At 41.6% G+C, this 57671-nt stretch carries 47 protein-coding genes, 1 tRNA gene and 2 pseudogenes (2 of these 50 cut by a window edge); 35 read left to right on the top strand and 15 right to left on the bottom strand.

The window, feature by feature from the left end:
- The 3 genes from Bovatus_RS10335 to Bovatus_RS10325 all read left to right on the top strand — a co-directional run.
- On the top strand, positions 1-503 hold the 3' portion of the coding sequence (locus Bovatus_RS10335) for an acyl-[acyl-carrier-protein] thioesterase (protein WP_004299477.1). The gene continues 241 nt to the left of window position 1, outside the view; the window shows 503 of its 744 coding nt (coding positions 242-744); its start codon lies off the left edge, out of view; its stop codon occupies positions 501-503.
- 67 nt (positions 504-570) lie between these two features.
- On the top strand, positions 571-1614 hold the full coding sequence (gene ilvC, locus Bovatus_RS10330; RefSeq protein ID WP_004321861.1) for a ketol-acid reductoisomerase: 1044 nt from the start codon (positions 571-573) through the stop codon (positions 1612-1614).
- A 190-nt stretch (positions 1615-1804) separates the two neighbouring features.
- Entirely contained in the window at positions 1805-3766 is a 1962-nt protein-coding gene (locus tag Bovatus_RS10325; RefSeq protein WP_052587952.1) for an LruC domain-containing protein, read from the top strand.
- 143 nt (positions 3767-3909) lie between these two features.
- Here the strand turns inward: Bovatus_RS10325 and Bovatus_RS10320 are convergent, their stop codons facing one another.
- On the bottom strand, positions 3910-5847 hold the full coding sequence (locus Bovatus_RS10320; RefSeq protein WP_052587959.1) for an AAA domain-containing protein: 1938 nt from the start codon (positions 5845-5847) through the stop codon (positions 3910-3912).
- Positions 5848-5913: 66 nt separating this feature from the next.
- On the opposite strand from Bovatus_RS10320, the gene Bovatus_RS10315 reads away from it, so the two are divergent.
- The 13 genes and pseudogenes from Bovatus_RS10315 to Bovatus_RS10255 all read left to right on the top strand — a co-directional run bounded on the left by Bovatus_RS10315 (position 5914) and on the right by Bovatus_RS10255 (position 21888).
- Complete coding sequence (locus Bovatus_RS10315; protein WP_004299483.1) at positions 5914-8157, top strand: aconitate hydratase; 2244 nt, start codon at positions 5914-5916, stop codon at positions 8155-8157.
- 3 nt (positions 8158-8160) lie between these two features.
- Positions 8161-9357, top strand: coding sequence for an NADP-dependent isocitrate dehydrogenase (icd, locus tag Bovatus_RS10310; RefSeq protein ID WP_004299484.1), 1197 nt, complete (start codon positions 8161-8163; stop codon positions 9355-9357).
- A gap of 20 nt (positions 9358-9377) precedes the next feature.
- Positions 9378-10721 (top strand): citrate/2-methylcitrate synthase, encoded by a 1344-nt coding sequence (locus Bovatus_RS10305; RefSeq protein ID WP_004299485.1) that lies wholly within the window; start codon positions 9378-9380, stop codon positions 10719-10721.
- A gap of 193 nt (positions 10722-10914) precedes the next feature.
- Complete coding sequence (locus Bovatus_RS10300; protein ID WP_004299486.1) at positions 10915-11676, top strand: DUF1295 domain-containing protein; 762 nt, start codon at positions 10915-10917, stop codon at positions 11674-11676.
- A 51-nt stretch (positions 11677-11727) separates the two neighbouring features.
- A complete protein-coding gene (locus Bovatus_RS10295) occupies positions 11728-12951 on the top strand; it encodes an NADH:flavin oxidoreductase (RefSeq protein WP_004299487.1) in 1224 nt (407 codons plus the stop codon).
- A complete protein-coding gene (locus Bovatus_RS10290; protein WP_004299488.1) occupies positions 12948-13799 on the top strand; it encodes an SDR family oxidoreductase in 852 nt (283 codons plus the stop codon). The genes Bovatus_RS10295 and Bovatus_RS10290 overlap by 4 nt, the downstream gene beginning before the upstream one ends.
- A 191-nt stretch (positions 13800-13990) precedes the next feature.
- A pseudogene (locus tag Bovatus_RS10285) lies at positions 13991-14680 on the top strand (carboxypeptidase-like regulatory domain-containing protein); the annotation flags it as partial.
- Positions 14681-14757: 77 nt separating this feature from the next.
- Complete coding sequence (locus Bovatus_RS10280) at positions 14758-15126, top strand: hypothetical protein (protein WP_170834904.1); 369 nt, start codon at positions 14758-14760, stop codon at positions 15124-15126.
- Between the two features lies 1 nt (position 15127).
- Positions 15128-15472 (top strand): IS66 family insertion sequence element accessory protein TnpB, encoded by a 345-nt coding sequence (tnpB, locus tag Bovatus_RS10275; protein WP_004297053.1) that lies wholly within the window; start codon positions 15128-15130, stop codon positions 15470-15472.
- A gap of 88 nt (positions 15473-15560) precedes the next feature.
- A complete protein-coding gene (gene tnpC, locus Bovatus_RS10270) occupies positions 15561-17339 on the top strand; it encodes an IS66 family transposase (RefSeq protein WP_004300191.1) in 1779 nt (592 codons plus the stop codon).
- Between the two features lie 88 nt (positions 17340-17427).
- Positions 17428-19161 (top strand): annotated as a pseudogene (locus Bovatus_RS10265) (TonB-dependent receptor domain-containing protein); the annotation flags it as partial.
- A gap of 40 nt (positions 19162-19201) precedes the next feature.
- Positions 19202-20590, top strand: coding sequence for a DUF4374 domain-containing protein (locus Bovatus_RS10260; protein ID WP_052587887.1), 1389 nt, complete (start codon positions 19202-19204; stop codon positions 20588-20590).
- Between the two features lie 89 nt (positions 20591-20679).
- On the top strand, positions 20680-21888 hold the full coding sequence (locus Bovatus_RS10255; protein ID WP_004297602.1) for a PepSY-associated TM helix domain-containing protein: 1209 nt from the start codon (positions 20680-20682) through the stop codon (positions 21886-21888).
- Positions 21889-22667: 779 nt separating this feature from the next.
- Here Bovatus_RS10255 and tnpC (Bovatus_RS10250) read toward each other — a convergent pair.
- From tnpC (Bovatus_RS10250) to cmk, 6 genes are all read right to left on the bottom strand, one after another.
- Complete coding sequence (gene tnpC / locus Bovatus_RS10250; protein WP_004300191.1) at positions 22668-24446, bottom strand: IS66 family transposase; 1779 nt, start codon at positions 24444-24446, stop codon at positions 22668-22670.
- Between the two features lie 88 nt (positions 24447-24534).
- Positions 24535-24879 carry an IS66 family insertion sequence element accessory protein TnpB gene (gene tnpB, locus Bovatus_RS10245; RefSeq protein WP_004297053.1) on the bottom strand — a complete coding sequence of 115 codons (345 nt, stop codon included), beginning with the start codon at positions 24877-24879 and terminating at the stop codon, positions 24535-24537.
- A 1-nt stretch (position 24880) separates the two neighbouring features.
- Positions 24881-25249 (bottom strand): hypothetical protein, encoded by a 369-nt coding sequence (locus tag Bovatus_RS10240; protein ID WP_170834904.1) that lies wholly within the window; start codon positions 25247-25249, stop codon positions 24881-24883.
- Positions 25250-25394: 145 nt separating this feature from the next.
- Positions 25395-26375: a 6-phosphofructokinase gene (gene pfkA / locus Bovatus_RS10235; RefSeq protein ID WP_004297914.1), complete on the bottom strand. Its 981-nt coding sequence runs from the start codon at positions 26373-26375 to the stop codon at positions 25395-25397.
- Between the two features lie 200 nt (positions 26376-26575).
- Positions 26576-27445, bottom strand: a complete 870-nt coding sequence (locus Bovatus_RS10230) for a 4-hydroxy-3-methylbut-2-enyl diphosphate reductase (RefSeq protein ID WP_004297918.1) — start codon at positions 27443-27445, stop codon at positions 26576-26578.
- A gap of 8 nt (positions 27446-27453) precedes the next feature.
- The gene (cmk, locus tag Bovatus_RS10225; protein WP_085931522.1) at positions 27454-28140 is read right to left on the bottom strand and encodes a (d)CMP kinase; all 687 of its coding nucleotides are present in this window, start codon (positions 28138-28140) and stop codon (positions 27454-27456) included.
- A 217-nt stretch (positions 28141-28357) separates the two neighbouring features.
- Between cmk and Bovatus_RS10220 the strand changes: the two genes are divergently transcribed.
- The 17 genes from Bovatus_RS10220 to Bovatus_RS10140 all read left to right on the top strand — a co-directional run bounded on the left by Bovatus_RS10220 (position 28358) and on the right by Bovatus_RS10140 (position 49401).
- Positions 28358-29041 (top strand): energy transducer TonB, encoded by a 684-nt coding sequence (locus Bovatus_RS10220; RefSeq protein ID WP_004306792.1) that lies wholly within the window; start codon positions 28358-28360, stop codon positions 29039-29041.
- A 69-nt stretch (positions 29042-29110) separates the two neighbouring features.
- A complete protein-coding gene (locus tag Bovatus_RS10215) occupies positions 29111-30085 on the top strand; it encodes a polyprenyl synthetase family protein (RefSeq protein ID WP_004306794.1) in 975 nt (324 codons plus the stop codon).
- A gap of 15 nt (positions 30086-30100) precedes the next feature.
- The gene (locus tag Bovatus_RS10210; RefSeq protein WP_004297925.1) at positions 30101-30817 is read left to right on the top strand and encodes a hypothetical protein; all 717 of its coding nucleotides are present in this window, start codon (positions 30101-30103) and stop codon (positions 30815-30817) included.
- Positions 30811-31587, top strand: coding sequence for a TatD family hydrolase (locus Bovatus_RS10205; protein ID WP_004297927.1), 777 nt, complete (start codon positions 30811-30813; stop codon positions 31585-31587). The genes Bovatus_RS10210 and Bovatus_RS10205 overlap by 7 nt, the downstream gene beginning before the upstream one ends.
- A 120-nt stretch (positions 31588-31707) precedes the next feature.
- A tRNA-Ser gene (locus Bovatus_RS10200) sits at positions 31708-31795 on the top strand.
- Positions 31796-31869: 74 nt separating this feature from the next.
- The gene (locus Bovatus_RS10195) at positions 31870-32670 is read left to right on the top strand and encodes a MotA/TolQ/ExbB proton channel family protein (RefSeq protein ID WP_004297928.1); all 801 of its coding nucleotides are present in this window, start codon (positions 31870-31872) and stop codon (positions 32668-32670) included.
- 6 nt (positions 32671-32676) lie between these two features.
- Positions 32677-33162 carry a hypothetical protein gene (locus Bovatus_RS10190; protein WP_004297929.1) on the top strand — a complete coding sequence of 162 codons (486 nt, stop codon included), beginning with the start codon at positions 32677-32679 and terminating at the stop codon, positions 33160-33162.
- Positions 33163-33197: 35 nt separating this feature from the next.
- A complete protein-coding gene (locus Bovatus_RS10185) occupies positions 33198-33791 on the top strand; it encodes an ExbD/TolR family protein (RefSeq protein WP_004297930.1) in 594 nt (197 codons plus the stop codon).
- A gap of 3 nt (positions 33792-33794) precedes the next feature.
- Entirely contained in the window at positions 33795-34265 is a 471-nt protein-coding gene (locus Bovatus_RS10180; protein ID WP_004297931.1) for an ExbD/TolR family protein, read from the top strand.
- 244 nt (positions 34266-34509) lie between these two features.
- A complete protein-coding gene (locus Bovatus_RS25640) occupies positions 34510-35148 on the top strand; it encodes a DUF5118 domain-containing protein (RefSeq protein WP_004321835.1) in 639 nt (212 codons plus the stop codon).
- Positions 35085-37199, top strand: coding sequence for a zinc-dependent metalloprotease (locus Bovatus_RS10170; RefSeq protein ID WP_229119721.1), 2115 nt, complete (start codon positions 35085-35087; stop codon positions 37197-37199). The genes Bovatus_RS25640 and Bovatus_RS10170 overlap by 64 nt, the downstream gene beginning before the upstream one ends.
- A 13-nt stretch (positions 37200-37212) precedes the next feature.
- Positions 37213-39786 carry a zinc-dependent metalloprotease gene (locus tag Bovatus_RS10165; protein ID WP_004297937.1) on the top strand — a complete coding sequence of 858 codons (2574 nt, stop codon included), beginning with the start codon at positions 37213-37215 and terminating at the stop codon, positions 39784-39786.
- Between the two features lie 19 nt (positions 39787-39805).
- Positions 39806-42418 carry a zinc-dependent metalloprotease gene (locus Bovatus_RS10160; RefSeq protein WP_004297939.1) on the top strand — a complete coding sequence of 871 codons (2613 nt, stop codon included), beginning with the start codon at positions 39806-39808 and terminating at the stop codon, positions 42416-42418.
- A gap of 48 nt (positions 42419-42466) precedes the next feature.
- Positions 42467-45619 (top strand): SusC/RagA family TonB-linked outer membrane protein, encoded by a 3153-nt coding sequence (locus Bovatus_RS10155; protein WP_004297941.1) that lies wholly within the window; start codon positions 42467-42469, stop codon positions 45617-45619.
- Positions 45620-45654: 35 nt separating this feature from the next.
- Positions 45655-47115, top strand: coding sequence for a RagB/SusD family nutrient uptake outer membrane protein (locus Bovatus_RS10150; RefSeq protein ID WP_004297942.1), 1461 nt, complete (start codon positions 45655-45657; stop codon positions 47113-47115).
- Between the two features lie 19 nt (positions 47116-47134).
- Positions 47135-47791: a DUF4843 domain-containing protein gene (locus tag Bovatus_RS10145; RefSeq protein ID WP_004297944.1), complete on the top strand. Its 657-nt coding sequence runs from the start codon at positions 47135-47137 to the stop codon at positions 47789-47791.
- A 20-nt stretch (positions 47792-47811) separates the two neighbouring features.
- A complete protein-coding gene (locus tag Bovatus_RS10140; RefSeq protein WP_004321828.1) occupies positions 47812-49401 on the top strand; it encodes a PKD-like family lipoprotein in 1590 nt (529 codons plus the stop codon).
- Positions 49402-49466: 65 nt separating this feature from the next.
- Here Bovatus_RS10140 and Bovatus_RS10135 read toward each other — a convergent pair whose 3' ends face one another.
- Both Bovatus_RS10135 and Bovatus_RS10130 read right to left on the bottom strand, forming a co-directional pair.
- Positions 49467-50006 (bottom strand): GNAT family N-acetyltransferase, encoded by a 540-nt coding sequence (locus tag Bovatus_RS10135; protein WP_004297949.1) that lies wholly within the window; start codon positions 50004-50006, stop codon positions 49467-49469.
- 96 nt (positions 50007-50102) lie between these two features.
- Positions 50103-51380, bottom strand: a complete 1278-nt coding sequence (locus Bovatus_RS10130; RefSeq protein ID WP_004297951.1) for an IgA Peptidase M64 — start codon at positions 51378-51380, stop codon at positions 50103-50105.
- 152 nt (positions 51381-51532) lie between these two features.
- Here Bovatus_RS10130 and Bovatus_RS10125 point away from each other — a divergent pair, with 152 nt between their 5' ends.
- Positions 51533-52012: an Lrp/AsnC family transcriptional regulator gene (locus tag Bovatus_RS10125; protein ID WP_004297952.1), complete on the top strand. Its 480-nt coding sequence runs from the start codon at positions 51533-51535 to the stop codon at positions 52010-52012.
- Between the two features lie 3 nt (positions 52013-52015).
- Here the strand turns inward: Bovatus_RS10125 and Bovatus_RS10120 are convergent, their stop codons facing one another.
- The 6 genes from Bovatus_RS10120 to Bovatus_RS10095 all read right to left on the bottom strand — a co-directional run bounded on the left by Bovatus_RS10120 (position 52016) and on the right by Bovatus_RS10095 (position 56452).
- A complete protein-coding gene (locus Bovatus_RS10120; protein WP_004297954.1) occupies positions 52016-52510 on the bottom strand; it encodes a dihydrofolate reductase in 495 nt (164 codons plus the stop codon).
- Positions 52511-52515: 5 nt separating this feature from the next.
- Complete coding sequence (locus Bovatus_RS10115) at positions 52516-53310, bottom strand: thymidylate synthase (protein WP_004297955.1); 795 nt, start codon at positions 53308-53310, stop codon at positions 52516-52518.
- A gap of 48 nt (positions 53311-53358) precedes the next feature.
- Positions 53359-54630, bottom strand: a complete 1272-nt coding sequence (cls, locus tag Bovatus_RS10110) for a cardiolipin synthase (RefSeq protein WP_004321820.1) — start codon at positions 54628-54630, stop codon at positions 53359-53361.
- A 184-nt stretch (positions 54631-54814) separates the two neighbouring features.
- Positions 54815-55144 (bottom strand): DUF5056 domain-containing protein, encoded by a 330-nt coding sequence (locus Bovatus_RS10105; RefSeq protein ID WP_004297958.1) that lies wholly within the window; start codon positions 55142-55144, stop codon positions 54815-54817.
- Positions 55125-55676, bottom strand: a complete 552-nt coding sequence (locus tag Bovatus_RS10100; RefSeq protein WP_004297960.1) for an RNA polymerase sigma factor — start codon at positions 55674-55676, stop codon at positions 55125-55127. Before Bovatus_RS10100 ends, Bovatus_RS10105 begins: the two co-directional genes overlap by 20 nt.
- Positions 55673-56452, bottom strand: a complete 780-nt coding sequence (locus Bovatus_RS10095) for a DUF6249 domain-containing protein (RefSeq protein WP_004297962.1) — start codon at positions 56450-56452, stop codon at positions 55673-55675. Before Bovatus_RS10095 ends, Bovatus_RS10100 begins: the two co-directional genes overlap by 4 nt.
- 109 nt (positions 56453-56561) lie before the next feature.
- On the opposite strand from Bovatus_RS10095, the gene Bovatus_RS10090 reads away from it, so the two are divergent.
- Positions 56562-57671: the 5' portion of a methyltransferase RsmF C-terminal domain-like protein gene (locus tag Bovatus_RS10090; RefSeq protein WP_004321816.1), read on the top strand. The gene runs 354 nt beyond the window's last position; 1110 of the gene's 1464 nt are visible here — the first part of the coding sequence; its start codon is at positions 56562-56564; its stop codon lies beyond the right edge, outside the window.

Here is a 57671-nt window from a genome sequence, read left to right as displayed (position 1 = left end):
AGACGTGGGTGGAAAATGTCTACCGTTTGTTTACGGACCGTAATTTTGCTATTATTGATAAGGATGGGAAGAAGATTGGCTACGCACGTTCCGTATGGGCAATGATTAATCTTAATACCCGCAAGCCTGCCGACTTGTTGACTTTGCATGGGGGAAGTATCGTAAACTATGTCTGTGATGAGCCTTGTCCGATTGAAAAGCCTTCACGTATCAAAGTGACAAGCGATCAGTCGATAGCTACCCTGACGGCAAAGTACAGTGATATAGATATCAATGGTCATGTAAACAGCATCCGTTACATCGAACATATCCTTGATTTGTTCCCGATTGAATTGTATAAGACCAAACGTATCCGTCGTTTTGAAATGGCGTATGTGGCGGAAAGCTATTTTGGTGATGAACTCTCTTTCTTCTGCGATGAAGTGAATGCAAACGAGTTTCACGTAGAAGTGAAGAAGAATGGCAACGAAGTTGTTTGCCGCTCGAAAGTGATATTTGAATAAATGTGAGAATATAAAATCAATTAATAACAGATGGCGTAAGTCATCAAAAACTAAAAACAAAAAGAAAATGGCACAGTTGAATTTTGGAGGTACTACTGAAACTGTAGTAATCCGTGACGAATTTCCATTGGAAAAAGCTCGTGAAGTATTGAAAAATGAAACAATCGCTGTAATCGGTTATGGCGTACAGGGTCCTGGACAGGCACTGAACTTGCGTGATAACGGTTTCAATGTAATCGTTGGTCAACGTGAAGGAAAAACATACGATAAGGCAGTAGCAGACGGATGGGTTCCGGGTGAAACTTTGTTCGGTATCGAAGAAGCTTGTGAGAGAGGTACTATTGTAATGTGTCTGTTGTCTGACGCAGCAGTAATGTCAGTATGGCCTACTATCAAGCCTTACCTGACTGCTGGAAAAGCTCTTTATTTCTCACACGGTTTTGCTATCACTTGGAACGACCGTACAGGTGTAGTTCCTCCTGCTGATATCGACGTTATCATGGTTGCTCCTAAAGGTTCGGGTACATCTTTGCGTACTATGTTCCTCGAAGGACGCGGCTTGAACTCTTCTTATGCTATCTATCAGGATGCTACAGGCAAGGCTTACGAAAGAACCATCGCACTGGGTATTGGTATCGGTTCCGGTTATCTGTTCGAAACAACTTTCCAACGTGAGGCTACTTCTGACCTGACAGGTGAACGTGGTTCATTGATGGGGGCTATCCAAGGTTTGTTGCTGGCACAGTACGAAGTATTGCGTGAAAACGGTCATAGTCCTTCTGAAGCATTCAATGAAACAGTGGAAGAACTGACACAGTCATTGATGCCGTTGTTCGCAAAGAACGGTATGGACTGGATGTACGCTAACTGCTCTACTACTGCTCAACGTGGTGCTCTCGATTGGATGGGCCCATTCCACGATGCTATCAAACCGGTAGTTGAAAAGTTGTATAACAGTGTGAAGACTGGTAACGAAGCACAGATTTCTATCGACAGTAATTCACAACCTGATTATCGTGAAAAGTTAAACGAGGAGCTCCGTCAATTACGCGAAAGCGAAATGTGGCAGACTGCTGTAACTGTTCGTAAACTTCGTCCGGAGAATAATTAATTAGACCAGATTATACAAGTTTTAAAAGAAGGAGAGGGCTTTTTGCTTTCTCCTTTTTTATTAATAAGATATTTAAAAATGGGTAGGTGAAGCTTGCAGAAACTTTTTTTTGAAAAATATATCAATAATGTGATTAAAATATGCAAGTTTATGTTTATATTTGCACTATCAAATAAAATGAACGAGAAGTATGATGTGTTTTAACTTACCCCAGAGAATGATTAACATTGCTAAATTAGCATGTGTTATCAGTGTTGTTTCTGTTGCTTTCTCAAGCTGTTTACAGAAAGATGTATATGATCCTGCTAATTCAGGAGATAAAGAAGAAGTTACTTTAGATAACTATTTCGACTTTGCCACTACTAAAAATATTCAATTGAATATTGATTATGGAAAGGAATGTCCTAGGGCTTATTTTGAAGTTTATGCTGAAAATCCGCTTTCTTATGTGGCAGAAGGCGGTCAGATTATAAAGAAAGCAGGGGTGTCACACATTGCAACCGGATTTACAGATATACAAGGACGTTATATCAAACCGGCTTCTTTCCCGACAGCAGTTTCAGAAGTTTATATTTATTCTCCGGATTTTGGTGTGCCGACTTTGTATAAAACTAAAGTTGTCGGTTCGGATGTCAGCGCAAAAATAACCTTTGAGAATGCTCTTGATGTTACTCCTGTGGATTCATCAACGAGAAGTGCACAAACAAGGGCTGCGGTGAAATTTATTACAGATGTAATCCCGAACGTATTAGGAACTTGGAATGCAAATTCAGGTAAGCCTGACTATTTGGATGCTTCTAAGAAGATCAACGTGGATGCAACTCTCAAGAGTTATATAACGACATATTTTCCGGAAGGAAAGAATAACGTAGGACCTTTAGTTACTGATAATGCTGATATTCTGATAAAAGAAGATGCAAATGTCGTTATTAACTATTTTGGGGGAGACACAGGGGCGAAAAGTGTATTTGCTTATTATTGCTATCCGAAAGATGCTTCTATTGATAAAATAAGGAAGGCAACAAAGCATGCATGTGTCATATTTCCTAACGCACATGGAAATAGTTTAGGTTATTATAGTGGGGTTGCGGTTAATTTAAAATATATAAATGAGACTGGTAATTTCCCTCAAAAGGACCCGGAACGTATTCCGGCAAATACAAAGATTGGTTTCTTGATATGGAATAATGGCTGGGTAAATGCCAAGGCTAATGGGAATATGTTCTACTCAACCAAATCTTTGAATAGTGACAAAATTTCTCACACTGCAATTTTTGCAGCAAAAAATAAAGCAGGTGATAGAGTGAATGTTATCACTATGGAAGACTGGAAAAACGGTGAAAATGACTATAATGATGTTGCTTTCGTTATCTCTTCTAATCCTATTGCTGCTATTGAAGTTCCGGATGTTCCTAATCCGGGTGATCGACAAGGAACAGAAATGTATTCTGGAGTGCTTGGCTTTGAAGATAACTGGCCGGAACAAGGAGATTATGACTTGAATGATGTAGTCATGAAATATCAGTCAAGCGTTGATTATAATATAGATAATAAGGTTCTTAATATTATTGATAAGTTCACCTTGGCTTGGACGGGAGCTAATTATAAGAACTCGTTTGCTTATGAAGTTCCTTTCGATTTGAGTAAAGCTTCTAAAGTAACGGTTAATGGTAGTGAAGCTTCTTCCTATTCAGGTAATGTGATAACATTATTCAAGGATGCTAAAGCTGAATTGGGAGTATCCAATGTGAATGCGGAGGATATGATTAATCAGAATATTCAAGAGAAGACATATACGGTATCCATACAATTTAATAATCCTACTCTTGATAAATCAGTGGTGGTAGCTCCTTATAATCCTTTTATAAAAGTATTCAACTCTGCCACAGAAGTCCATCTGACAGATCATAAGCCGACGACTGGTGCGAATAATCGTTTCCCTTCCGGAGCTGATATTTCTCGTGGTGATGTAGATGGTACCTATTTCATTTGCAAAGATGGTTTTCCGTTTGCAATTCATGTAGATGCTCGTTTGGACGCTTCTATTTTGAATTTAGATCTTAAAAAGGAGAATCAGCGCATTGATAAAACATATCCTAAATTTGCAGAATGGGCAAAAACGCGCGATCCGCAAATAAAATGGTGGAAATAGTTGGAGTGCATTGGAATAATCGACTATCTTTGAGGGTGAAAAATTAAGAATAGTACTGATGTAAAATATTGTTTGTTTTGTTTGTGTTAAAAAAAGTGTGGTTTCGGGAGAAAGTGTGCTTTGTTAAAAGGAGGATTAAATATTTAATCCTCCTTTTTAATGAATAACATCAATCTTTTATAGAAAGGATGTTTGGTAAGGGTGGAGGCATCTCCTAATATAACAAGCTTCATTCGTGCCCTTGTAATCGCTACATTCATTCTTCGCAAATCATTCAGGAATCCAATCTGTCCATCCTCGTTGGCACGTACAAGACTGATGAAAATGACATCTCGCTCCTGTCCCTGAAAACCGTCTACCGTGTTTACGGTGATGAGGCTGCGGAAAGGACGTAAAAAGCTGCTCCCTTTGATCTTTCCCCTCAAATATTGCACTTGCGCCTTGTAGGGTGAAATCAGACCGAAATCAATTCTTTCATCCAGTATCCGTTCTTTGCCGATACGTTCGATGTAAGTTTTCAGTTCTTGCAGTAGTAGGTTGGCTTCCTGCTTATTGATGCGTCCGAAACTTTCGCCTACAAAGTCTTCGTGAAAGTCCATCTCTGAAGTGTCGATCCAGTTCATGGGAGTGTCGAAATCAAGAATCCCCCGATAGCGTACTTCCGGAGCAGCTTCCAGTTCTCCATGATAAAACCAGTCAGAGGGAAACTGCATGATGGCTTCATGCATTCTGTACTGTACTTTTAATAGAGAGACCGCGGAAGGTTTTTGCTGAACTACTTTTTCCATTAATGTATGATCCAATCCTCCACAGGAGGCTTCTATACATTTGATAGTCGGCGGAAGTTGACAATGATCTCCTGCAAGGATGACCCGGTCTGCTTTGCGGATAGCGATCCAGCAGGCAGCTTCGAGGGCTTGTGCAGCTTCGTCAATGAATAAAGTCGAAAAACGACGTCCGTTGAGCAGGCGGTGGTTGCTGCTGACTAGGGTAGAAGCAATCACGCGGGCACTGTCGAAAAGATCGGCATTGATTTGTATTTCCAACTCCGTGGCGCGGTCGCGGAGACGACTCATGCGATTACGCATTCCTTCCCGTTCAGAATAACTACCCCGGCGCATCCGGCTACCCATTTCGCGGATAGATTTACGGATTCCCCAAAGCTCCGGATAGGCAGGATGACTTTCGAACCGGCGTTCGTAGGTGGATGAAAGCATTTTGTCGTTGACTCGGGTTGGATTTCCAATGCGGAGCACGGGTACTCCCCGGTCTACCAGTTTCTCACAAATCCAGTCGACAGCCGTGTTGCTTTGCGCACAAACAAGCACTTGTGGTTCCCGGTGCAATGTTTCGTAAATCGCTTCGACAAGAGTCGTTGTCTTTCCGGTTCCCGGAGGACCGTGAACAATAGATACATCACGCGTACATAGCACCTTGTTGACTGCTGTTTCCTGTGTACTGTTCAGCCATGGGAAGCGGACAGGATATAATTCGCGGAATCCCGGCTTTTGGGTACCCAACAAAATGTCGCGCAGTTCCGCCAGGCGGTTGTCTTTGGCGCGTATCGTGTCTTCCAGTGCCTCGAACATGGCCCGGTACGATGTTTCGTCAAAATAAAGTTGTACTCCCAGTATACCGTCAGTTTGCAGTTCCGCTAAAGCTCCCGCTCCGGGGAGTACAACGACCATTCGTTCTTCGTCGGCAAAGCTGACAGTAGCGATGAAATTCATGTACTTCACTTTTCCTTCGAATGACTGGTGGAAAAAGCAAACAGGACGGCCGAACTCAAAGGAATGCTCTATTTCTTTATTTTCGGTCCGTGTAATATCTATTACAAGCTGATTCAGCGAATTGTAGTAACTTCGACCAAGAGAGACAGGATACCAGCAGAGACCGCGCTTCACTTTACGGGCAACGCCCATTGTTTCGGTCTGCCGCTTAAATTCTTCCTTCTCATATTCATACTCCATCCGCAGGAGGAGTTGCTGTTGCTGAAGGTCTATAATGGGACTTTTCGGATTATTACTCATAATAGGCGCAAAGGTAACAAATCTTCGTTCCGGGTAGAAAAAATATTTCATTTTGTTAAACATTACTCGAACGTCGTTCGTTATTTTAATAGATAGACTAAAAAAACAAAAAGCAATATGGTATATGATGTGACTATGTTAGAAGCTTTCTACGCTGCTTATAAAGGAAAGGTAGAACACGTACGGGCTATACTGAAACGCCCTTTGACGTTGGCCGAGAAAATTTTGTATGCTCATCTGTATGATGTAGCCGATTTGAAAGATTACAAACGGGGGGAGGATTATGTGAATTTCCGTCCCGACCGTGTGGCTATGCAGGATGCAACTGCGCAGATGGCTTTGCTTCAATTTATGAATGCAGGTAAGGATCAGGTGGCTGTGCCTTCGACAGTACATTGCGATCATTTGATACAGGCGTATAAAGGTGCAAAGGCGGATATTGCTACGGCAAGACTGACTAATGAAGAAGTATACGACTTCCTCCGTGATGTATCTTCCCGTTATGGCATCGGCTTCTGGAAACCGGGAGCAGGAATTATCCATCAGGTGGTGCTCGAAAACTATGCTTTCCCCGGCGGTATGATGGTGGGAACAGACTCTCATACGCCTAATGCAGGCGGACTGGGCATGGTGGCTATCGGTGTTGGTGGTGCGGATGCCGTGGATGTGATGACAGGAATGGAATGGGAGCTGAAAATGCCGAAGATTATCGGTGTCCGTCTGACCGGAAAACTAAGCGGTTGGACCTCTCCGAAAGATGTAATCCTGAAATTGGCCGGCATCCTTACCGTAAAAGGAGGAACGAATGCTATTATCGAATATTTTGGTCCCGGAACTGAATCCCTTTCTGCTACCGGGAAAGCTACCATTTGCAATATGGGTGCCGAAGTTGGAGCTACTACCTCTTTGTTCCCCTTTGACGGACGCATGGCTACTTATTTGAGAGCTACCGGAAGAGATTGTGTAGTCGATTGGGCTGAATCTGTTGGTGCAGACCTTCGTGCAGACGACATTGTGACCAACGAACCATCCAACTATTACGACCGTGTAATTGAAATAGACTTGTCAGAACTCGAACCTTATATAAACGGGCCATTTACACCGGATGCCGCTACTCCTATCTCTGAATTTGCAGAAAAAGTGTTATTGAACGGCTATCCCCGTAAAATGGAGGTGGGCTTGATAGGTTCATGTACCAATTCTTCTTATCAGGATTTGAGCCGTGCAGCTTCTTTGGCAAAGCAGGTGACAGAAAAGAATTTGAGCGTTGCTTCTCCGCTGATCGTCAATCCGGGTTCGGAGCAAATCCGGGCTACTGCCGAAAGAGACGGTATGATTGAGGCTTTTGAACGGCTGGGAGCCACGATTATGGCAAATGCTTGTGGACCTTGTATCGGTCAGTGGAAACGTGAGACGGACGATCCGACACGGAAAAACTCAATCGTCACCTCTTTTAACCGTAATTTTGCCAAACGTGCTGACGGTAATCCCAACACCTATGCGTTTGTAGCTTCTCCGGAACTAACGATGGCGTTAACGATAGCCGGTGATCTCTGTTTCAACCCGTTGAAAGACAGATTGGTGAATCATAACGGAGAAAAAGTGAAACTCTCCGAGCCTGTAGGAGATGAACTTCCTTTGAAAGGTTTTGAACAGGGAAATGAGGGATATATTGCCCCCCACGGAGCAAAAACGGAAATCAGGGTAAAACCGGATTCCCAACGTCTCCAGCTTCTGACTCCTTTCCCGGCATGGGACGGACAGGACTTGCTGAACATGCCTTTATTGATTAAAGCACAGGGAAAATGTACTACCGACCATATCTCTATGGCAGGTCCGTGGCTCCGCTTCCGTGGACATTTGGAGAATATTTCCGACAATATGCTGATGGGAGCTGTCAATGTTTTCAATGGTGAAACGAACCGTGTTTGGAATCGTTCGACAAATACTTATGGAACAGTTTCCGGTACGGCAAAGATGTATAAGTCCGAAGGTATTCCGTCTATTGTTGTTGCCGAAGAGAATTATGGAGAAGGTTCCAGCCGTGAACATGCAGCCATGGAACCACGCTTCCTCAATGTACGTGTCATTTTGGCTAAGAGTTTTGCCCGTATCCACGAAACAAACCTGAAAAAACAAGGAATGCTTGCTCTTACTTTTGTAGATAAAGCAGACTATGATAAAATTCGGGAACACGATCTTCTGTCCGTATCAGGCTTAGTCCATTTCGCACCGGGGCGCAATCTGACGATTATTCTTCATCACGAAGACGGAACGAAAGAAAGTTTTGAAGTGCAACATACCTATAATGAACAGCAGATAGCCTGGTTTCGTGCCGGTTCTGCCTTAAATGCAAGATAAAAAATGAGCAAAATAACCATGCAAACAGATGGTACGTTGTTGGTACCCGATGTGCCTACCGTACCTTATATTACCGGCGATGGAGTAGGAGCCGAAGTGACTCCTGCCATGCAAGCCGTAGTGGATGCAGCTATCCGGAAAGCATATAGTGGCAAACGTCGGATCGAATGGAAAGAAGTGTTGGCGGGAGAACGTGCCTTCAACGCGACTGGTTCCTGGTTGCCGGATGAAACAATGGAAACTTTTCAGGAATACCTGGTAGGAATCAAAGGTCCGTTGACAACTCCTGTCGGAGGTGGAATCCGTTCGTTGAACGTAGCACTGCGTCAGACACTTGATTTATACGTCTGTCTTCGTCCGGTTCGTTGGTATCAGGGAGTACAGTCGCCTGTCAAATCACCGGAGAAAGTGAACATGTGTGTGTTCCGTGAAAATACGGAAGATATTTATGCAGGTATCGAATGGGAAGCCGGAACTCCGGAAGCTGAAAAGTTCTATCAATTCCTGAAAGACGAAATGGGCGTGACAAAAGTCCGTTTCCCGGAAACCTCTTCTTTCGGTGTGAAACCTGTATCACGTGAGGGCACGGAGCGTCTTGTGCGTGCTGCCTGCCAGTATGCGCTCGACCATCATTTGCCTTCCGTAACGCTGGTGCATAAAGGGAATATCATGAAGTTTACCGAAGGTGGTTTCAAAAAATGGGGCTACGAACTGGCGCAACGTGAATTTGGCGATGCTTTGGCAGATGGCAGACTGGTGATAAAAGATTGCATTGCGGATGCTTTCTTACAAAATACACTCCTGATTCCCGAAGAATATTCCGTGATAGCCACCTTAAACCTCAACGGAGACTACGTTTCCGACCAACTGGCGGCCATGGTAGGCGGTATCGGCATTGCTCCGGGAGCAAATATCAACTACCAGACAGGTCATGCCATCTTTGAAGCGACTCACGGAACAGCTCCCAATATTGCGGGAAAAGATGTAGTGAACCCTTGTTCTATAATCCTTTCGGCAGTAATGATGCTCGAATATTTTGACTGGAAAGAAGCGGCTGCTCTGATAGAGAAAGCCTTGGAACAAAGCTTCCTGGACGCTCGTGCTACACACGATTTAGCCCGTTTTATGCCGAATGGAACCTCCCTCTCTACTTCCGCTTTCACTCGTGAGATCGTGGAAAGAATTGAAAAACAAAAGTAACGAATAAAAAACGAAGAAAGATGAAAAAAGAGTACTTGATTTACAAGCTTTCCGAGGAAATGAAGGAAGCTACCCGGATTGATACAGAATTGTTCTCCAAGTTTGATGTGAAGCGCGGATTGCGTAATGAAGACGGCACAGGTGTATTGGTAGGTTTAACCAGAATCGGTAATGTAGTAGGATATGAACGTGTTCCGGGTGGTGGGTTGAAACCCATACCGGGAAAACTGTTCTATCGCGGTTATGATGTAGAAGATATTTCTCACGCTATAATCAAAGAGAAACGCTTTGGCTTCGAAGAAGTGGCTTACCTATTGCTTTCCGGACGTCTGCCGGATAAAGAAGAATTGCTTTCTTTTCGTGAGTTGATTAACGACAATATGCCGTTGGAACAGAAAACGAAAATGAACATCATCGAGTTGGAAGGAAACAACATCATGAATATTCTTTCTCGCAGTGTATTGGAAATGTATCGTTTTGACGCAAATGCGGATGATACCTCCCGGGATAACCTGATGCGTCAGAGTATTGAACTGATTTCAAAGTTCCCCACTATCATCGCTTATGCTTATAATATGCTTCGTCATGCTACTTTCGGACGTTCTCTGCATATCCGCCATCCGCAGGAAAAGCTCTCTATTGCCGAGAATTTCCTGTATATGCTGAAAAAAGACTATACCGAACTGGATGCACGCACCCTCGACCTATTGCTGATTCTTCAGGCAGAGCACGGTGGTGGTAATAACTCCACTTTCACCGTTCGCGTAACTTCTTCTACCGGAACAGATACTTATTCGGCCATCGCCGCAGGTATCGGTTCGCTGAAAGGCCCGCTTCATGGAGGTGCCAATATTCAGGTAGCCGACATGTTCCAGCACCTGAAGGAAAATATCAAAGACTGGACAAGTGTAGATGAGATAGACACTTACTACACCCGAATGTTGAACAAAGAAGTGTATAACAAAACCGGATTGATCTATGGTATCGGACATGCCGTTTATACCATCTCCGACCCTCGTGCTCTTCTATTGAAAGAACTGGCTCGCGACCTTGCCCGTGAAAAAGGCAGAGAAAGCGAATTTGCTTTTCTTGAACTGTTGGAAGAACGTGCCATCGCTACTTTCGGACGGGTTAAAAACAACGGAAAGACAGTGTCCAGCAATATCGACTTCTATTCGGGCTTCGTGTATGAAATGATCGGTTTGCCGCAGGAAATCTTCACCCCATTGTTTGCCATGGCACGTATCGTAGGCTGGTGTGCACACCGCAATGAAGAATTGACCTTCGATGGTAAACGGATTATCCGTCCGGCTTATAAAAATGTACTTGATGATTTGGCTTATATCCCAATTAAGAAACGCTGATAAGAACAAATCCTTTTATTGAATAGATAAGTAATCCCGGATGTGTGCCCGATCATTTCAGAAGCGCATCCGGGAAATTTTACATTTTCTCCTTTTTTATGTTCGTAAAAGAATGTACTTCAGATTCTTTCTATTTTTTGTATCGTCGTTTATCTCATTTTTGTTATTTTTGCGTGTTACAAAATAGATCGGTATGAGTATAGATACTTTTAATCTGTTTCTGGGGGTGATGAGCCTGATTGCTTTGTTTGTTTTTATCGCCCTTTACTTTGTGAAAGCCGGATATGGTATTTTCCGCACAGCATCGTGGGGCGTAGCTATCTCCAATAAACTAGCCTGGATATTGATGGAAGCTCCGGTTTTCGTGGTGATGTGCGTGATGTGGATCTATTCCGAACGTCGGTTCGAGCCGGTGATTTTCACTTTCTTCCTCTTCTTTCAAATTCACTATTTTCAGCGTGCTTTCATCTTCCCTTTACTATTGAAAGGGAAAAGTAAGATGCCGCTGGCAATCATGTCGATGGGAGTTCTTTTTAATTTGCTGAATGGCTATATGCAAGGAAAATGGATTTTCTATCTTGCTCCCGAAACGATGTATCAAGCCGGTTGGTTCACTTCACCGTGGTTTATTATAGGCACACTGCTCTTTTTCGCAGGTATGCTGTTGAACTGGCAGTCGGATTATATCATCCGTCATTTGCGCAAACCGGGAGACACCCGGCATTATCTGCCTCAAAAAGGAATGTACCGTTATGTCACTTCCGCCAACTATTTCGGCGAGATAGTAGAATGGGCAGGTTGGGCGATACTCACTTGTTCACTTTCCGGCCTGGTCTTCCTTTGGTGGACGATTGCTAACCTTGTTCCCCGTGCCAACGCCATTTGGTGCCGTTACCGCGAAGAATTCGGAGACGCAGTGGGAGAACGGAAACGAGTGTTCCCTTTTCTTTATTAGGGGCGCTTTTCATCACGACTTACGTATGACTTAAATAAAATATCAACTACTATGGAATCTAAACTTTTTAGCCCGGTCACCTTTGGCCCTTTGACGCTGCGGAATCGAACGATTCGTTCGGCAGCTTTTGAGAGCATGTGTCCGGAGAATACTCCCACGCAGATGTTGCTGGATTACCATCGGTCGGTAGCTGCGGGGGGAGTGGGTATGACAACAGTGGCTTATGCTGCCGTGACACAAAGCGGACTTTCTTTCGACCGTCAGTTGTGGTTGCGTCCGTCCATTATTCCCCGTTTACACGAATTGACAAAAGCTGTGCACGATGAAGGTGCCGCAGTAGGTATACAAATCGGGCATTGTGGAAATATGTCCCATAAAAATATATGTGGTGTCACTCCTATATCCGCATCTTCAGGCTTCAATCTCTATTCTCCTACGTTTGTGCGTGGAATGGAAAAAGAGGAGTTGCCGGAAATGGCGAAAGCGTATGGAAATGCAGTCAATCTGGCGAGGAAAGCCGGGTTCGACGCCGTTGAAGTACATGCGGGGCACGGCTATTTGATTAGTCAATTCCTGTCTCCCTACACCAATCACCGGAAAGATGAATATGGCGGTTCGCTCGAAAACCGGATGCGTTTTATGGATATGGTGATGGAAGAAGTGATGAAAGCGGCGGGCAATGATATGGCAGTTTTCGTAAAAATGAATATGCGCGACGGCTTCAAAGGAGGAATGGAGATAGACGAATCCATACAAGTGGCCAAACGTCTGTTGGAACTTGGCGCTCATGGATTGGTGTTGAGTGGTGGTTTTGTCAGTAAAGCGCCGATGTATGTAATGAGAGGTGCCATGCCGATTCGTTCGATGTCTTACTATATGAATTGTTGGTGGCTGAAATACGGAGTCCGTATGTTTGGCAAATGGATGATACCCTCTGTACCCTTCAAAGAGGCCTATTTCCTTGAAGATGCACTGAAGTTCCGTGCGGCTCTTCCGGATGCGCCGTTGATTTATGTCGGTGGTCTTGTTTCCCGTCAGAAAATAGATGAAGTGCTCGATTCCGGTTTTGATGCCGTGCAGATGGCGAGAGCGTTACTCAACGAACCGGGATTCGTGAACCGGATGAAACAGGAGGAACAAGCACGCTGCAACTGTGGACACAGTAATTATTGCATAGGACGTATGTATACGATAGAAATGGCTTGTCATCAACATTTGAAAGAACAAATCCCTTCCTCTTTACAAAAGGAGATTGATAAACTGGAGAAAAAATGAGTGAAATGAAATGGGCAATCATCACCGGTGCGGACGGAGGAATGGGAACAGAAATAACACGTGCCGTAGCCAAAGCCGGTTATCGAATCATAATGGCTTGTTATCATCCGAAGAAAGCGGAGGTTGTTCGTGAACGTTTGAGCAAGGAAACCGGAAACCCGGATTTAGAGGTTATGGCTATTGACTTATCTTCCATGCAATCCGTAGTTGCTTTTGCCAGTCAGATCTTAGAAAGGAATCTTCCCATCTCTTTGTTGATGAATAATGCCGGAACGATGGAGACAGGTTTTCATACTACTTCCGAAGGATTCGAACGAACGGTAAGTGTGAATTATATGGGACCTTATCTGCTTACCCGGATATTAATTCCGTTGATGGTGCGTGGAGCGCGTATCGTAAATATGGTTTCCTGTACATACGCAATCGGCAAGCTCGACTTCCCAGATTTCTTTCATAGAGGGAAAACGGGAACGTTTTGGCGGATTCCTGTTTACAGTAACACGAAGTTGGCTTTATTATTGTTTACTTTCGAACTTTCCGAGCAACTTCGAGAGAAGGGAATTACCGTCAATGCTGCCGATCCGGGAATTGTTTCTACTGATATCATCACTATGCACAAGTGGTTCGATCCGTTGACGGATATTTTTTTCCGTCCTTTTATCCGTAAACCCAAGAAAGGGGCTTCTACGGCAATCGGTTTACTGTTGGACGAGAAGGAAGCCGGTGTGACAGGACAACTGTATGTCAATAACCACCGGAAAAACTTGTCTGATAAATACACGAATCATGTGCAAAAAGAGCAGTTGTGGGAGGTAACGGAACGTGCGTTGGCGAGTTGGCTGAAGTAGGGTTTCTTTTCTTTTTTTATTTAAATTATCCAGTATTTACTTATATATAGGTATTGTACATATCTATATACCTCATTTTTGTTGTCTTATTTTTACCAATAGATAGGGATTGTTTGGCATCCCTCTTTCTGCTTACCTTTGCATCGCTTTTAGAGCAATGAAAAGGTATAAAGTAAAAAGGTAAAAAGGAGATGAGTAATAAATATTTTTGGGTTTTTCTGGCATTCTTGTTTTCCGTATCCGTATATTCACAACATGGGCGTCACCGTAATAGTTTAATTTCGGGTAGAGTAATGTCCACGGAGAAAGAAGTGGTGGATTTTGCGACAGTTTATCTGAAAGGAACCAACCAAGGATGCTATACAGATGAAAAAGGTATATATCATTTGAAAACGACAGCAGGTGAATATACACTCGTCGTTTCGGCTATCGGTTATCAAACGGTAGAAAAGAAAGTTAAATTAGCCAAGGGAGAAAGAATAAAAGTAAACGTCACTATCGCACCGGCGGTAAAAGAACTGGGAGAGGTGCTGGTCACGACATCCGGAGTCGGTCGTGTGAATCAGTCTGCTTTTAATGCGGTAGCCATTGATGCGAAGAAATTGCATAATAGTACGCAGACTTTGGCAGGTGCACTGACTAAAGTGCCCGGTGTAAAACTCCGCGAATCAGGTGGAGTGGGGGCGGATATGCAATTGTATATCGATGGCTTTAGCGGGAAACATGTGAAAATCTTCATTGACGGCATACCACAGGAGGGAGCCGGTGCCGCATTCGATTTGAACAATGTTCCTATTAATTTTGCCGACCGTATAGAAGTCTATAAAGGAGTGGTTCCTGTAGGATTCGGAACCGATGCTATTGGGGGAGTGGTTAATATGTAACCATTCTATTTTCCGCCTTGACATAAGTTGTTAGCCGCCATATCTTTGCGCCGTAACCTTTAACAAGAATGATTATGGCAAAAGAAAAAGTAAACTATCAGGAGGTATATGACCTCTACCAGTTATGCAGCGAGACCAAAGATCTTCGAGAGTTCTGTGCTGATTATGGTGTAAATTACGACAAGTTCATGAACTGGCAGCGTCACCAGTTGTGGAGTGAGAAGTTAGGCAAGACAGTCCAGGTTGAGCAGCCCAAGGTTGCCAAAGTCCAGATAACCGGGAAACCATGCAATAGTCCAACTGTGAAGTTGGACGTGAAACATCCTGAAGGTGAACCACCAATAAAATGGATCAAGTTACAGCTGGCGTCTGGCGCAACACTGTTCCTGAGAAACACCACCGTTCTTGATTTGAGCCTGTTGCTTAATAAAATGATAGGATGATATGCTTGGACTGAGTGCTAACCTTAACTATTACCTGTTTAACGGTAATGTTGATTTGCGGAAAGGCATTTTCCGTCTGTGTGAGAGTATAAGGGAAGAAATGTCCCTTGACCCGAGCGATGCGTCCAATGTATATATGTTCATGTCCCGGAACCGAAAGGTTGTGAAGATACTTCATTACGAACGCGGTTTTTATGTGCTTTACGAAAAACGTCCTGTTATGGGCAAATTCAAGAAACCTGTATTTGATGAAGTCTCCAGGTGCTACCGGATACAGTGGTCGGACATGGCTTATCTTACGGAAAGCATTGTAGTTGACAAGATGTACGTTAGTCCGAAAGGCTAATATTAACATACTGATTATCAACAGGATAGTATAAAAAATAAACGGTAAAAAGTTTGCGTAAGTGCCTGATTTTTCGTACCTTTATATCATGATTGATGAAAGAGCATACGAGTTACTTTGCTGCCAGCTGGGTCTGGCGAATGAGGAAAAGGCAGGTCTTCGCAAACAGAATAAAGAATTGATTGCGAGGCTTGAGTCTATTGAAGAATCCAACAGGGAGAACTCTAAAAATCTGATAGATACCATCAATGATCTCAAAGATACCATCGAAAAGCAGTCAACCACGGTTGAACATTACAGGAAAGAAATGGAACTTATGAGAAAGCAGCTTGAAGCAAAGGATGAGGTGAACAGGATGCTGGCAAACGAGATCTCCAATCTCAGACTTCAGCTTGAGGACAGCAGGAAACACCGTTTCGGCCGTACTTCCGAGCAAAGAAGGCTGTTGAACAACCGTAATCTCGACAAGTCCGCTCTGGAACAATCCGAGTATGACGGTTCTGACAGGAAGGATGATAATAATAAGACCGATGATAACGAAACCGGCAGCAATACCTCTTCCGGCAACATACCTGCCCAGAACAGCAAACCTTCAAGGAGAAAGGAAACCGCACCACGTGCCGGGAAAACAAAATTGAAAGTTGACAAGGTGGTAGTACATGAAGTGGACGAGTATTACACGCTTCCAGAAGGGGGACGGTTTATGAACCGCAACGGTATGCCTGATGTGTGGGAATACAGGGTCATAGAACATGTAAGGGCTTATAACGTGGAGCATGTTTACAAGGTGGCAAGGGTAAAGCTTGCGGACGGCACTTTCACAAGCACCATGGAACATCCGCTGAAAAACCTTGGAGGTATCTTCTCTCCTGAACTGCTTGCCCGTCTGCTTTGTCTGAAATATGACTTCAGCATGCCTGAGAACAGACAGATAAGACTGCTTGCAAGAGAGGGTATCCACATAAGCAATACCACGCTGAACAGCTATATCCATAACGGAATCGCCAAACTAAGGGAGTTCATGGAAGATGTCTTCAAGGAGTTTGTACAGAGAGCTAATTACCTTATGGTTGATGAGACTACTGAGCTTGTTGGAGTGGAAACAAAGGAAGGTAAGGCTTACAGGAGAAAGTACTTATGGGCTTTCTTTGCCAAGCATATTAAGATGGTCTATTATCACTATAATAACGGCAGCAGGTCGTCCGATGCGGCAAAATCATTCCTGGAATATTTTATGGGAACCATATCCACTGACGGATATACGGTTTACAGGATGTTTGACGGAGACGACTCAAAGGTGCTTCATATAGGATGCTGGACGCATTGTAGAAGGTTGTGGGTTGATGCCCTGCCTTCAGACAGAACAGCGATGGACATAATAGATCCTATCGGTGAGATGTTCAGAAATGAAGACCTGTTCCGTATGATGAAACTCAGCGGTGAGCAGATTAAGGAAAGAAGGCTTAAGCTAACAGGACCGATTCTTGAACGTATCCATCATAAGGTGGTCATTATGATGCAGGATGCGAAGATTATGGCTAACGAACTGATGAGAAAGGCCGTGAACTATACGATAAACCAGTGGAAATCCTTGAGAAATATCCTCAAGGACGGTTCAGCAGAAATCTCGAACAACCTCTGTGAGCAAAGGATGAAACCTGTAAAGCTGCTGCTCAAGAACTGTATGAACGTTGGCAGTGAGGATGCGGCAGAAAACTCTGCATTCACCTTCTCTCTGATAGAAAGCTGTAAGTTGAACGGCATAGACCCTCAGAATTACCTGAAACACTTGTTTGAATGTATTCTTCATGGTAAGGACTGCGACAAGAAGGCTCTTCTGCCATGTTTCTATAAACCGGAATGTTAAAACAAAAATATTTTCTTACGGGCATTTTTATTTTATCGGCTGAAAGACAGCCGATAAAATTGGCGTGGCGGAAAATAGTATGGTTACGGTTAATATTGTCACCAACAAGCAACCCGGAAAGTGGTTTATGGACGCTTCCTATTCTTATGGGTCATTTAATACTCATAAATCATACGTGCGCTTCGGACAAACGTTCAAGAATGGTTTTATGTATGAGGTCAATGCTTTTCAGAATTTCTCGGATAATGATTATTATGTAGACACTTATGTACGCGAATTTGAGATTAAAGAAGATGGAAGCGTACGTTTTCCGCCACTTGACAAAAATAAGATTTATCATCTGAAACGTTTTAATGACCAGTATCATAATGAAGCCGTGATTGGAAAAATCGGCCTGGTAGGAAAGAAATGGGCAGACCGTTTGGCGTTGAGTTTCAATTATTCCCATTTCTATAAAGAGATACAAACAGGCGTTTATCAAGATGTCGTGTTCGGTGAAAAATTCCGCAAAGGACATTCGTTGGTCCCTTCTTTAGAATATTACAAAAAGAACTTATTGGTGAAAAACCTGGATCTGCTGTTGACTGCCAATTACAATCATAATATCACCAATAATGTCGATACCGCTTCGCGGGCTTACAACTGGCGTGGAGATTTTTATGAAAAAGGCAGCCGGGGAGAACAGTCTTACCAGAACAGTGAATCTAAAAATAAAAACTGGAATGGGACGCTGAAGATGAATTACCATATCGGACAGGCGCATACGTTTACTTTCAGTCATGTAATCAGTGATTTTGAACGTACGAGCCGCTCTACCATCGGTGCTTCTTCCAAATTCACGGACTTTTCTATTCCTAAAATCACCCGTAAAAACGTCAGCGGGCTTTCTTACCGTCTGATGCCGTCGGACAGATGGAATGTGTCGGCATTTGCCAAATATTATCGGCAATACAACAAGGGACCGGTATCGCAGAATACGGATGGAATAGGCAATTATATCAATCTGTCTAATACGGCAAGCGCTCTTGGATATGGAGCGGCAGGTACCTATTTTATATGGAAAGATCTTCAGGTGAAACTTTCGTACGAAAAGGCTTTCCGTCTGCCGACCACGGACGAACTCTTTGGAGATGAAGACCTTGAAGCTGGTAAGATGAATCTGAAACCGGAGAAAAGTGATAATGTCAATTTGAGTTTCAGCTATAATCATCAGTTTGGCAAGCATGGATTGTATGCCGAGGCCGGTTTGATATATCGGGATACGAAAGATTATATAAAAAGAGGACTGGACGTATTGGGAGGAACAAGCTACGGATATTATGAGAACCACGGTCACGTAAGGACCAAAGGGTATAATTTGTCATTGCTTTATAGCTTCTCGCGTTGGTTTGATATAGGAGGAACATTCAATAGCATCGATACTCGTGATTACGAAAAGTTTTTGGCGGGTTCCTCTTTGCAAGAAAGCATGCACTATAAAGTGCGTATGCCGAATCTGCCCTATCGTTATGCTAATATCAATGCAAATTTTTATTGGAATGACCTGTTTGTCAAAGGAAATGTATTGAGCATCGGCTATGATAGCTACTGGCAGCACGATTTTCCTCTTTACTGGGAGAATCTCGGAGATAAAGATTCAAAGAATATGGTGCCGGAACAGTTTTCTCATAATCTGTCTTTGTCCTACACCATGAAGAATGGACGTTATAATGTATCATTTGAATGTCGGAATTTCACCGATGCCCAACTGTTTGACAATTTTAGTCTGCAAAAAGCGGGGCGCGCATTCTATGGAAAGTTCAGAGTGTTTTTCGGTAAATAATAAGAGTCAGTTTTTAGTATCAATCAATAATAAAGAATATATGAAGAAGTTTTTATTACAGGCTTTTGCCGTAGCTTTTTGTTTGGGTAGCGGTGTGTTTGTGGCATCTTGCGACGATGATAATAATCCGGTGGATAACCCGCCAATTGATGGAGAAACAGCTTATGTGGTGGCTGCCACAACTGGTGAAGCAAGTTATTTGGTAGTAGCCAATTCTTTGGATGAAGGAACAGTGTCGACTCAAGGGAATGGAACCGAAGTGATTGGCGGTACCTATTGGGTATATAAAGGACTGGATTATGTGTTTGCTTTAGTTTATAATAAAGGTGGCGCAGGTACAGGAGCTTCCTATTATCTGGGGGCAGATGGTAAAATGAAAGAAAAGTACACATACACTTATAATCGTATCACGTCATACGGTACTTGGGGGGACAAAGTGGTGACTGTTTCCACCGGGGACTCGAAAATAACGGATGAGGATCAGAATGTGGCTCAAGCATTGTTGTTCAACTATTTGGATGCGACCGATGGCAGTCAGGAAGAGGGTACCTTGCTTGCCGAAAATTACTTGGGTAATGGTGAAAAAGTTTCATGGGCAGGTCTGGTTGAAGCTAACAATAAGATTTATACATCTGTCATCCCAATGGGAATGAGTAAGTACGGTATTAAAAAATGGCCGGAAGCTGTGACAGATCAGGAACTTGTGACTAAGACTGACGGTGGTAGCGGCAGCGGTGCATATACAGCCGGTGTCATTCCTTCTACACAATACCCGGATAATGCTTATGTGGCAATTTATAGTGGCACGAACTTCAATGAGACTCCGGTGATTGCCAAGACTGATAAAATAGGCTATGCATGCGGTCGTATGCGTTCACAATATTATCAGACCATTTGGGCCGCTGATAATGGTGATGTCTATGTGTTCTCTCCCGGATATGGACGTACGGCAGTTTCATCTTCAGATTTGAAGAAGGTAACAGGACAGAAGCCTTCGGGCGCAATGCGTATCAAAGCAGGCGCAACAGATTTCGATCCGGATTACTATGTGAACTTTGAAGAGATAGGCACTAAACATCCTATTTTCCGTTGCTGGCACATCTCTGAAGATTACTTCCTGCTTCAATTGTATAAAAAGGGAGCGGAAGATATGATTAATGGTGGTACAAGTGCAGATGTTAGCGAATTAGCTGTTTTCAAGGCGGAAGATCAGACGATTATGCCTGTTACAGGTCTGCCGGCTGACGGAAAGTTTGGTGGCGAGCCTTATGGAGAAAAAGGGTATGCTTATATGGCTGTCACTGTGACTACGGGCGAGAAACCGGCCTTCTATAAAATAGACGCAAAAACAGGCAAGGCAGTCAAAGGTTTAACGGTAGAGGCTGACGCTATCACTACGGTAGGTAAGATGGAATATCTTTCAAAATAATACAGTCGGTTAAATAGAGAATCTTTTGTAGATAAAAGCCTGCCGAGCGGAAAGCTTTGCAGGCTTTTTCAAGAAATAGGATTGAAAACATGAAAAAAATATTCAGAAAGATACATTTGTGGCTTTCCGTCCCTTTCGGACTGATAATAACTCTTGTCTGCTTCTCCGGTGCCATGCTGGTATTTGAAAATGAGGCGAATGAGTGGTTTCGACGCGATCTTTACTACGTAGAAACGGTAAAGGAGTCTCCTCTTCCTATGGATAAGTTGCTTGAAAAAGTGGCGACGACATTGCCTGACAGTGTATCGGTGACCGGTGTCAGCATATCTTCTGATCCCGGACGTGCGTATCAGGTTAGTCTTTCCAAACCACGTCGTGCATCTTTGTATGTAGACCAGTATACGGGCGAAGTAAAAGGAAAAAGCGAGCGTAGCGGCTTTTTTATGTTTATGTTCCGAATGCATCGCTGGCTTCTGGATAGTATGAATCCGGGAAATGAAGGAATCTTTTGGGGCAAAATGATTGTAGGTGTCAGTACGCTTTTACTTGTTTTTGTACTGATTTCGGGAATTGTCATTTGGTGGCCGCGTACACGTAAAGCATTGAAGAATAGCCTGAAAATAACAGCAACAAAAGGTTGGAGAAGGTTTTGGTATGACTTGCATGTGGCAGGCGGAATGTATGCTCTGATCTTTCTACTGGCTATGGCACTGACGGGATTGACCTGGTCTTTTCCGTGGTATCGGACGGCTTTCTATAAGGTCTTCGGGGTGGAAGTACAGCAACGTGCCGCCCAAGGACATGAACAGAAAAGTGATGCTCAAAAGAGGGATACCAAACTGGCAGCCCATCGAGAAAAGAAAAGAGAAGGAAATGAGGTTCGAAAGGGTGAAAGAGGCGGACGTCCGGAAAACAATCACAGTGATATGTACTCGGTAACTTCACCATTCGTTTATTGGCAGGAGATTTATGATAAACTAGGACGTCAGAATCCGGAGTATAAGCAAATCAGTATTTCTTCTGGTACGGCAAGCGTGTCTTTCAACCGTTTCGGGAATCAGCGGGCATCTGACCGTTATTCTTTCAATACGGATAATGGTGAATTTACAGAAACAAGTCTTTATCAACATCAAGACAAGTCGGGAAAGATTCGTGGTTGGATTTATTCTGTGCATGTTGGTAACTGGGGAGGAATGTTTACTCGCATACTTACCTTTATTGCTGCCTTATTGGGGGCTGCACTACCACTGACTGGATATTATTTATGGATAAAAAGACTCATAAAGGTACGGAAATGAATGAAATTTTTTCCTACTATAAAGTTGAAAAACATAAAAACATCTGCCACCTGCAACGAAACGCGTGTAATACACTAGTTAATAGATAGTTGTAACGTTGCAGATACCTGTGGCAGATAGGTTGCAGATAAAGTATCTGCAACACGTTATATAATCAAAGAAAAAGCCTTGATTCCTTTATCCAAAGCTATGGGATAATTGGGGTGACTCTATGGAGAATTTGTGGTATCTCTACGGGGAACGACAGTATCCTTACGTAGAAACTGTAGTGTCCCGCCTTAGAAACTCTCGTTTCCTGCCGTGGAAATTGTAATTTCTAATGCCGGAAACGACAGTTCCCCGCCTGGAAACGGGAAGTTAATGTATACAATAAACTTTTGCACCCATGGAGAATTGGCTTTGCAAGGCTTATACTGTGTGGCAGATACTTTGATCTGCAACCTATCTGCAACAGTATCTGCAACGTTACAACTATCTATTAACTAGTGAATTACACGCGTTTGGTTGCAGGTGGCAGATGTTTTCATGTTTTTTCAACTTTATAGTAGGAGGATTACGCATCAAAATTAGGGTCGCAACCGTAAGTCATAAAACAAATTCACCTCTGTGTCCTCCGTGTCCTCTGTGGTGAAAAGAAGCATTGAATAAATGAAAGAAGAGCGGTGAATGATAAGGAAATCTCCCGTTCATCCGTAACCATACTATTTTCCGCCACGCCAATTTTATCGGCTGTCTTTCAGCCGATAAAATAAAAATGCCCGTAAGAAAATATTTTTGTTTTAACATTCCGGTTTATAGAAACATGGCAGAAGAGCCTTCTTGTCGCAGTCCTTACCATGAAGAATACATTCAAACAAGTGTTTCAGGTAATTCTGAGGGTCTATGCCGTTCAACTTACAGCTTTCTATCAGAGAGAAGGTGAATGCAGAGTTTTCTGCCGCATCCTCACTGCCAACGTTCATACAGTTCTTGAGCAGCAGCTTTACAGGTTTCATCCTTTGCTCACAGAGGTTGTTCGAGATTTCTGCTGAACCGTCCTTGAGGATATTTCTCAAGGATTTCCACTGGTTTATCGTATAGTTCACGGCCTTTCTCATCAGTTCGTTAGCCATAATCTTCGCATCCTGCATCATAATGACCACCTTATGATGGATACGTTCAAGAATCGGTCCTGTTAGCTTAAGCCTTCTTTCCTTAATCTGCTCACCGCTGAGTTTCATCATACGGAACAGGTCTTCATTTCTGAACATCTCACCGATAGGATCTATTATGTCCATCGCTGTTCTGTCTGAAGGCAGGGCATCAACCCACAACCTTCTACAATGCGTCCAGCATCCTATATGAAGCACCTTTGAGTCGTCTCCGTCAAACATCCTGTAAACCGTATATCCGTCAGTGGATATGGTTCCCATAAAATATTCCAGGAATGATTTTGCCGCATCGGACGACCTGCTGCCGTTATTATAGTGATAATAGACCATCTTAATATGCTTGGCAAAGAAAGCCCATAAGTACTTTCTCCTGTAAGCCTTACCTTCCTTTGTTTCCACTCCAACAAGCTCAGTAGTCTCATCAACCATAAGGTAATTAGCTCTCTGTACAAACTCCTTGAAGACATCTTCCATGAACTCCCTTAGTTTGGCGATTCCGTTATGGATATAGCTGTTCAGCGTGGTATTGCTTATGTGGATACCCTCTCTTGCAAGCAGTCTTATCTGTCTGTTCTCAGGCATGCTGAAGTCATATTTCAGACAAAGCAGACGGGCAAGCAGTTCAGGAGAGAAGATACCTCCAAGGTTTTTCAGCGGATGTTCCATGGTGCTTGTGAAAGTGCCGTCCGCAAGCTTTACCCTTGCCACCTTGTAAACATGCTCCACGTTATAAGCCCTTACATGTTCTATGACCCTGTATTCCCACACATCAGGCATACCGTTGCGGTTCATAAACCGTCCCCCTTCTGGAAGCGTGTAATACTCGTCCACTTCATGTACTACCACCTTGTCAACTTTCAATTTTGTTTTCCCGGCACGTGGTGCGGTTTCCTTTCTCCTTGAAGGTTTGCTGTTCTGGGCAGGTATGTTGCCGGAAGAGGTATTGCTGCCGGTTTCGTTATCATCGGTCTTATTATTATCATCCTTCCTGTCAGAACCGTCATACTCGGATTGTTCCAGAGCGGACTTGTCGAGATTACGGTTGTTCAACAGCCTTCTTTGCTCGGAAGTACGGCCGAAACGGTGTTTCCTGCTGTCCTCAAGCTGAAGTCTGAGATTGGAGATCTCGTTTGCCAGCATCCTGTTCACCTCATCCTTTGCTTCAAGCTGCTTTCTCATAAGTTCCATTTCTTTCCTGTAATGTTCAACCGTGGTTGACTGCTTTTCGATGGTATCTTTGAGATCATTGATGGTATCTATCAGATTTTTAGAGTTCTCCCTGTTGGATTCTTCAATAGACTCAAGCCTCGCAATCAATTCTTTATTCTGTTTGCGAAGACCTGCCTTTTCCTCATTCGCCAGACCCAGCTGGCAGCAAAGTAACTCGTATGCTCTTTCATCAATCATGATATAAAGGTACGAAAAATCAGGCACTTACGCAAACTTTTTACCGTTTATTTTTTATACTATCCTGTTGATAATCAGTATGTTAATATTAGCCTTTCGGACTAACGTACATCTTGTCAACTACAATGCTTTCCGTAAGATAAGCCATGTCCGACCACTGTATCCGGTAGCACCTGGAGACTTCATCAAATACAGGTTTCTTGAATTTGCCCATAACAGGACGTTTTTCGTAAAGCACATAAAAACCGCGTTCGTAATGAAGTATCTTCACAACCTTTCGGTTCCGGGACATGAACATATATACATTGGACGCATCGCTCGGGTCAAGGGACATTTCTTCCCTTATACTCTCACACAGACGGAAAATGCCTTTCCGCAAATCAACATTACCGTTAAACAGGTAATAGTTAAGGTTAGCACTCAGTCCAAGCATATCATCCTATCATTTTATTAAGCAACAGGCTCAAATCAAGAACGGTGGTGTTTCTCAGGAACAGTGTTGCGCCAGACGCCAGCTGTAACTTGATCCATTTTATTGGTGGTTCACCTTCAGGATGTTTCACGTCCAACTTCACAGTTGGACTATTGCATGGTTTCCCGGTTATCTGGACTTTGGCAACCTTGGGCTGCTCAACCTGGACTGTCTTGCCTAACTTCTCACTCCACAACTGGTGACGCTGCCAGTTCATGAACTTGTCGTAATTTACACCATAATCAGCACAGAACTCTCGAAGATCTTTGGTCTCGCTGCATAACTGGTAGAGGTCATATACCTCCTGATAGTTTACTTTTTCTTTTGCCATAATCATTCTTGTTAAAGGTTACGGCGCAAAGATATGGCGGCTAACAACTTATGTCAAGGCGGAAAATAGAATGGTTACCGTTCATCCACCGCTCTTTATCTTATATTATATACTGATATAAGCTGAACTCCTAAAAATAAAAAGATTAGATTGAAAGCTCTTTCAATACAGTGACAAGATCTCTCTTGATTGGTTTGTCATTCTTAATAGCCTTGCTGAACGGTACGTAAACGATTTCATCATGTTCGATTCCGATCATTACGTTACGTTGATCTTCCATAATAGCATCGATAGCAGCAGCACCGAGGCGGCTTGCCAGGATACGGTCGTGGGCAGTCGGGCTACCACCACGTTGCAAGTGACCTAAGATCGTCACACGTACATCGTATTGCGGGTATTCGTTTTTCACACGTTCGGCATAATGCATGGCTCCTCCGGTCAGTTCGCTTTCGGCTACCAATACAATACTACTGTTTTTTGATTTACGGAATCCGTTCTTGATAAACTCTTCCAGTTGGTCGACTTCCGTACTGAATTCCGGAATAATAGCAGCTTCCGCTCCCGAAGCGATTGCTCCGTTCAGTGCAAGGAAACCGGCATCACGTCCCATCACTTCTACAAAGAACAAACGTTCGTGTGAAGTGGCCGTGTCGCGAATCTTATCCACAGCGTCCAATATCGTATTTAATGCAGTGTCATATCCGATGGTAGTATCTGTACCGTAAAGGTCATTATCAATAGTTCCCGGCAGTCCGATACATGGAACATCAAATTCCTGTGCAAAGATGCGTGCACCTGTCAGTGAACCGTCTCCACCAATGATAACCAAGGCATCAATGCCTTCTTTTTTCATATTATCATAAGCCAACTGGCGACCTTCCGGAGTCGTGAACTCTTTACAACGGGCTGTTTTCAGGATAGTACCACCCAACTGGATGATATTACTCACATTCTGACTCTTAAATTCCTTGATTTCACCCGTGACCAGACCTTTATAGCCTCTGTATATACCTTTGACTTGCAATCCATTGTAGATAGCTGCACGTGTCACTGCACGTATAGCAGCGTTCATTCCCGGAGCATCACCTCCGGAGGTCAAAATTCCGATACACTTAACTGTTCCCATATAACAATCTCTCATTAATTAGTTTGACGCGGCAAATGTACAATAAAAAGTTGAAAGCAGTGGTTATGAAGTTTTTTTTCGTATGAAGAAAACATTAAAAATGTTCAAATTGCCCTTTCTTGCTTTCTTTTATTCATTCGTGTTACTTTGCCGTTTTTTCTTATGTTGCTTTGCTATTATTCTTTATATGAATAAAGCAATTATTCTTTGATAAGCGTCCGAATGTGATTGTAAATCTTCTCCATCAACCATTTCGGAGTAGAAGTCGCCCCACATACACCAATCGATTTTACGTTTTGAAGAAGAGAAGGATCGATTTCTTTCTCGTTATCTATCAAATGCGAATTAGCGTTCACCTTCAAACATTCTTCAAACAGCATTTTTCCGTTCGAACTCTTTTTGCCGCTGACGAAGAAGATCAAATCGTGTGTAGCCGCAAACTCCCGGAGCTTAGGCATACGGTTGGCAACCTGACGGCAGATCGTATCATAATATTCGAAAGTTGCCTCCGGTGAAATATGTTGTTTGAAGTATTCTACGATTTCCTGAAATTCGTCCAGTGACTTGGTTGTCTGTGAGAAAAGGCGGATACTTTTATTTAAATCCAACTTTTTGGCTTCTTCTGCCTTTTCGATGACAATTGCTTTTCCATCTGTTTGACCCACCAATCCCAGCACTTCAGCATGACCGCTTTTGCCGTATATGACAATTTGTTTTTCTTTGTCACTGTCTGCCAGATACCCTTGTCTGATACGTTTTTGCAAACGTAATACTACCGGACAGGTCGCATCGATAATTTCTATATTATTTTCACGGGCAATCATGTAAGTTTCCGGTGGCTCTCCGTGTGCGCGAAGCAATACTTTGGCATTCTTCAGTTGTTTGAATTCTTCCCGGTTGATCGTGATTAATCCCATCGTTTTAAGCCTTTCCACTTCCCGGCTATTGTGTACAATATCTCCGAGACAATAGAGAGTCTCTCCCTTTGCCAACTCCTCTTCTGCCTTATGAATGGCTGTCACCACACCAAAGCAGAAGCCGGAATCTTCGTCTATCTCTACCTTGATCATAAAGCAAATTATTTACTTACCTTATTAAATTGTCCGAAAAGCCATTCCTTTTGCTCTTCAATCGATAAGTGGGTGTTATCCAGAAGCAGAGCATCTTCAGCTTTGCGAAGTGGACTTACTTCCCGGTTCTGGTCGATATAATCCCGTTGTTTCACGTTTTCCAGAATTTCGTCGAAGCTGGCTTCCTGTCCTTTTGCTTTCAGCTCGTCATAACGGCGTTGAGCACGGATTTCGGGAGTGGCGGTTACAAATATTTTCAGTTCCGCATCCGGGAAAACGGTAGTTCCTATATCCCGGCCATCCATGACGATGCCCTTTTCCTTTCCCATTGCTTGTTGCTGCGCCACCATTTCTTCACGTACGAAGTCAAGCGTACTGATAGGGCTCACTTTGGAAGAAACCTCCATTGAACGGATTTTATTCTCCACATTCACGCCGTTCAGATACGTGTCGGGACGTCCGGTTTCCTTATTCAGCTGGAAAGATATACGAATGTTCTTGATTTCTTTTTTCAGTTTCTCCGTATCGATCACGTCTCCGTTGAAAATCCCGTTCTCTATACTATATAAAGTGACCGCACGATACATGGCTCCACTGTCAATGTAAATGTAACCCACTTCGCGGGCAAGATCTTTGGCCATTGTACTTTTTCCACAAGAGGAAAAACCATCGATTGCAATTGTTATCTTTTTCATATTCAGTTCATCTGATTTGTTCGCCAAAGATACGGTAAATTTGAAAATCAACCATAAGTTTGCCGTTAAAAGGAGCAAGACAAGTACGAAAGAATTAAAAAAGTTAAAAAGCCGGATAAAAAGAGGCAAAGAGGGGAACGAATACATGAAAATGTACTATATTTGCCCGGAGACACATGAAAGGACACTTTTTTTTAATCATTATATTAATAAATTTATGGAAGTTAAAAAATCACCCAAGGCAGACCTGGAAGGCAAGAAGTCTACATGGTTGCTCGTTGGTTACGTGGTAGTTCTAGCTTTCATGTTCGTGGCGTTCGAATGGACCCAGCGTGACGTGAAGATAGATACAAGCCAGGCAGTAGCCGATGTCGTGTTTGAAGAGGAAATTATTCCTATTACCGAAACCCCTGAACAAGCAGCTCCACCACCACCTGAAGCTCCAAAGGTAGCAGAATTGCTGGAGATTGTGGATGATAAAGCTGATATTGAGGAAACAACAACTATTATCAATGAAGATAATCAAGCTCGTGTAGAAGTAAAATATGTGCCTGTACAAGTGGTTGAAGAAGAACCGGAAGAACAGACTATTTTCGAGGTTGTAGAAAATATGCCGGACTTCCCGGGCGGACAAGCAGCTTTGATGCAGTATCTGGCAAAAAATATTAAATATCCGACTATCGCACAGGAAAACGGAACTCAAGGACGTGTTATCGTACAGTTCGTTGTTAACAGAGACGGTAGTATCGTAGATGCGAAGGTTGTACGTAGCGTCGACCCGTATCTGGATAAAGAAGCCCTCCGTGTGATTAATACCATGCCGAAGTGGAAACCAGGTATGCAGCGCGGAAAACCGGTACGTGTTAAATTTACAGTTCCTGTGATGTTTAGATTGCAGTAATTTGTAACACTATAAATGGAGAGGCTGCTTTCGGCAGCCTCTTTTTATTCATTAATTTTTTTATTCATCATGTTTACAGCTTCTCAATTACTCGATAAGATAAATAATCATATTTCTGAAATCCAGTTTACCCGGACGCCGAAAGGACTTTATGAACCGATTGAATATATCCTTTCTCTGGGTGGGAAGCGGATACGTCCTGTATTAATGTTGATGGGATATAACTTGTATCGGGAGGATGTTGCGTCTATATACGATCCTGCCACTGCGATTGAAGTTTACCACAATCACACCTTGTTGCATGATGATTTGATGGATCGTTCGGATGTGCGCAGAGGGAAACCTACCGTGCACAAGGTCTGGAATGATAATACTGCTGTACTTTCGGGAGATGCTATGTTGATTCTGGCATTTCGGTATATGACGGGTTGTCCACCGGAACACCTGAAAGAAGTGATGGATTTATTCAGTTTGACTACACTCGAAATCTGTGAAGGACAGCAACTGGATATGGAATTTGAATCTCGCTGTGACGTTACAGAAGACGAATACATTGAAATGATTCGTTTGAAAACAGCCGTGTTGCTTGCGGGTAGTCTTAAAATAGGTGCAATTCTGGCAGGAGCGACTGCTGAAGATGCAGAAAATCTATATAATTTTGGAATGCATATTGGAGTAGCATTCCAGTTACAGGATGATTTGTTGGATGTATATGGTGATCCGGAAGTGTTCGGGAAGAAGATAGGTGGAGACATCCTCTGCAATAAAAAAACATATATGCTTATCAAAGCACTGAACCGTGCGGATGAAAAGCAGCATGCTGAATTGAATCGTTGGTTGAATGCGGAGGCTTTTCAACCTTCTGAAAAAATCGAAGCGGTAACTGAAATCTATAATCAGTTGAATATCCGCAATATTTGTGAAAGCAAAATGCGTGAATATTATACGTTCGCTATGGAAAGTCTGGCAGCGGTAGCTGTTGCGGAAGACAGAAAAAAAGAACTGAAGAATCTGGTGAAATTATTAATGTATCGTGAAATGTAGTTAAGTATCGGAGATATGCCTTATAGACGACTACCAAATACTGATCAAGCAAGAGTTCGGGCGCTGAAAGCGGCTGTCGAAAAGGGAGAGATGTATAATGTGCGTGACTTGGCTATTACATTGAAGACATTATTTGAAGCGCGTAACTTTTTGCATCGGTTTGAGGCAGCGCAAATTTATTATACCCAGTGCTACGATAATCAGTCGCGTGCCAGCCGTAAACACCAGATGAATGTGAAGACTGCCCGGCTGTATATCTCTCATTTTATTCAGGTGCTCAATTTGGCAGTGCTTCGTGATGAAATCAAGGTGGCACATAAAGAGTTATATGGCTTGCCTGCTTCCAATACCGTACCGGACCTGTTGAGTGAAGCCTCTCTGGTAGAGTGGGGGAAGAAAATAATCGAAGGCGAACAATTAAGGACCACTCAAGGTGGCATACCTATTTATAATCCGACTATTGCACGCGTAAAAGTGCATTATGATATTTTTCTGGAAAGCTATGAACGGCAGAAGAACTATCAGGCATTAACCAATCGTAGTCTTGATGAACTGGCGTCTATGCGTGACCGTGCCGATGAATTGATTCTGGATATCTGGAATCAGGTAGAAGCCAAATACCAGGATGTCACTCCCAATGATACCCGATTAGAAAAATGCCGCGACTATGGACTGATATATTATTATCGCTCCAGCGAAAAAATAAAAGAAGAAAAAGAAATATCATGTTGATCGATACTCATTCTCATCTTTTTGTAGAAGAATTTACCGAAGACCTGCCTTTGGTGATGGAACGTGCGCAGAAAGCGGGAGTTTCCTATATTTTTATGCCCAATATAGACAGTACGACCATTGATGCTATGTTGTCGGTTTGTAGGGATTATCCGGGATTTTGCTATCCGATGATCGGACTGCACCCTACTTCTGTCAATGAATCGTATGAACAGGAATTAGCGATTGTTCACAAATACTTGTCGACTTCCCGTGAGTTTGTGGCTATCGGAGAAATAGGTCTTGATCTTTATTGGGACAAGACTTTTCTGAAAGAGCAAATCTTGGTTTTTGAAAAGCAAATAGAATGGGCGCTGGAATATGGTCTTCCCATTGTAATCCATTCAAGAGAAGCGTTTGAATATATATATAAGGTAATGGAACCCTATAAAAATACCCCATTAACCGGCATTTTTCATAGTTTTACTGGGACATCGGAAGAAGCGGCGAAATTGTTGGAATTTGAAGGATTTATGTTAGGTATCAATGGAGTTGTAACTTTCAAGAAATCGACTTTGCCGGAGGCATTGACGACTGTTCCTTTAGAGCGCATTGTGCTTGAAACCGATTCTCCCTATTTGGCTCCTGTGCCGAACCGGGGAAAGAGGAATGAAAGTGCCAATGTGAGAGACACACTCATGAAGGTGGCGGATATTTATCAGATGGATCCGGAGTATGTGGCACAGGTCACTTCTGTGAATGCGTTAAAAGTGTTCGGAATCCGCAAATAAGGTTCGAAAGGTTTTAAATTATATTAATTTGCAGTATTTATTCAAGATAAAAGGGGGAGAATGCTTCTTGAAAAGAAAAAAAAGAATACATTTGTAGCTGAAAATGCTGAAAACACAGAGGGAGAGATGCTCGAGTGGTTGAAGAGGCACGCCTGGAAAGCGTGTATACGCCAAAAGCGTATCCGGGGTTCGAATCCCCGTCTCTCCGCAGAAATGAAAGAGAGATGAGAAGTAAATACAATAATAATAATCAATTAATTAATCTTAAAAATTAGACACACAATGAAAAAGTTATTTGCAATTGTTGCTGTGATTGGGGCCTTCACTTTTGGCTCAATTCAACTTGCTCAGGCTCAAGACGCTCCTGCAGCAGAACAAACTGAACAACAAGCTGCTCCTGCCGCTGAAGCTACTACAGCTACTGCTCCTGCTGCAGAAGAGGGTGGTATTCACAAGGAAATCAAAGTTAAATTCATCGAAGGTACTGCATCTTTCATGAGTTTGGTAGCTATCGCTTTGGTGATCGGTTTGGCTTTCTGTATTGAACGTATCATTTATTTGAGTTTGGCTGAAATCAACACAAAAAAATTCATGGCATCTATCGAAGCTGCTTTGGAAAAAGGTGATGTTGAAGCTGCTAAAGACATTGCTCGTAACACCAGAGGCCCGGTTGCTTCTATCTACTACCAAGGTTTGATGAGAATCGATCAAGGTATTGACGTAGTTGAGAAGTCAGTTGTATCTTATGGTGGTGTACAGGCAGGTTACCTTGAAAAAGGATGTTCTTGGATCACACTGTTTATCGCAATGGCTCCGTCACTCGGATTCTTGGGTACTGTAATCGGTATGGTGCAGGCATTTGATAAAATCCAGCAGGTAGGTGATATCTCTCCGACGGTTGTTGCAGGTGGTATGAAAGTAGCCTTGATTACAACTATCTTCGGTTTGATTGTAGCATTGATCCTTCAGGTATTCTACAACTACGTACTTTCTAAAATTGAGGCTCTTACAAGTGAAATGGAAGATTCTTCTATCTCTTTGCTTGATATGGTAATCAAATATAACTTGAAATACAAAAAATAATCTAAAATGAGTAAGTTAACATATAGAATATCGTATTACGCACTGTATGCGATGTTTGCTATTATTCTGATCGTTATTGGCTTGTTCTTCTTAGGAGGAGATGCCTCGGGCGATGCCTTAATTCCGGGAGTAGATCCCGAAATGTGGCAACCGGCTCAAACAGACGCCTTACTCTATCTGATGTACGTTTTGTTTGGCTTAGCCATTGCAGCCACTGTTATTGCTGCTGTATTCCAATTTGGTGCAGCTTTGAAGGATAACCCGGCAAATGCCATCAAGTCTTTACTTGGTTTGGTTCTTTTAGCTGTTGTTCTTATTGTAGCTTGGGCAATGGGTGATGGTACACCAATGCAGATTCCTGGCTATAGTGGTACAGACAATGTTCCTTTTTGGCTGAAAGTAACTGATATGTTCCTTTATTCTATTTACATATTGTTGTTTGTGACAGTTGTTGCAATCATAGCGAGTGGTATAAAGAAAAAATTGTCGTAATCAATTGAGGATACTCGATTAAATAAGTTATTAAAATGGCAAAAGGAAAAAGAAAAGTTCCTGATATAAACTCAAGTTCTACGGCGGATATTGCTTTCTTGTTGCTGATCTTCTTCTTGATTACAACATCAATGGATACGGACCGTGGTTTGGCAAGACTTTTGCCTCCACCACCCGAAGATGAAAAGAATGAGAATACCGATAAAATTAAAGAACGTAACATCCTGCAGGTTTATCTGAATAAAGATGATGCTTTGATGTGCGGGAATGATTATATTGGTGTTGATCAGTTGAGGCAGAAAGCCAAAGAGTTTATTGCTAACATCAATAACGCTGAGAATATGCCGGAAAAGACACAAAAAAATGTCGATTTCTTTGGTACTACTCTTGTTAATGATAAGCATGTAATTTCTTTGCAGAATGACCGCGGGTCTTCTTATCAGGCATATATAAGTGTGCAGAACGAATTGGTAGCTGCATACAATGAATTGAGAGATGAGTTAGCTCAAGAAAAGTTTGGGGTTACTTACGCTGAACTGAATGATGCACAGCAGAAAGCTGTTCGTGAAGTTTATCCGCAACGAATTTCTGAAGCAGAACCTAAAAAATACGGAGAAAAAAAGAAGTAAGTAATGGGAAAATTTAATAAGACTGGTAAACGTGAAATGCCGGCATTGAATACTTCTTCGTTGCCTGACCTTATCTTTACCTTGTTGTTCTTCTTTATGATTGTAACAACGATGCGTGAGGTAACATTAAAGGTGCAGTTTACACTTCCGCAAGGTACTGAACTCGAAAAACTGGAGAAGAAATCACTGGTAACATTCATTTATGTAGGGGAACCTACACAAGAATATCGCGCGAAAATGGGTACTGAAAGTCGTATTCAGTTGAATGACAGTTATGCTGAAGTGGGTGAAGTACAAGACTTCATTTTTCAGGAACGTGCGAGTATGAATGAAGGCGATGCTGCTAAGATGACTGTGTCTCTGAAAGTAGATCAGAAGACAAAGATGGGTATTGTTACTGATGTAAAAAATGCTCTTAGAAAATCTTATGCTTTGAAGATTAACTATTCGGCTACGAAACGTGGTGAGAAATAATTAGTTAATTTAATATATAAAAAGAAAGGGTGTCCAATCTGTTTGGATACCCTTTCTTTTTATATGCAAATGTTACATTGTATTGGAATATAGCCACTTTATATGTTCTTAAATAGAAGCCTTTAAGATAAAAAAGAATAAAATAATTGTAATTTGGTATGATAAAATTCACTTTCAATAGGAATTATATATAATTTTGCGACTGTTTTTTATTATTTATAATATAATTAAAATAATTTTGATTGTGAATAAGTTAGTTGCAAAGAAGGTGTTTCTTTTGTTGGTACTAGCGTGCGCAATGTTAGTGACGGTAGAACCGATTTACGCAAAGAAGAAAAAAAACACGAAAACTACGAAGAAAGAGTCTCCCTACGAGAAAATTTTTAAAGGGAAGAAAGATGAAGTGAAAAAAGGAGTGATAACTCTTCATAAGATTGAAGGAAAAATCTTATTTGAATTCCCTCTTACCCTTCAGAATCGCGAGATGCTTCTAGGATCGACAGTTTCAGAGATTAGTGACAATGGAAATGCATTGGTTGGGCAAAAAATTAAAAAGCCCCTGCACATTAAGTTCGCATTACGCGATAGTGTGATGGAGATGCGCGAAGTGAGTAACTTTGCACGTCGCCCGATCTTTTCTACGAGTAAGGATGAGTCCATAAAACAGGCAATGAAGAAAGGAGTCGGAGAGCCTGTAATGGAAGGATTCAAAGTGATGGCGTATAATGCAGATAGTACAGCTGTAGTATTCGACATGACGGATTTTCTGGTGAGCGATAATAAGCGCAGGCTATTTTTGACCCTTATGGTAAGAAGACAATGTTTGGTGCTTGTGTGCGCCGGGCAACTTTCAAAAAAGAGCTCTCTTATGTCGATCAGATAAAATCATTTGATGATAACATATCGGTAACATCCAGTTTAAGCTATTTGCAGGATTTACTTTATATGGGCATTGTTGCAATTGCCTATCAGGAACCTGTTACGGTAAAAGTAAACCGGTCATTTGTTTTGCTGCCGGAGACTCCCGAAATGATGCCGCGTATGGCTGATCCGCGCATTGGCTATTTTACTTCAAATAAGGAAGAGATTGCTGATGATTATGACGGAGTGAAAATGAATACTTATGCTAATAAGTGGAATGTATATCCTAAAGATGTAGAAGCTTACAAGCGAGGAGAACTTGTTGAACCTACGCAACCTATTCTTTTTTATGTTGACGATGCTTTCCCTGAAGAATGGAAAAAGGGTATTCATGAAGGGGTGTTGGTATGGAATAAAGCTTTTGAACGTATTGGCTTTAAGAATGTAATGCAGGTGAAAGACTTCCCGAAAGATGATCCTGAATTTGATCCGGCTAATATAAAGTATAACTGTATTAATTATGCTCCGATCGGAATCGCGAATGCGATGGGACCATCATGGATTGATCCCAGAAATAGTCAGATTATTAATGCCTCTGTATTTGTATATCATGATGTTATCCAGTTGGTGAATGATATGCGATTTGTGCAAACGGCACAAGTTGATCCAAGAGTGCGAACTCCCAAACTTCCTCAGGATGTATTGGACGAGAGTTTGCGCTATATCATATCTCATGAGGTAGGTCACTGTCTGGGATTGATGCACAATATGGGATCTTCTTTTGCTTATGCAACAGAATCGTATCGTGATCCTGTGTTTATGCAAGAGCATGGCACTACTCCGTCTATTATGGACTATGCCCGTTTTAATTATATTGCACAACCCGAAGATAAAGATGTATGTCTTACTCCTCCAGTATTAGGTACTTATGATTATTATGCCATTAAGTGGGGATATACAGTATTTCCGGAGGCAAAAACTACTGAAGAAGAGGTTCCTTATTTAGAAAGCATTATTAAGAGTAAAATGGGGGACTTGGAATATAGATATGGGAAACAACAGTTAGGTTATGGTGTTTTTGATCCGACTTCTTTATCGGAAGATATCAGTAATGATGCTATGAAGGCAGGTGCTTATGGCATCAAGAACCTGAAATATATATTAGGCAATTTCAATACATGGCTGAATGATAAGGATCCCGATTTTACCTATCGAGATCATCTTTATGATGCATTAGTTTCGCAGTATGTGCGTTATCTGAATAATGCCTGGGCAAATGTGGGTGGTTTCTTTATCAATGAACATTATGTCGGTGATCCGTATAATACATCAGAAGTGATTCCTCATGATATGCAGAAGCGTGCTGTTCAGTTTGTTTTGAATGAATTAAAGAATATTGACTGGATAGATAATCCTGATGTAGTAAAGAATCTGACTTTTGACGGTTCAATGTCCCGTTCCATCCTGAAATCGATGAGTAAGAAGATTCTGAATACAAAACGTGTTTCATTGGCTGCTTACCGTGATTCTTCGGCATATTCTCCACAGGAGTATTTAGATGATATTTATACCATTTTATGGGAATCGACTATTAAAAATGTGGAACCAACCGAATCCGAACGTATTTTGCAGACAGAAGTATTGATGGGTATTATTCGTAATGCTGACCCGCTGACAAAGAAAGACGAGATTGATGAAGTCTTGTTCGCGGATTTGAAACAAGCTGCCCAGACAGGTGCTTTACAGTTGCCGGCTAATACGGATTTGCCTCTGTTTCAGCTGTTTGAAGTATATAAACATTTGACAGAGCAGGGAGATGCAGATTGTTGTGTAGATGCAGGACATTATTACCAGACTGCTAACGCAATGAAAAAGATAAATGAATATGCAGGCTTTGACTATATCTATTATGTGCTTAATACTTCCAATAATAATCAGAATCATCTGTATTTTGATTTATTGACGCGTATAAAGAATATAGTGGAAAAGCGTAAGAATTCAGGTTCCTATGCAACCCGCTCTCACTATGAATATTTATTGTCTATCATTAATGACTTTGAAAAGGCAAAATAAAAATTGTTGAGTGATGAAGTTATTTATAGTGTTATTGACCGGGGCTTTTATGTTAGCTACCGGAACTTCTGATGTTTTTGCCAAGAAAAAGGAGAAAGTGCAAACGGAAGCAAAATCGGATACGGTTCGGACTGCTTCTAAAAAAAGGAATACTCAATACCCACGTTTGTTTAAAAACAAAAGAGTGGTGACGAAGAAAGGGCTTATAACGATCCATAAGATTGATGATAAACTTTATTTTGAGTTTCCAAAAAGTTTGTTAGGACGTGAATTTTTGATGGGTTCTTCGATCTCGGCAACTAGTGATAATACGAGTGGTCTTGTCGGACAGACTATGACTACTCCGTTGCATATCCGTTTCGCTATACAAGAGGATCAGGTGTATATGCAGAATGTAACTCCCGTTTCCCGGATGGATGTATATAGTAATCAGTCTGATATCAGTAAGGCAGTAGCGAAAAGTAATATAACGCCGGATATGGAGTCATTCAAGATTGCGGCTTATAATATGGATAGTACAGCAGTGGTGTTCGAGGTGACTAAGTTCTTTCTTGCTGACAATAAACGTCTTCCTCTGTTTGACCAGAATAGTTCCTCTTTGGAGGATGAGAAATATGGTCAATTGGAGTTGAAAGCGGTGTTGAAAAAGAATCTTTCTTCCATCAGAAACTTTTATGTCTTTGATGATAACCTGGAGATCAATCTGGATATGAGCTTTTATCAATCTTTGCTTGCCAGTAAGAAGGAAGTTAGAGGAGGAAATGTGCGGGTGAAGGCTGTTTATTCAATGCTTTTATTGCCGGAAGAGACAATGGTTTGGCGATTGGGCGATCCCCGGTTAGGGTATACATTTACCAAAAAGCAGAAGATATCAACAGAGAAAGACGGTACGGCCTTTTCATATTTGCAACATAAATGGAATCTGTTGCCAGCTGACGAGGAAGCCTATCGCCGGGGAGATCTGGTTGCTCCACGGAAACCGGTGGTGTTCTATATCGATAGTGATTTTCCGGAAGCCTGGAAAAAAGCAATAAAAGAAGGAGTTAACTGGTGGAATGAAGCGTTTAAAATGGCTGGGTTTAAAGATGCTGTTCAGACTGCGGATTTTCCTGCAAATGATACGACGTTTTATGCCGGAAATTTGAAGTATTCTTGCATCCGTTATGTTCCTGTAAATCTCTCAAAAACTCAGAGTAAAGTTTGGGTGGACCCTCGTAGTGGAGAAATTATTAATGGAACTATTTTTGTCGGACATGATATAGCTAAGACAATAGCCAGTCAACGTTTTGTTCAAACAGCTCAAGTTGATGAACGTATGCGGGGGATACAATTGTCGGAAGAGGTTTTATTAGAGGGTATCCGGCTTTATGTGGCTCGTGAAGTAGGCCATTGTTTAGGTTTGGCAGATAACGCTTCCGCGTCGGCCGCATTTTCTGTAGAATCATTGCGTTCACCTGAATTTACCAGGCAGAACGGTATTGCCTCTTCTGTGATGGATGAGCTTCCTTATAATTATATTGCTCAACCGCAAGATGGTAAGGCTGATTTCATCCAAAATAAGTTGGGAGCTTATGACTTGTTTGCGATTCAGATGGGATATATGCTCGTTCCGGATGCGAAGACACCAGAAGAAATCCGTGAAAAGATAATGAGATGGGTATCTATGAAGTCAGGAGATCCGGTTTATCGTTATGGAAAAGCGCAATATCAGGGTGCAGAATACGATCCGAGTGCGCTCGGAGGTGATTTGGGTAACAATGCTGTTAAAGCGGGAAAATATGGAATCAGTAATCTGAAATATATCTTGGGGAATATGGACAAATGGGTGGAACAACAAGATTCGGACTACCGTTTCCGTATTCAGATCTATCCGGAGATAGTTAATCGGTATAACCAATATTTGATGTATGCTTTTCGAAATGTAGGAGGATTTTATTTGTCCGAACATATAGTAGGCGATCGTAATCAGGCTCTGTCTGTTGTATCTAAAGCGCAACAACGTGAGGCGGCTCGTTTTGTGATGAACGAGTTGTGTAACATGACTTGGTTAGATGATTCTTCCATCCTTCGTAATATGCCGGTACAGACGCCGGTTTATCAAAAGCTGATTAAGAATTTTGCAACAGCTTTGGTGGCTACCAAACGAGTGTCATTGGCTTACTACAAAGATAAGAACAGTTATTCTCCTGAAGAATACCTGAATGACATTTACAGTGGTGTATGGGCATCGACTTTAAAAGGAAAGTCATTGAATCGTGCAGAGATGCTACTTCAATATGAAGTGGTGGCCGCTATCTTGAGAAAGTTGCAGTTGCCCAATCACATGGAAACTACAGGTCGTGAAAAGAAAGGTAAGAAGATTGAAACGTTGTTGCAGTCTGTCCGGCCTGAAGTAAATACAGTTGGAGGATTCGGACCTTTGGGATACATCACCAATTTATCTAATGATAATCAGCTGCATTTGTATCATGGGTTGTTGATCCGTATTCAGAAGTTAATGGAATCGCGTTTGAATTCCGGTTCTGATGAAACAAGGATGCACTATGGACAGTTGCTTGAAAAGATAGAAGACATACGTAATTGGTAAAATAATAAGAAAACACGATATGAGACGATTTTTGATCATTTGTCTGGCTGCGGTATTTACATTGCCTGCTGCAGACGCAAATACGATTTTCTGGAAAAAGAAAAAAGATAAAACAGAAAAGAAAGAGAAAAAACTCAGTAAATACGAAAAGCTGTTTAAAGACAAGAAGGTGGAAACCTCTAAAGGTTTGCTCACTTTACATTTTGTGGACAAGAAAAAGCTGCTCGTGGAGTTCCCAGTTTCACTTATGGGACGGGAGTTTCTTTTAGGCTCCAAAGTGGTAGAAACATCTGATATGGGAAATGGACCGGCAGGAACGATGTCGTATACTCCCCGTCACATTAAATTTGCAGTGGTAGACAGCACACTGTATATGAAGGAAGTTAGCAGAACAGGACAGAATATGATATTCTCCAGTTCGGCGAATCAGAATATGCAGGAAGGACTGAAGAAGAATTCATTATCAACCATTGTTGATGCATTCACTATTGCTGCCTTTAATAAGGACTCTTCGGCCGTTGTAGTGGATATGACTTCCTACTTTGTATCTCATACGGAAAATATGAATCCTTTTTCAAGTGGTAAACGTACAATGGAATATGGATCGGGCAGACAAGCTGTAAAATTCAAGGATGATTTGTCTTATCTGATGGGAGTGAAGGCTTTTGGAGATAATGTTTCTATTATTTCTAAATTGACTTACTTAATGAATTTAAGTGTGGGTGGACAACTTGTAAGTGTGGATGAACCTGTTAGCATGACAGTAAACCGTACTTTATTGTTGCTTCCAGAAAAGCCGCAGATGCGTCCGCGTTTAGCCGATCCCCGAATAGGAATAGGGACTGTAGCCATGGAAAATATGGGTACGGAGGTAGACGGTTCCAGAATGGAACACCGGATGAAACGTTGGAATCTGGAGGTATCGGATGTTGATAAGTACAAACGTGGTGAACTGACGAAACCGAAAAAACCGATTGTCTTTTATATGGATCCAAACTTCCCGGTAAGCTGGAGAGCAGCTGTAAAAGCAGGAGTAAATGACTGGAATAAGGCTTTCGAGGCTATCGGTTTCAAAGATGCTATCCAAGTGAAGGATTTCCCGAAAGATGATCCGGATTTTGATCCTGACAATTTAAAGTACAGTACGATTCGTTATGTTCCTACCGGAGTGGTGACGACTATGAAAGATGCATCATTTGCTGATCCTCGTACCGGGGAAATCATGAATGCTTCTTTATATCTTTATCATGATTTGCTGAAGTGGAATAATATCCAGCGTTTTGTACAGACTTCCCAGGTTGATCCGGATGCGCGTCATCTTCGTTTGCCGGATGATTTGATGAGTGAAACGCTTCGTTGTGCCGTTCGCCGGGAAGTGGGTTTTGCTTTAGGATTGATAGAGAATATGGCAGGTTCTTTTGCTATACCGACAGATTCTTTACGGTCGGCTTCTTATACGCAGAAATATGGAATAACTGCCTCTGTGATGGATGAAGTAGGTTTCAACTATGTGGCTCAACCGAGTGATAAAGGAGTGATGCTTTCTCCTAAATTGGGAGTGTATGACTACTATGCTATTAAAGTAGCCTACAAACCTATTTTAGAAGCACAAACTGCACAGGAAGAGAATAAGGTGGTACGCCAGTGGATTAGTGAGAAAAGCGGTGATCCGATGTATCGTTTTGGAACCAAACAGTATTTGCTGACTACATTCGACCCATCGGCTCTTTCTTTTGATTTAGGAAACGATGCGATTAAAGCCAGTACATACGGTATTAATAATTTGCGTTACATTGTAGCTCATATGCATGAATGGATGGATGCGGAAGATAAGAATTATGATTATCGTAATATGGTATTTCCGTTTATCGTACAGCAATTGAGAGGATATTTGTTTAATGTATATCGTAATATCGGTTCATTCTATTTGAATGAGCACTTTGTTGGTGACGCTAACGCAACTCTTACCGCAGTACCCAAGGATTTGCAAAGAGCTTCTTTAGATTTTCTGTTTACTCAACTGAAGGATTTGGAATGGATTGATGATGAAGACGTCATTAAGAAACTTTCATTCTCCGGTTCACAGGCCCGTAAGATTCTGAAGAATTATGTAGTAAAGGAAAAGAATGTGATTACAGACTTATATCAGACTAAGCGTGTTTCGTTGACGTACTATCGTGATCCGTCTTCTTATAGTCCGAAAGAATATATCGACGATTTATATGAATTAGTATGGCGTCCGACAATGGAGGGACGTTCGTTGACGGAACCTGAACGTATCATGCAGGCTGAATTCTTATCGAATGTGCGCAACAGTGTAGATATAAATGGTCAGAAGAGATGGTTCGGACAATACTATTTGTCGGATGATAACACAGACAAAGTAGGAGCTTTGGACGAAGAGGAAGATGAAGAGGCTGAAAGCGCAATAGAGGAACAGGGTTACGGCTCTCGTGCTGTCATGTATAATATAGCAACGGATAATCAGAATCATTTATGGTACGGTACTTATCAGAAATTGGCAGAGTTAGTCAAGAAACAACAAATGACTGGAGATGAACAAACGCGTGCCCACTATAAATATCTATTGTTCTTGATGACTCGTTCCTGGAAAGATGCCCCTAAAATTTAAATAAATCACATACATTATTTTGCATAAATAGAATATACAACACGAATTATGAAAAAAGTATTTCTTTTTTCCTTGTTATATCTTTTGTCGGTAGTTACGGTGGTAGCTCAACAGAAAGATAACAAGCAGCAAGTACAAAAAACAAAGGTTGAAAACAGTGAAGTACCATCAGGGTACCGCGCTGTTTTTGGAAAAGTGGTCGATCAGGAAGGACTCCAACTGATTGGAGTGACTATTCGTTTGAAGGGTACCGATTTTGGTACTACTACGGATGTTAACGGAGAGTTTAAACTTTTTTATCCCGTTCGTAAGCATCCGGTGATTATTGTTTCCTATATAGGAATGGTGACAGAGGAAATCAGTTTGGGAGACGATGCGTCTAAAGATAAGGCGCGTGTTATTAAGCTGAAAGAAGATGCTGTGATGACTGATGAGGTGGTAATTACCGGTTACTCTAACATTAATAAGAAGAGTTTTACAGGTAACAGTGTGCAGATCAAGAAAGAAGATCTGTTGAAAGTTTCTAAGACGAATGTATTCTCTGCTTTGCAGGCATTCGATCCATCTTTCCGTATTCAGGAAAATAGCCAGTGGGGATCAGACCCGAATGCTATTCCGGAACTTTATATCCGTGGTCGTTCAGGTATAGGTATCAAAGAGTTGGATTCGGAAACTGTTTCTAAATCCAACTTGCAGAATAATCCGAACCTCCCGTTGTTCATCATGGATGGTTTTGAAGTTTCAGCTACTAAATTGTATGACCTTGACCCTAACCGTATCGAGAATATCACAATTTTGAAGGATGCGGCTGCAACAGCCATGTATGGTTCACGTGCAGCAAACGGTATCGTCGTTATCACTACTGTTCCTCCCAAACCGGGCAAGTTGCAGATCGATTATAGCATGACCGGAACTTTGCAAATGCCGGACTTATCTGATTATAATCTGATGAATGCCTCTGAAAAACTGGAAACTGAACGGTTGGCCGGCTTCTATATTGGCAAGGATGCCGGTGAGCAATATACGCTCGACAGAGAATACTACGGTAAATTGCAAAATGTAAAACGGGGTGTTGATACGGACTGGATTTCGCAACCGGTTCATTCTGTATTCAATCATAAGCATAGTTTGTCTTTGACCGGAGGTACGGAAAATCTGCGTTTCTCTGTGGATTTGAGCTATAACAAATCTGATGGTGTGATGAGAGGCTCTTATCGTGACCGTACAGGTGGAGGTTTGGCTTTAGATTACCGTATCGGTCGTTTACAGGTGCGTAACTATGTTTCTTATTCGTCAACACGTTCTAAAGAATCACCTTATGGAAGTTTTTCGGATTATACAACTAAACTGCCGTATGATACTTTTCGTGATGATGATGGTGATTATGTGACAAAAACAACCGAATGGCATAATTTGGGTATGGACAATCTGGCCAATCCTTTGTATGAGGCTACATTGAAAAGTTATGATCGTTCTAATGCGGACGAATTCATTGATAACTTGTCTGCCAACTGGTATATTAATGATCACTGGCAAATTAAAGGACAGTTTGCATTAACTAAAAGTTATTCAGAATCTCGTCGTTTCCTGGATCCGTTGTCTGCAAAGAATACAGACGTATTGAGCAGTACGAATAAAATATCCGGTGAATTGACTACCAGCAGTGGTAATTCCTTGTCTTGGGATATGAATGCTTTCCTTGCGTATAACCGGACTATTAAGGAACACAATATCAATCTGTCGGTAGGTATTAATGCCACCTCTTCGAGTGGCACAAGTACTTCGGCACGTTATATGGGTTTCCCCTCCGGCGACTTCGATTCTCCTAACTATGCACAAAAGATCTACGAAAAACCGGATTGGAGCGATACCAAATCACGACTGTTCGGTGCGTTGGCTACTTTAAACTATAGCTATCAGAACATTTATTTGCTTGATGCTTCGGTTCGTAGCGATGGTTCTTCTGAATTTGGTTCAGATAATAAAACCGCTTTATTCTGGTCGTTTGGTCTGGGACTTGCTTTGCATAACTATGAGTTTATAAAGAAGTTGAGTTTTATTGATGAATTTAAAATTCGTGGAACTTATGGTTCTTCCGGTAAAGTAAACTTTGAGCCTTTTGCGGCAAAAACCGTTTATGAGATTAATGGTGATGAATGGTATGAAACCGGAATGGGTGCCAATATGATAGCGATGGGTAATGTGAATCTAGGTTGGGAAACTACTTACCAGACAGATTTTGGATTTGAGTTGGGTTTGTTAAAACGCTTGTTCTATATTTCGTTTGCTTACTATAATAAACGCACTGTAGACTTGGTGAATGATGTGACTATTCCCAGTTCTACCGGTTTCACTTCTTATAAAGACAATGTTGGCGAGATGCAGAACCGCGGATATGAATTTAATGTACGCAGCAATATCATTCGTAGACGTGATATGCAGCTTTCATTATTTGCCAACTTGGGTCATAATGAGAATAAATTAGTGAAGATTTCTAATAGTCTGAAAGCATATAACGACCTGGTCGATCAGAAATATGCAGAACTCGGTAACTACGATGCTGATGCAGCGAAACCTTTCCGTAAATACGAAGAAGGTGTTTCTACTACAGCTATCTCCGCTGTGAAATCTCATGGCATCGATCCGGCTACAGGAAAAGAAATCTTTGAAAAGCGCGACGGAACATTGACTACTAAGTGGGATTCAGCTGATATGATTAGTTGTGGTGATACCGAGCCGGATATTCAGGGAACATTTGGTTTCAACTTCTCCTGGAAAAAATTCAGTTTGTACACTACATTCATGTATGAATATGGCGGTCAGCGATATAATTCGACATTGGTATCCAAGGTCGAAAATGCTGATATCTACAACTCTAACGTAGATAAACGCGTCTTTTCCGACCGTTGGAAAGAGCCGGGAGACAATGCTCGTTTCAAAGCGTTATATAATGGCAAGAACAGTATTGAGATAACTAAATCAACGACTCGTTTCATTGAAGACTACAATTTGTTGTCATTGAATTCAATCACATTAGGTTATACTTTCGGTGCAGAACAAATCAAGAAATTGGGATTGAGTATGCTTCGTCTGGAAATAGGTGCTAATGACCTTGCCCGTTTCTGTACAGTGAAACAAGAACGCGGCTTGAGCTATCCTTACTCTAGAAGTGTCAATTTTACAGTGAATGCAAGTTTCTAAGTTGGTCGTGACAATTATTAAATAAAAGGAAGTATATGAAAATTAAAAATATTATATTAGTTTTATGTACGTCATTGACGTTTTGTTCCTGTTCCGATTGGTTGGATGTAAGTCCTAATAATCAGGTTGATGGAGAAAATCTGTTTAACTCTGGAAATGGCTATCGCATTGCTTTGAATGGTATTTATAAGCAGATGTCCAGCCAGAATCTTTGGGGAGAAGAACTGACATGGGGAATGGCTGACGTATTGGGACAGCAATATACCAAATCTAATTTGGGAAGCACGGACTCTAAATATTGGCAGGCCTGCCAGTATAAGTATACGGATAAAACACTGGAACCGGTTATTCAGAGTATCTGGTCTACCGCTTACAATACGATAGCCAACTGTAATGAATTGATTAAAAATATCGAAGGTGCCGATCCTTCCATCTTTCAGGGTAAAACACTCGAGCAGGGTCTGATTCGCGGAGAAGCATTGGCGTTAAGAGCGATGCTTCACTTTGAGGTTCTTCGTTTGTTTGCTCCCAGTGTCGCAGCAGATGATGGAAAGAAATATGTTCCTTATTATGCGACTTTCCCTTCTGTATCAGAACCCTACCTGACAGTGAAAGAAGTACTGGCTAAAATAGAGAAAGATTTGGAAGAGGCACGTGGTTTAGTGCAGACCTATGACAACCAGAAAGGTTATAAGTTATTAATGACCAAAAGTTATCGTTTTGAAGGCGGTGATTTGGTAACTGATATGTTTTATGCCAGTCGTGGTTTTCGTATGAGTTATATTGCTATTACTGCTTTACAGGCTCGCGTATTTTCTTATGCAGGAGAGTCGAAAAAAGCTTATGATGCAGCATCGGAAGTGATAAATTATACCGATGATAATGGAGAAAAGATGTTCACTTTTACTGCTAATGCCAGCTTTAATACGAATCCTAAAATGAAGGATGATTTAATTTTCGCTCTTTCAAATTCTAAGGAAGTAGAACTTTTCAAGGCGTGGGATAATATGGATGAAGATGCCGGAATGGTTTCTATTGATTATGACGATTATACAGAGATTTTAGATGAAAACGCAAATGACAGACGTTGGAATGAGAGTGGAGGTATGGTGGAAATTCATAGCGACTATGACTGGTATTGTGTGATTTCTAAGAAATATATGGATGATGCCTCTTATACGGATCTTGATAAACGTATTATTCCTGTTATCCGTTTGAGTGAAATGCACTATATACGTGGTGAATATTTAGCAGAAACAGATCCTGCAAGTGGAGCATTGGAGTTAGAAACTGTTGCAACAAATAGAGGGTGTACAGCTGGTATTTTCTCATACGTTTCTACTTTAGAGGAATATCAGGAGGCTGTTTTGAAGGATGCGCGTAAGGAATTTTTAGGTGAAGGTCAGTTATATTATTTTTATAAGAAGTATAATATACTTCCTAACTCAAAAGCCAATTTTATATTCCCATTGCCGGATAATGAGATGGTTTACTAATTTTATAGATAAATAGAAGATGAAAAAGATATATTTATTTTTGACTGCAATGGTCTTGGTGCTGACTGCATGTGAGAAAGACCAGATAGGCAGATATGATTTGGGATCGTATGTCTATTTTACACAGAAAGAAACCGTATTACAGAGCTTTTCTTTTTCTTACTATCCCGGACTTACCACTCATTCATTGGAATTTGAGGTGAATCTGATGGGAGACTTGTTGACGGAGGATAAAACTTTTGAATTATATATTGATACGGAAAAGACAACTGCTACTCCGGAGATGTATGAATTGGATCTTCATCCAGTTTTTCATCAGGGAACTCCTACTGACCAGATAACAGTGACTTTAAAGAATCCGAATGATATATTGAAGGATAAAGAAGTAACCTTAGTGTTTGGCATTAAGGAAAATGAGAATTTCCAGCCGGGTTTTGTTGGCCAGCGAAGTATCACAATAAACTTTAATGATATAGCTAGCCAACCTTTATGGTGGGATAGTACTGTTGAAAGTTACTTGGGCGCGTATGATGCTTATAAACTTGATGAGTTTATCAAATGTACGGGAGTCAATGACCTGACAGGTGTGGATGAAACCTTGATTAGAAAATATGCATTAGATTTCAAGGCATATATTGAAGAAAACGGATTGGATATTGATATTCCGGTTTATTAATGAGTAAAATGAATTAGAATATGAGAAAGAATATTTATGGTCTGCTGTTATTGTCTTTGATAATGGTTTTAGGAAGTTGCTATGGCGACAAAGGAAACTATGATTATGAGGATGTAAATGAGATAACAGTTGATTTAGGAGGTACTAAATATACCTATGTTGTAGGAAATGTAGCCAGATTGGAGCCGACTCTGACTTTTGCTACGCAAGAAATTGCAGAATCAGAATTGGAATATAACTGGACATTGAACGGTGAGTTTATCTCTGACAAACGGGTGTTGGAGTTTACTGTAGAGAAAATTGCAAGTCAGGTAGAGTGTCAGTTGCGTGTAACTAACCCGAAAACAGGTCTTACATATATTGGTCGTACGGCAATGGACTTTACGCAGAAATACAACTTATATGGTTGGCTGGTGTTATCGAAAGATGAACAGGCCTCTTATCTGAACTTTATGACTGCAGCGGGTACTGATTCGCAGATTTATGAGGAACATCTAAAAGTTTATCAAGAACAAAATAGAGAAACCCTTCCTAAGGAAACATTGGGGCTACTGGAACATTTCCGTTCGGGAGGTTCAAGTAGCAATCCTTCTTCTGTCTGGATTGTGAATCCGAAAGCTGATAAGTGTGTGGATTTGGAAGGTGCTGCTTTTACTAAAGACCTTGTTCTGCCGGATGCTTTCTTGGAACCCAGTTTCACAAATAATCTGAAAGTAAAACAGATTGCAGAATTAAAATGGTTGACCGTCGTAGTAGATCAGGATGGAAAAGCATACACGCGTAAAAAGTTATCGGAGAAAGCTTTTCATACAGGCAAATTCCTGTCAACACCATTGACTTTCGAAAATAAAGAGGTAAAAGTGGATAGATTTCTGATTATACCAGAAATGCGAGCCTTGAATATGGCGTTTGTAGAAGGTGAAAAGGGACAGCACCAACGTATTTTGGCTCTAATGGATTATGACAAGCAGTCCGCAGGTAAAGTGCTTCAATTTACAGTAAAGCAAGAAGACTATGATAAGAATGGCTTTTATGATGTGCCGAAGTTGCATGATCTGTTAGATTATGAAGTTGTGTATCTGGGTTATGCCCGTCCAAAAACTACTGGACTGACTGACGGTACGTATGTGATGACTTTGATTCTGAAAAAGGGAAGTGAGTATTTGTATCAGGAATATTCTGTCAACAAGGCTTCTACTAGCAATCAGATAACGGCTGTTCCATCCATCAACAAGCCAATTAGTTTTGGTAATTTGTTAGAAGGAGCTGTAATTTATACAGCACCTTATATTAATAATAGAACCTATTTATTGATAGGTAAAGGGAACGATCTTTATTATGTTGACCGTACAACGATAGACAGAGATGAACCGATAAAATTGAAAACATTTGATGCGGAAGTTACAGCTTTAAATGCGGAAACTTCACAAGGTAATCAACTGGGAGTCGGGTTATCCAACGGAAAATTCTTTGTTCTCTCTTTAAAAACTGCAAATTTAGGGGAGATTTTAGGAGATCCGGATAAAAAAGAGTTCGAGAGATATTATCAGATGAATGGCAGGGTATTTGATATTCGTTATCGTTTTAAATACAGTAACGGTTGGACTTAATTACAGCACTATAATGGTATGATATAAAAAATCCCGGTAGTCATTGGAACTATCGGGATTCTTTTTTAATTGTCTTTTACTCCATATACTTCTTTATGTATTCTCCTTTTGATTGTTTCAAAATCTTTTTCACAATCCAATTCTCCGTGTACCATTAAATACATGGGGAGAAAATCATCTCCGGGCTTGTAAGGAGGCTGGTAATAGTCTTTTTTCCACAGTGTAAAGCCTTGACGTTGATAAAAACAGATACGTCGTTTTGCCATTTCCTCTACCGGACGTTCTACTTCCAATACAATCGGGTGTTTTAAATAATTGCACAAATATTCCAGTGTACGTTTTCCATAACCTCCATTTCGTAGAGCAGGATTGGTTGCAAAGTGTTCTACATAGTAGAAACTGTCAAAATCCCAATAGGTAATGAAGCCAACTGGCAGCTCATCATCAAAGATGATGTTATTGTGAAAGTTGCCTGTACGATCAGTGTACTCGCGTAGTTGTTCCAACTGGCGGTATTCTTCCGGTGGAAACGAATCAATTAGAAGCTCTTCCATGAATTTGTAATGTTGTAAATCCGACGTACTAATTGGTTGAAGTCTAATCATGAGGTTTGGGTTTTAAGTTTGATAATAATATAATTGTATCTGGTTTTATTTTTTGTTGAATATTCACAATAGGCTGTCATCAATGATTGTATTCGATTAAGGAACATAAAACTCAATCATTCGGCGGATGGCACGTTGACAGACCGGACAAAACTCCGGATATTCGTTTGTTTTCATGCGACAGTCGTAGGCAGGGCGATAAATACCTTTGGCTGAATAGCCGCCTCCTTCATATACTCCCACCGGATATTTCTTCTTTTCAGCAATAGGGGTAGGGATCGGAGCACCTGACGGAAGCATATCTTTCCATTTGGAAGCGAAGTTCACCCGTGTTGAAATATTCTGTTCCCACGGTTCGACATCCAGCGGATAAGTATCTGTCATCACATCATTATCATAGAAATATTCGTCGGCTAATCCTCCGAAACTGTGTCCGAATTCGTGTACTACCACCGGTTTGAACATAGGGTGATGAGCCGTGGTCAGCGTATAAGAATTGTATATTCCTCCTCCGCCATATACATCTGTGTTAGCGAGGATAATGATATGTTCGTAGGGGATGCCTGCCAATGCATTATGGACAGACTTTACCCGGCTGGTAGTCAGATAACGGTCCGAGTAAAAGGTATCAAAATGAGAATGAACTGCTGTTTGCTTCCACTGGTTTTCGCGAGGAACACTGACACCGCTGTCTGTAGAAGGACTGGCTACGGCAACAATATTAAATTTACTCTTCATGGAGCGGAACGGCTCGTAAGAAAATAAACTTTCGCAGGTACGTTGTGCATCCTGATAGAATACATCCATTTCTTTTTCTGTATACCCTTCTGCCAGGATAGCAACATCTATGCAGTCTTTTTCATTGCCACTTTGCAGCATATACCGATGTGGAGTAATATGTGATACTCCCCGTTTATGAATCAATATGTCATCCGGGCGCACGATATGTTTGTAAGTAGCCATTGTTTTCTTTCGTGGAGAATACAAAGTAACTTCTACTTCCACAGGCTGTTTGGGATAGGGAAGAAGAAAGGTATTCTCAAATCCTTTGGCTGTTTCTTTGGCTTCGTCTGTTGACAGCCATTCTTGAAATAAAGAAGAGAATGAAGTTTGGTAGATACACTGTTTACTGGCAAGGTCTTTCACAATAATTTGTCCGTTACCTTCCAGTGGAAGTTCCGAAAGATGATGTTGACGCCCTGCCCAGGTAGGAAGTTGTGATAGCTCATCCAGATAAATAGCCTGTTGTGTAGCATCCCCGGTAAAAATATAATCCACTCGCAATGTTTTGTTCTGAAAATAATCAGCAAAATTCTGTGCGAAACTTCCTATAGAAGTACAGAAACACAGAATGATACAGCAAATATGTTTCATATAAATAGTATATTTATGTTTTTCGCAAAGGTACGAACTATTGTTGACTTATCCGCTTTCTGCAAATAAAAGTAATAGATTATAGTATTTGTTGTCGAAAAATCGCTAACTTTGCATAAAAGATTCATTGATAAAAACAATTTGATTCAAAAATGGGACATCATCAATTAGATGCTTTAGATGAGCAAATTCTGAAACTGATTGCAGGGAATGCGCGTATTCCTTTTTTGGAAGTGGCAAGAGCATGTAATGTTTCCGGCGCTGCGATCCATCAGCGTATTCAGAAGCTTACTAATCTAGGAATATTAAAAGGTTCGGAGTATGTCATCGACCCCGAGAAAATCGGATATGAGACTTGCGCTTATATTGGTATATATCTAAAAGACCCCGAATCCTTTGATTCGGTAACAAAAGCGTTAGAAGCTATTCCCGAAGTGGTGGAATGCCATTTCACTACCGGAAAATACGATATGTTTATCAAAATCTACGCAAAGAATAACCACCACTTATTGAGTATTATTCACGATAAGTTGCAACCATTGGGCTTGGCACGTACCGAAACATTAATCTCCTTCCATGAAGCCATTAAGCGGCAAATGCCGATTATGGTCGACATAGAAGATGAAGATTAATCATTATTTTCTCACGTAATCAACAAAAGCATAGGAGCAGAGATGTTTCTCATCCGCAGGATGAGCTTCTCTGCTTTTCTCTTGCCACAGCTCCTGGGATACTTCCGGAAAATAGGCGTCCGCTTCGGAAGCCGTACTGTTTATCTCTGTCAGGCAAAGTTCGTCAGCGAAAGAAATAGCCTGCTGATAAATGCTTGCCCCTCCTATAATATAAATGTGTTCATCCTCCCGACAACTTTTCAAAGCTGCTTCGAGTGAAGGAAAAACTTCCGCACCGGGACATACTATATCCGGATTGGAAGATAAAACGATATTTCTGCGATTGGGCAATGCGCCTTTCGGTAATGACTCGAAAGTTTTGCGTCCCATAAGTATAGTGTTTCCGGTAGTTAATGCTTTGAAACGTTTCAAATCATTCGGTAACCAGAAAAGAAGTTTATTCTCGAAGCCTATAGCCATGCGGCGGTCTACGGCAGCAATGATTGATACTTTACTCATCTTTTTTACACGGCTACTGCTCCTGCAATATGCGGATGCGGATCATAGTTTACTAACTCGAAGTCCTCAAATTTAAAATCGAAGATGCTTTTCACGTCCGGATTGATTCTCATTTGTGGCAATGGGCGAGGTTCGCGTGATAATTGGAGCTTCACTTGTTCCAAATGGTTCAGGTAGATATGCGCATCACCAAAGGTGTGGACAAAATCTCCGGCTTTCAATCCCGTCACTTGTGCCATCATTTGCAGCAATAATGCGTATGAAGCAATATTAAAAGGAACACCAAGAAAAATATCAGCACTGCGTTGATACAGTTGCAGACTCAATCGTCCGTCTGCTACATAAAACTGAAAAAAAGCATGGCAGGGAGGCAAATTCATATTATTCAAATCTGCTACATTCCAAGCACTTACAATGATACGGCGTGAATCCGGATTATGTTTGATTGTTTCCACCACTTCACTGATCTGGTCGATAAATCCACCGTTATAGTCAGGCCATGAACGCCATTGGTAGCCATAGATATGCCCTAGGTCACCATTTTCATCCGCCCATTCGTTCCAAATACGTACTCCATGTTCCTGAAGGTATTTCACATTTGTATCTCCCTGCAGAAACCAAAGCAATTCGTATATGATTGATTTCAGATGCAGTTTTTTGGTTGTCAGGCACGGGAAGCCTTCATCAAGGTTAAAACGCATTTGATGACCGAAGATACTGATTGTTCCGGTTCCGGTACGATCATCTTTTTTCGTGCCTTCGGTAAGTACACGATTGAGTAAATCCAGATATTGTTTCATAATGAATAAGTTGCATAATCTGTGGTGAAAATGATTTTCCGTACAAAATTACAAAAATGGAGTGAATAAATTAGCAAACCAGCCGACGAACTTCTTCCATGGAGAACGCTTTTTCCAAAATTCCGGTGTCAGTTGGGTGCAATGCTCGATATCATTTCGAAACATATTATTCAATTCACCGGTTGTTTTTTTATCAAAAATGAAAGCGTTGGTTTCGTAGTCATATCGTAGACTGCGGCTGTTCAGGTTGGCAGTACCGACTGTACAGAACAAGTCGTCTACCATCATTATTTTTGAATGGTGGAATCCTCCGTTGTACATATAGACAGTAGCTCCTCTTTTCATTAGTTTATGTAACTTGTAAAGTGCAGCATCCGGAGTAAACGGGATATCGGAAGCGGAGGAAACCATGATTGTTACATCTACTCCCCGGTCGATTGTACGGTTCAATGCCTTTTTGATGGAAGAGGTCGGTACAAAATAAGGATTAACAATATGAACATTCTTTTGTGCCGAGTAAATGCTCATGGCATAGGCATGACTCAACATACGGCTATTCTTTTTCGGGGTACGGTCTACAATTGCTACAACGATATTCGTGCTGTCTGTCTGTTCCTGATGTTGAGGAAAATAAGCTTCTCCTCCTATATTCTGTTTAGTCTCTTTGTTCCAGATAGTCAGGAAAATCTCCTGCAAATCATTGACGGCATCTCCTTCGATACGCATGTGCATATCACGCCAGGTTCCGATTTTGGGTAGTCCGTTGATATAATAATCCGCGATATTCATTCCGCCTGTATATGCTACTTTTCCATCGATAACAGCTATTTTACGATGATCCCGGTGAGCGGCGTGATTGATATAAGGGAAGGTGAACGGGTCAAACTTTACGATTTCGATTCCTTGTTCACGTATTTTTTTGAGATGTCTCTTTTTAAGCGGTTTATTGTTCGACCAGTTTCCGAAAGCATCAAACATAGCTCGTACTTCAACTCCTTCCTTCACTTTTTCGGCTAACAAAGTGAATAAAGTATTGGCAATGGAGTCATTTCGGAAGTTGAAATATTCCAGATGAACATGGTGTTTAGCTTCCCGGATGGCCTCAAATAAATCGATAAATTTCTCCCGCCCGCTTTTTAGCAGTTTTACTTTATTATTATCAGATATAGGGATTCCCGATTCTTCCAAGAAATGCAATACTAGGGAATCACTTGTTAGTCCGATTGAGTCTCTGGGCTGCGTCATCAGACTGTCGATGACATCTGCCTGAACATGTAATAAAGGCAGGAACAGAAATAAAATAAATATACGTAACTTCAAAACTCTTCTCTCTATTTTAGTTTACAGAGCAACAAATATACAACATCTATGTTTGGGCTTACTTGGAGTGAAGGGTAGATTTATTATTGTTTAACACAAAAAGAGGGATAAAGAATTATTTAACTCAAGAATATAAAAGTCCGGGGAACTTATACTTCGGACTTTTAATCTGTATCTATTTTGTTTATGCCATAGAAGCTACCTTTCGTGTAGCCATGAATAATAGTACAACAGCTGCGATAATAATTGACTTCGGATCAAGGCTTGAAGTGCCATGATTAATCATACCGATAAATACTTCTCTTATGGTTCCCCAAGTTGCTTCCAATCCACCTAACCATACAAAAAGTGCGGCCGCCACAGTCATCACGAAAGCGCTCCAGATACGAGCCAGGCGATTACTACGATCGGGTAAGTGGTGCATGACACGGCGACTGAATCCGTTATCTGCTATTTCCTGCTTGTTTTCTGCGAAGAAATCGCGCAAGAGCTTATCATTGTCTATTTCTGTCATAACCGTTTTGTTTTAAATACGTTGCTAATTTTTCTTTCCCGCGTGACAGATGGCTTTTCACTGTCCCTGACGGTACTCCTACAATCCCTGCAATTTTGTCGATACTAATGTCCTCCATGTAGAACAACGTGATGCAGGTTCTTTCCACTTCTTTAAGCATTTTGAGCGACTGGTAGACATCCATTTTTTGCCCGATATTCTCCTGTTCGGTGCTGTTGATGGCGTCTATTTCTCTTGTATCCAAGTCGGCTGTCTCTTTCCGGCTGCGAATATAATCATAAAAAACATTATAAGCAATACGATACAGCCACGTAGAGAAACTTGACAAGTTCCGGAAAGAGGCAATGTTCGTATACGCTTTAATAAATGTATCTTGCGCAAGGTCGTCACTCAATTCGCTGTCGCCGCAAGTCAGGTTCAGGAAGAATCGTCGGATGGGCGACTGATACTCCTTCACCAACTGGTCAAAGGCCCTGGTGTTCTTGAACACCACGACCTGTGCGACTAACGATATATCATTGAGTTGGCTCATTTATTCTCGTCGTTCTTTTCTTCGTTTACTCCTTTGTCTTTCTCTTCGGATTCGGAAGGGATGATTTCGAAACTATCGGTTCTAACGTTATTCGGGTTCTTTTTTTCATCCTTATTACCCGTATGCATCCGGGTAGCATTTGTGTCTTGAGTCTGTTGTTTGCTACCGATAATCCATTGTCCGATACCCATGAATGTAACGAGTAAGCCGATAGCTCCAATTCCGAATTCGCCGGTGATTGCCCAGAGGAAGATGAAAAGACCGATACCCGTAAAGGTGTTCTTGATGCCTTGTGAACGCGAATCGACTGTTTTGTTTTCGCGGATAAACTCTGCCGGAAGCGGTTGGCCGGCAGCAAGTGCCTGTTCGGCAAGGCGATAACGTGCTTTCCGGTTTTTATAACGGAAGAAGAAGATTACAAATAGAATGAATACCGGAAATCCGAATACAGCAATGATTGCAATGATTGCTACCAGAATACCTCCGCCGGCACTAACATTGTGGAAGGGGAAATCGCTGTCATCCGAATCGAATGTGAAGCTGGCTTTGCCATGAGTGGTGCTAACATTACTTGAGTTTGCATTTACGTCTGCAGAATCAGCATCTGCTGTGTCTACACCAATCACTGTGACAGCAGTATTGTTCGTATTTGCTTTATTGTCTTTGGTCACAGTTACTTTTACTTTCCCGATGGAATCACGAACAACGGTGGTCTGGGCAACAGCCAGTGTGCAAGTGGTCAGTACAACCATCAATGCTAATAGAAAATTTTTCATATCAATAGTTTTTTAATTTATTTCTTTATCTGTTAGACGTAGTTAATATCATAGAAAGTTGCAAAGAGACGAAATATTTTTGATATTTGCGGAAATTAATAAACGAAAGATGGAATTACCTGCTTCTTTTATAGACTACACCCGCGCTCTATTGGGCGATGAAGAATACGACAAACTGGCTGTTGCCCTCCAACAGGAACCACCGGTTAGCATCCGGTTGAATCAATTGAAAATCAATCATTCTTTATCGGATAAAGTACCTTGGTCTTCCGAAGGATTCTATTTGGAGGAGCGTCTCACTTTCACGTTCGATCCCTTATTCCATGCAGGCTGTTATTATGTTCAGGAAGCTTCTTCCATGTTTGTGGAGCAGGTACTCCGGCAATATATCACGGGACCGGTGAAGATGTTGGATCTTTGTGCGGCTCCCGGTGGAAAATCGACTCATGCCCGTAGTGTACTTCCCGAAGGGAGCCTGTTGGTAGCCAATGAGGTAATCCGGAATCGTTCGCAGATTCTTGCTGAAAACCTGACGAAGTGGGGACATCCGGATGTGGTAGTGACCAATAATGATCCGGCAGATTTTTCGGCTTTACTCTCTTTCTTTGATGTGATTCTTACAGATGTTCCTTGTTCCGGTGAAGGTATGTTCCGTAAAGACCCGGTAGCTGTGGAAGAGTGGAGCCCCGAGAATGTGGAAATCTGTTGGCAGCGCCAGCGACGGATTATTGCAGATATCTGGGATGCGTTGAAGCCCGGAGGTATTCTTATATATAGTACGTGTACATTTAATACAAAAGAGGATGAAGAGAATGCACGTTGGATTCAACAAGAGTATGGGGGCGAACCATTAACTGTGCAGGTGCAGGAGAATTGGAATATAACAGGAGATCTTTTGTCAGATAAAGGGGATCATTCTAAATCTTCTATTCCCGTCTATCATTTTTTCCCTCATAAGACGAAAGGTGAAGGCTTTTTTCTGGTGGCTTTTCGTAAGCCGGAGACGGAAGAAGAGATCCCAGTATCTTCTTCCGCCAAAGAGAAAGCTTTCAAGAAGAAGGATAAGAAAGGAACAGCAGCATCTTCTCCTGTATCGAAAGAATATCTGAATATGGCTAAAAGTTGGTTGAATGATGAAAATTCGGACAAGTATATTTTATTGGCGGAAGGAACAAATATCCGAGCTTTCTCACAGTACTATACTAATGAATTGGCGACG

Origin of the sequence: Bacteroides ovatus (assembly GCF_001314995.1) — a bacterium.
Classification (GTDB): Bacteria; Bacteroidota; Bacteroidia; order Bacteroidales; family Bacteroidaceae; genus Bacteroides; species Bacteroides ovatus.
This window is presented reverse-complemented; position numbering and strand designations above follow the sequence as displayed.

Excerpts from the sequence above, each read along its gene's own strand:
- tnpC (WP_004300191.1), bottom strand. The coding sequence starts at position 24,446 with ATGATTGATGAAAGAGCATACGAGTTACTTTGCTGCCAGCTGGGTCTG.
- cmk (WP_085931522.1), bottom strand. The coding sequence starts at position 28,140 with ATGAAAAAGATAACAATTGCAATCGATGGTTTTTCCTCTTGTGGAAAA.
- tnpB (WP_004297053.1), bottom strand. The coding sequence starts at position 24,879 with ATGCTTGGACTGAGTGCTAACCTTAACTATTACCTGTTTAACGGTAAT.
- Bovatus_RS10165 (WP_004297937.1), top strand. The coding sequence starts at position 37,213 with ATGAAGTTATTTATAGTGTTATTGACCGGGGCTTTTATGTTAGCTACC.
- Bovatus_RS10185 (WP_004297930.1), top strand. The coding sequence starts at position 33,198 with ATGGCAAAAGGAAAAAGAAAAGTTCCTGATATAAACTCAAGTTCTACG.
- Bovatus_RS10135 (WP_004297949.1), bottom strand. The coding sequence starts at position 50,006 with ATGATTAGACTTCAACCAATTAGTACGTCGGATTTACAACATTACAAA.
- Bovatus_RS10255 (WP_004297602.1), top strand. The coding sequence starts at position 20,680 with ATGAAAAAAATATTCAGAAAGATACATTTGTGGCTTTCCGTCCCTTTC.
- pfkA (WP_004297914.1), bottom strand. The coding sequence starts at position 26,375 with ATGGGAACAGTTAAGTGTATCGGAATTTTGACCTCCGGAGGTGATGCT.
- Bovatus_RS10180 (WP_004297931.1), top strand. The coding sequence starts at position 33,795 with ATGGGAAAATTTAATAAGACTGGTAAACGTGAAATGCCGGCATTGAAT.
- Bovatus_RS10145 (WP_004297944.1), top strand. The coding sequence starts at position 47,135 with ATGAAAAAGATATATTTATTTTTGACTGCAATGGTCTTGGTGCTGACT.
- Bovatus_RS10160 (WP_004297939.1), top strand. The coding sequence starts at position 39,806 with ATGAGACGATTTTTGATCATTTGTCTGGCTGCGGTATTTACATTGCCT.
- Bovatus_RS10240 (WP_170834904.1), bottom strand. The coding sequence starts at position 25,249 with ATGGCAAAAGAAAAAGTAAACTATCAGGAGGTATATGACCTCTACCAG.
- Bovatus_RS10295 (WP_004299487.1), top strand. The coding sequence starts at position 11,728 with ATGGAATCTAAACTTTTTAGCCCGGTCACCTTTGGCCCTTTGACGCTG.
- Bovatus_RS10315 (WP_004299483.1), top strand. The coding sequence starts at position 5,914 with ATGGTATATGATGTGACTATGTTAGAAGCTTTCTACGCTGCTTATAAA.
- Bovatus_RS10170 (WP_229119721.1), top strand. The coding sequence starts at position 35,085 with ATGTTTGGTGCTTGTGTGCGCCGGGCAACTTTCAAAAAAGAGCTCTCT.
- Bovatus_RS10210 (WP_004297925.1), top strand. The coding sequence starts at position 30,101 with ATGCCTTATAGACGACTACCAAATACTGATCAAGCAAGAGTTCGGGCG.
- Bovatus_RS10095 (WP_004297962.1), bottom strand. The coding sequence starts at position 56,452 with ATGAAAAATTTTCTATTAGCATTGATGGTTGTACTGACCACTTGCACA.
- Bovatus_RS10290 (WP_004299488.1), top strand. The coding sequence starts at position 12,948 with ATGAGTGAAATGAAATGGGCAATCATCACCGGTGCGGACGGAGGAATG.
- Bovatus_RS10205 (WP_004297927.1), top strand. The coding sequence starts at position 30,811 with ATGTTGATCGATACTCATTCTCATCTTTTTGTAGAAGAATTTACCGAA.
- Bovatus_RS10105 (WP_004297958.1), bottom strand. The coding sequence starts at position 55,144 with ATGACAGAAATAGACAATGATAAGCTCTTGCGCGATTTCTTCGCAGAA.
- Bovatus_RS10320 (WP_052587959.1), bottom strand. The coding sequence starts at position 5,847 with ATGAAATATTTTTTCTACCCGGAACGAAGATTTGTTACCTTTGCGCCT.
- Bovatus_RS10100 (WP_004297960.1), bottom strand. The coding sequence starts at position 55,676 with ATGAGCCAACTCAATGATATATCGTTAGTCGCACAGGTCGTGGTGTTC.
- Bovatus_RS10215 (WP_004306794.1), top strand. The coding sequence starts at position 29,111 with ATGTTTACAGCTTCTCAATTACTCGATAAGATAAATAATCATATTTCT.
- ilvC (WP_004321861.1), top strand. The coding sequence starts at position 571 with ATGGCACAGTTGAATTTTGGAGGTACTACTGAAACTGTAGTAATCCGT.
- Bovatus_RS10190 (WP_004297929.1), top strand. The coding sequence starts at position 32,677 with ATGAGTAAGTTAACATATAGAATATCGTATTACGCACTGTATGCGATG.
- Bovatus_RS10220 (WP_004306792.1), top strand. The coding sequence starts at position 28,358 with ATGGAAGTTAAAAAATCACCCAAGGCAGACCTGGAAGGCAAGAAGTCT.
- Bovatus_RS10140 (WP_004321828.1), top strand. The coding sequence starts at position 47,812 with ATGAGAAAGAATATTTATGGTCTGCTGTTATTGTCTTTGATAATGGTT.
- Bovatus_RS10280 (WP_170834904.1), top strand. The coding sequence starts at position 14,758 with ATGGCAAAAGAAAAAGTAAACTATCAGGAGGTATATGACCTCTACCAG.
- Bovatus_RS10325 (WP_052587952.1), top strand. The coding sequence starts at position 1,805 with ATGATGTGTTTTAACTTACCCCAGAGAATGATTAACATTGCTAAATTA.
- Bovatus_RS10150 (WP_004297942.1), top strand. The coding sequence starts at position 45,655 with ATGAAAATTAAAAATATTATATTAGTTTTATGTACGTCATTGACGTTT.
- tnpC (WP_004300191.1), top strand. The coding sequence starts at position 15,561 with ATGATTGATGAAAGAGCATACGAGTTACTTTGCTGCCAGCTGGGTCTG.
- Bovatus_RS10120 (WP_004297954.1), bottom strand. The coding sequence starts at position 52,510 with ATGAGTAAAGTATCAATCATTGCTGCCGTAGACCGCCGCATGGCTATA.
- Bovatus_RS10230 (WP_004297918.1), bottom strand. The coding sequence starts at position 27,445 with ATGATCAAGGTAGAGATAGACGAAGATTCCGGCTTCTGCTTTGGTGTG.
- tnpB (WP_004297053.1), top strand. The coding sequence starts at position 15,128 with ATGCTTGGACTGAGTGCTAACCTTAACTATTACCTGTTTAACGGTAAT.
- Bovatus_RS10130 (WP_004297951.1), bottom strand. The coding sequence starts at position 51,380 with ATGAAACATATTTGCTGTATCATTCTGTGTTTCTGTACTTCTATAGGA.
- Bovatus_RS10260 (WP_052587887.1), top strand. The coding sequence starts at position 19,202 with ATGAAGAAGTTTTTATTACAGGCTTTTGCCGTAGCTTTTTGTTTGGGT.
- icd (WP_004299484.1), top strand. The coding sequence starts at position 8,161 with ATGAGCAAAATAACCATGCAAACAGATGGTACGTTGTTGGTACCCGAT.
- Bovatus_RS10305 (WP_004299485.1), top strand. The coding sequence starts at position 9,378 with ATGAAAAAAGAGTACTTGATTTACAAGCTTTCCGAGGAAATGAAGGAA.
- Bovatus_RS10115 (WP_004297955.1), bottom strand. The coding sequence starts at position 53,310 with ATGAAACAATATCTGGATTTACTCAATCGTGTACTTACCGAAGGCACG.
- Bovatus_RS10195 (WP_004297928.1), top strand. The coding sequence starts at position 31,870 with ATGAAAAAGTTATTTGCAATTGTTGCTGTGATTGGGGCCTTCACTTTT.
- Bovatus_RS10125 (WP_004297952.1), top strand. The coding sequence starts at position 51,533 with ATGGGACATCATCAATTAGATGCTTTAGATGAGCAAATTCTGAAACTG.
- Bovatus_RS10300 (WP_004299486.1), top strand. The coding sequence starts at position 10,915 with ATGAGTATAGATACTTTTAATCTGTTTCTGGGGGTGATGAGCCTGATT.
- Bovatus_RS10155 (WP_004297941.1), top strand. The coding sequence starts at position 42,467 with ATGAAAAAAGTATTTCTTTTTTCCTTGTTATATCTTTTGTCGGTAGTT.